General features: G+C 62.4%; 55 protein-coding genes and 2 pseudogenes (2 of these 57 only partly in view). 34 read left to right on the forward strand and 23 right to left on the reverse strand.

Annotated features, from left to right (window positions below):
- The 3 genes from LJ656_RS09225 to LJ656_RS09235 form a co-directional block, all read left to right on the forward strand.
- Positions 1-145: the 3' end of a sensor histidine kinase gene (locus LJ656_RS09225; protein WP_230508977.1), read on the forward strand. Its footprint begins 1,277 nt before the window's first position; 145 of the gene's 1,422 nt are visible here — the last part of the coding sequence; the start codon falls outside the window, past its left edge; the stop codon is at positions 143-145.
- Between the two features lie 6 nt (positions 146-151).
- Positions 152-847, forward strand: coding sequence for a response regulator (locus LJ656_RS09230; protein WP_230508978.1), 696 nt, complete (start codon positions 152-154; stop codon positions 845-847).
- A 163-nt stretch (positions 848-1,010) separates the two neighbouring features.
- The gene (locus LJ656_RS09235; RefSeq protein ID WP_230508979.1) at positions 1,011-2,138 is read left to right on the forward strand and encodes a porin; all 1,128 of its coding nucleotides are present in this window, start codon (positions 1,011-1,013) and stop codon (positions 2,136-2,138) included.
- A 165-nt stretch (positions 2,139-2,303) separates the two neighbouring features.
- On the opposite strand, the gene LJ656_RS09240 is transcribed toward LJ656_RS09235, so the two are convergent.
- From LJ656_RS09240 to LJ656_RS09250, 3 genes are all read right to left on the reverse strand, one after another.
- On the reverse strand, positions 2,304-2,573 hold the full coding sequence (locus tag LJ656_RS09240; RefSeq protein ID WP_230508980.1) for a transposase: 270 nt from the start codon (positions 2,571-2,573) through the stop codon (positions 2,304-2,306).
- Between the two features lie 117 nt (positions 2,574-2,690).
- A complete protein-coding gene (locus LJ656_RS09245) occupies positions 2,691-3,956 on the reverse strand; it encodes a methyltransferase family protein (protein WP_230508981.1) in 1,266 nt (421 codons plus the stop codon).
- Positions 3,957-4,075: 119 nt separating this feature from the next.
- Entirely contained in the window at positions 4,076-5,293 is a 1,218-nt protein-coding gene (locus tag LJ656_RS09250) for a collagen-like triple helix repeat-containing protein (protein ID WP_329958841.1), read from the reverse strand.
- A gap of 10 nt (positions 5,294-5,303) precedes the next feature.
- Here LJ656_RS09250 and LJ656_RS34960 point away from each other — a divergent pair, with 10 nt between their 5' ends.
- Positions 5,304-5,912, forward strand: a complete 609-nt coding sequence (locus tag LJ656_RS34960) for a hypothetical protein (RefSeq protein ID WP_329958842.1) — start codon at positions 5,304-5,306, stop codon at positions 5,910-5,912.
- A gap of 266 nt (positions 5,913-6,178) precedes the next feature.
- Here LJ656_RS34960 and LJ656_RS09255 read toward each other — a convergent pair whose 3' ends face one another.
- Entirely contained in the window at positions 6,179-7,027 is an 849-nt protein-coding gene (locus tag LJ656_RS09255) for a DNA-binding transcriptional regulator (protein WP_230508983.1), read from the reverse strand.
- Between the two features lie 206 nt (positions 7,028-7,233).
- Here LJ656_RS09255 and LJ656_RS09260 point away from each other — a divergent pair, with 206 nt between their 5' ends.
- The 9 genes from LJ656_RS09260 (at position 7,234) to LJ656_RS09300 (ending at position 16,258) form a co-directional block, all read left to right on the forward strand.
- A complete protein-coding gene (locus tag LJ656_RS09260; protein WP_230508984.1) occupies positions 7,234-9,144 on the forward strand; it encodes a bifunctional 3-(3-hydroxy-phenyl)propionate/3-hydroxycinnamic acid hydroxylase in 1,911 nt (636 codons plus the stop codon).
- Between the two features lies 1 nt (position 9,145).
- On the forward strand, positions 9,146-10,096 hold the full coding sequence (locus LJ656_RS09265) for a 3-carboxyethylcatechol 2,3-dioxygenase (RefSeq protein WP_230508985.1): 951 nt from the start codon (positions 9,146-9,148) through the stop codon (positions 10,094-10,096).
- An 18-nt stretch (positions 10,097-10,114) separates the two neighbouring features.
- Positions 10,115-10,924 carry a 2-keto-4-pentenoate hydratase gene (locus tag LJ656_RS09270; RefSeq protein ID WP_230508986.1) on the forward strand — a complete coding sequence of 270 codons (810 nt, stop codon included), beginning with the start codon at positions 10,115-10,117 and terminating at the stop codon, positions 10,922-10,924.
- A gap of 54 nt (positions 10,925-10,978) precedes the next feature.
- The gene (locus LJ656_RS09275; protein ID WP_230508987.1) at positions 10,979-11,920 is read left to right on the forward strand and encodes an acetaldehyde dehydrogenase (acetylating); all 942 of its coding nucleotides are present in this window, start codon (positions 10,979-10,981) and stop codon (positions 11,918-11,920) included.
- A 20-nt stretch (positions 11,921-11,940) separates the two neighbouring features.
- Positions 11,941-12,972 (forward strand): 4-hydroxy-2-oxovalerate aldolase, encoded by a 1,032-nt coding sequence (gene dmpG / locus LJ656_RS09280; protein WP_230508988.1) that lies wholly within the window; start codon positions 11,941-11,943, stop codon positions 12,970-12,972.
- Positions 12,973-13,077: 105 nt separating this feature from the next.
- Positions 13,078-14,331 (forward strand): 3-(3-hydroxy-phenyl)propionate transporter MhpT, encoded by a 1,254-nt coding sequence (mhpT, locus tag LJ656_RS09285; protein WP_230508989.1) that lies wholly within the window; start codon positions 13,078-13,080, stop codon positions 14,329-14,331.
- A gap of 79 nt (positions 14,332-14,410) precedes the next feature.
- Complete coding sequence (locus LJ656_RS09290) at positions 14,411-15,295, forward strand: alpha/beta fold hydrolase (protein ID WP_230508990.1); 885 nt, start codon at positions 14,411-14,413, stop codon at positions 15,293-15,295.
- Positions 15,296-15,680: 385 nt separating this feature from the next.
- A complete protein-coding gene (locus tag LJ656_RS09295) occupies positions 15,681-15,899 on the forward strand; it encodes a ribbon-helix-helix domain-containing protein (RefSeq protein ID WP_230508991.1) in 219 nt (72 codons plus the stop codon).
- A complete protein-coding gene (locus tag LJ656_RS09300) occupies positions 15,893-16,258 on the forward strand; it encodes a type II toxin-antitoxin system VapC family toxin (RefSeq protein WP_230508992.1) in 366 nt (121 codons plus the stop codon). Before LJ656_RS09295 ends, LJ656_RS09300 begins: the two co-directional genes overlap by 7 nt.
- A 118-nt stretch (positions 16,259-16,376) precedes the next feature.
- Here LJ656_RS09300 and LJ656_RS09305 read toward each other — a convergent pair.
- A pseudogene (locus LJ656_RS09305) lies at positions 16,377-17,356 on the reverse strand (LacI family DNA-binding transcriptional regulator); the annotation flags it as partial.
- A 127-nt stretch (positions 17,357-17,483) separates the two neighbouring features.
- On the opposite strand from LJ656_RS09305, the gene LJ656_RS09310 reads away from it, so the two are divergent.
- Together LJ656_RS09310 and LJ656_RS09315 are read left to right on the forward strand one after the other, a co-directional pair.
- Positions 17,484-18,827 carry an MFS transporter gene (locus LJ656_RS09310; protein WP_230508994.1) on the forward strand — a complete coding sequence of 448 codons (1,344 nt, stop codon included), beginning with the start codon at positions 17,484-17,486 and terminating at the stop codon, positions 18,825-18,827.
- Between the two features lie 328 nt (positions 18,828-19,155).
- On the forward strand, positions 19,156-21,375 hold the full coding sequence (locus LJ656_RS09315; RefSeq protein WP_230508995.1) for an NADP-dependent isocitrate dehydrogenase: 2,220 nt from the start codon (positions 19,156-19,158) through the stop codon (positions 21,373-21,375).
- A 162-nt stretch (positions 21,376-21,537) separates the two neighbouring features.
- Here the strand turns inward: LJ656_RS09315 and LJ656_RS09320 are convergent, their stop codons facing one another.
- The 3 genes from LJ656_RS09320 to LJ656_RS09330 form a co-directional block, all read right to left on the reverse strand.
- Positions 21,538-21,765 carry a hypothetical protein gene (locus LJ656_RS09320; protein ID WP_230508996.1) on the reverse strand — a complete coding sequence of 76 codons (228 nt, stop codon included), beginning with the start codon at positions 21,763-21,765 and terminating at the stop codon, positions 21,538-21,540.
- A gap of 427 nt (positions 21,766-22,192) precedes the next feature.
- Positions 22,193-23,059, reverse strand: a complete 867-nt coding sequence (locus LJ656_RS09325) for an alpha/beta fold hydrolase (protein WP_230508997.1) — start codon at positions 23,057-23,059, stop codon at positions 22,193-22,195.
- A 144-nt stretch (positions 23,060-23,203) separates the two neighbouring features.
- Entirely contained in the window at positions 23,204-24,127 is a 924-nt protein-coding gene (locus tag LJ656_RS09330; RefSeq protein WP_230508998.1) for a LysR family transcriptional regulator, read from the reverse strand.
- Between the two features lie 99 nt (positions 24,128-24,226).
- On the opposite strand from LJ656_RS09330, the gene LJ656_RS09335 reads away from it, so the two are divergent.
- From LJ656_RS09335 to LJ656_RS09345, 3 genes are read left to right on the forward strand one after another with little or no spacing between them, the layout of a single operon-like run.
- The gene (locus tag LJ656_RS09335) at positions 24,227-25,531 is read left to right on the forward strand and encodes a CitMHS family transporter (RefSeq protein WP_230508999.1); all 1,305 of its coding nucleotides are present in this window, start codon (positions 24,227-24,229) and stop codon (positions 25,529-25,531) included.
- 25 nt (positions 25,532-25,556) lie between these two features.
- Positions 25,557-26,912 (forward strand): acyclic terpene utilization AtuA family protein, encoded by a 1,356-nt coding sequence (locus LJ656_RS09340; protein WP_230509000.1) that lies wholly within the window; start codon positions 25,557-25,559, stop codon positions 26,910-26,912.
- Position 26,913: 1 nt separating this feature from the next.
- Positions 26,914-27,219, forward strand: a complete 306-nt coding sequence (locus tag LJ656_RS09345; protein ID WP_230509001.1) for an AtuA-related protein — start codon at positions 26,914-26,916, stop codon at positions 27,217-27,219.
- 21 nt (positions 27,220-27,240) lie between these two features.
- On the opposite strand, the gene LJ656_RS09350 is transcribed toward LJ656_RS09345, so the two are convergent.
- Entirely contained in the window at positions 27,241-28,152 is a 912-nt protein-coding gene (locus LJ656_RS09350; RefSeq protein ID WP_230509002.1) for a LysR family transcriptional regulator, read from the reverse strand.
- A 113-nt stretch (positions 28,153-28,265) separates the two neighbouring features.
- On the opposite strand from LJ656_RS09350, the gene LJ656_RS09355 reads away from it, so the two are divergent.
- Positions 28,266-29,096 (forward strand): SDR family oxidoreductase, encoded by an 831-nt coding sequence (locus LJ656_RS09355; protein WP_230509003.1) that lies wholly within the window; start codon positions 28,266-28,268, stop codon positions 29,094-29,096.
- Between the two features lie 26 nt (positions 29,097-29,122).
- Here the strand turns inward: LJ656_RS09355 and LJ656_RS09360 are convergent, their stop codons facing one another.
- Positions 29,123-30,040: a mechanosensitive ion channel family protein gene (locus tag LJ656_RS09360; protein ID WP_230509004.1), complete on the reverse strand. Its 918-nt coding sequence runs from the start codon at positions 30,038-30,040 to the stop codon at positions 29,123-29,125.
- 217 nt (positions 30,041-30,257) lie between these two features.
- Here LJ656_RS09360 and LJ656_RS09365 point away from each other — a divergent pair.
- Positions 30,258-30,463 (forward strand): annotated as a pseudogene (locus LJ656_RS09365) (transcriptional regulator CynR); the annotation flags it as partial.
- 151 nt (positions 30,464-30,614) lie between these two features.
- Entirely contained in the window at positions 30,615-31,292 is a 678-nt protein-coding gene (locus LJ656_RS09370; protein ID WP_230509005.1) for a hypothetical protein, read from the forward strand.
- 550 nt (positions 31,293-31,842) lie between these two features.
- On the opposite strand, the gene LJ656_RS09375 is transcribed toward LJ656_RS09370, so the two are convergent.
- Positions 31,843-32,496, reverse strand: coding sequence for a glutathione S-transferase family protein (locus tag LJ656_RS09375; protein WP_230509006.1), 654 nt, complete (start codon positions 32,494-32,496; stop codon positions 31,843-31,845).
- Between the two features lie 185 nt (positions 32,497-32,681).
- On the opposite strand from LJ656_RS09375, the gene LJ656_RS09380 reads away from it, so the two are divergent.
- Positions 32,682-34,055, forward strand: a complete 1,374-nt coding sequence (locus LJ656_RS09380; RefSeq protein WP_230509410.1) for a polyhydroxyalkanoate depolymerase — start codon at positions 32,682-32,684, stop codon at positions 34,053-34,055.
- Positions 34,056-34,260: 205 nt separating this feature from the next.
- Here LJ656_RS09380 and LJ656_RS09385 read toward each other — a convergent pair whose 3' ends face one another.
- Complete coding sequence (locus LJ656_RS09385) at positions 34,261-34,989, reverse strand: NAD(P)-dependent oxidoreductase (RefSeq protein ID WP_329958844.1); 729 nt, start codon at positions 34,987-34,989, stop codon at positions 34,261-34,263.
- A gap of 3 nt (positions 34,990-34,992) precedes the next feature.
- On the opposite strand from LJ656_RS09385, the gene LJ656_RS09390 reads away from it, so the two are divergent.
- Positions 34,993-35,541 (forward strand): aspartate carbamoyltransferase, encoded by a 549-nt coding sequence (locus tag LJ656_RS09390; protein WP_230509007.1) that lies wholly within the window; start codon positions 34,993-34,995, stop codon positions 35,539-35,541.
- A gap of 124 nt (positions 35,542-35,665) precedes the next feature.
- Complete coding sequence (locus LJ656_RS09395; protein ID WP_230509008.1) at positions 35,666-35,980, forward strand: helicase; 315 nt, start codon at positions 35,666-35,668, stop codon at positions 35,978-35,980.
- 76 nt (positions 35,981-36,056) lie between these two features.
- On the opposite strand, the gene LJ656_RS09400 is transcribed toward LJ656_RS09395, so the two are convergent.
- The 6 genes from LJ656_RS09400 to LJ656_RS09425 form a co-directional block, all read right to left on the reverse strand.
- Positions 36,057-36,860, reverse strand: coding sequence for a hypothetical protein (locus tag LJ656_RS09400; protein ID WP_230509009.1), 804 nt, complete (start codon positions 36,858-36,860; stop codon positions 36,057-36,059).
- Positions 36,861-37,003: 143 nt separating this feature from the next.
- Positions 37,004-37,390: a nuclear transport factor 2 family protein gene (locus tag LJ656_RS09405; RefSeq protein ID WP_230509010.1), complete on the reverse strand. Its 387-nt coding sequence runs from the start codon at positions 37,388-37,390 to the stop codon at positions 37,004-37,006.
- A 197-nt stretch (positions 37,391-37,587) separates the two neighbouring features.
- Positions 37,588-38,718 carry an amidohydrolase family protein gene (locus LJ656_RS09410; RefSeq protein WP_230509011.1) on the reverse strand — a complete coding sequence of 377 codons (1,131 nt, stop codon included), beginning with the start codon at positions 38,716-38,718 and terminating at the stop codon, positions 37,588-37,590.
- Positions 38,715-40,028, reverse strand: coding sequence for an MFS transporter (locus LJ656_RS09415; RefSeq protein ID WP_230509012.1), 1,314 nt, complete (start codon positions 40,026-40,028; stop codon positions 38,715-38,717). The genes LJ656_RS09410 and LJ656_RS09415 overlap by 4 nt, the downstream gene beginning before the upstream one ends.
- A gap of 81 nt (positions 40,029-40,109) precedes the next feature.
- Positions 40,110-41,384, reverse strand: a complete 1,275-nt coding sequence (locus LJ656_RS09420) for a CaiB/BaiF CoA transferase family protein (protein ID WP_230509013.1) — start codon at positions 41,382-41,384, stop codon at positions 40,110-40,112.
- On the reverse strand, positions 41,381-42,364 hold the full coding sequence (locus tag LJ656_RS09425) for a hydroxymethylglutaryl-CoA lyase (RefSeq protein WP_230509014.1): 984 nt from the start codon (positions 42,362-42,364) through the stop codon (positions 41,381-41,383). The genes LJ656_RS09420 and LJ656_RS09425 overlap by 4 nt, the downstream gene beginning before the upstream one ends.
- A 142-nt stretch (positions 42,365-42,506) precedes the next feature.
- Here LJ656_RS09425 and LJ656_RS09430 point away from each other — a divergent pair, with 142 nt between their 5' ends.
- The gene (locus LJ656_RS09430) at positions 42,507-43,307 is read left to right on the forward strand and encodes an IclR family transcriptional regulator (protein WP_425605920.1); all 801 of its coding nucleotides are present in this window, start codon (positions 42,507-42,509) and stop codon (positions 43,305-43,307) included.
- An 86-nt stretch (positions 43,308-43,393) separates the two neighbouring features.
- Here LJ656_RS09430 and LJ656_RS09435 read toward each other — a convergent pair whose 3' ends face one another.
- A complete protein-coding gene (locus tag LJ656_RS09435; RefSeq protein WP_230509016.1) occupies positions 43,394-44,302 on the reverse strand; it encodes a LysR family transcriptional regulator in 909 nt (302 codons plus the stop codon).
- 123 nt (positions 44,303-44,425) lie between these two features.
- On the opposite strand from LJ656_RS09435, the gene LJ656_RS09440 reads away from it, so the two are divergent.
- The 3 genes from LJ656_RS09440 (at position 44,426) to LJ656_RS09450 (ending at position 46,839) form a co-directional block, all read left to right on the forward strand.
- Positions 44,426-45,445 carry a zinc-dependent alcohol dehydrogenase family protein gene (locus LJ656_RS09440; protein ID WP_230509017.1) on the forward strand — a complete coding sequence of 340 codons (1,020 nt, stop codon included), beginning with the start codon at positions 44,426-44,428 and terminating at the stop codon, positions 45,443-45,445.
- Between the two features lie 471 nt (positions 45,446-45,916).
- Positions 45,917-46,216 carry a hypothetical protein gene (locus tag LJ656_RS09445; RefSeq protein WP_230509018.1) on the forward strand — a complete coding sequence of 100 codons (300 nt, stop codon included), beginning with the start codon at positions 45,917-45,919 and terminating at the stop codon, positions 46,214-46,216.
- 104 nt (positions 46,217-46,320) lie between these two features.
- Positions 46,321-46,839, forward strand: a complete 519-nt coding sequence (locus LJ656_RS09450) for a phenolic acid decarboxylase (RefSeq protein ID WP_268998573.1) — start codon at positions 46,321-46,323, stop codon at positions 46,837-46,839.
- 389 nt (positions 46,840-47,228) lie between these two features.
- Here LJ656_RS09450 and LJ656_RS09455 read toward each other — a convergent pair whose 3' ends face one another.
- From LJ656_RS09455 to LJ656_RS09465, 3 genes are all read right to left on the reverse strand, one after another.
- The gene (locus tag LJ656_RS09455; RefSeq protein ID WP_230509019.1) at positions 47,229-48,107 is read right to left on the reverse strand and encodes a YsnF/AvaK domain-containing protein; all 879 of its coding nucleotides are present in this window, start codon (positions 48,105-48,107) and stop codon (positions 47,229-47,231) included.
- 83 nt (positions 48,108-48,190) lie between these two features.
- A complete protein-coding gene (locus LJ656_RS09460; protein WP_230509020.1) occupies positions 48,191-48,658 on the reverse strand; it encodes a DUF2382 domain-containing protein in 468 nt (155 codons plus the stop codon).
- Positions 48,659-48,863: 205 nt separating this feature from the next.
- The gene (locus LJ656_RS09465) at positions 48,864-49,760 is read right to left on the reverse strand and encodes a LysR family transcriptional regulator (RefSeq protein WP_230509413.1); all 897 of its coding nucleotides are present in this window, start codon (positions 49,758-49,760) and stop codon (positions 48,864-48,866) included.
- Between the two features lie 105 nt (positions 49,761-49,865).
- Between LJ656_RS09465 and LJ656_RS09470 the strand changes: the two genes are divergently transcribed.
- The 6 genes from LJ656_RS09470 (at position 49,866) to LJ656_RS09495 (ending at position 56,236) form a co-directional block, all read left to right on the forward strand.
- Positions 49,866-50,831 carry an NAD-dependent epimerase/dehydratase family protein gene (locus tag LJ656_RS09470; protein WP_230509021.1) on the forward strand — a complete coding sequence of 322 codons (966 nt, stop codon included), beginning with the start codon at positions 49,866-49,868 and terminating at the stop codon, positions 50,829-50,831.
- A gap of 8 nt (positions 50,832-50,839) precedes the next feature.
- Positions 50,840-51,409, forward strand: a complete 570-nt coding sequence (locus LJ656_RS09475) for an SRPBCC family protein (RefSeq protein WP_230509022.1) — start codon at positions 50,840-50,842, stop codon at positions 51,407-51,409.
- A 346-nt stretch (positions 51,410-51,755) separates the two neighbouring features.
- On the forward strand, positions 51,756-52,556 hold the full coding sequence (locus tag LJ656_RS09480; protein WP_230509023.1) for a helix-turn-helix transcriptional regulator: 801 nt from the start codon (positions 51,756-51,758) through the stop codon (positions 52,554-52,556).
- Positions 52,557-52,957: 401 nt separating this feature from the next.
- Positions 52,958-53,227, forward strand: coding sequence for a hypothetical protein (locus tag LJ656_RS09485; RefSeq protein WP_230509024.1), 270 nt, complete (start codon positions 52,958-52,960; stop codon positions 53,225-53,227).
- 196 nt (positions 53,228-53,423) lie between these two features.
- Complete coding sequence (locus LJ656_RS09490) at positions 53,424-54,116, forward strand: CBS domain-containing protein (RefSeq protein WP_230509025.1); 693 nt, start codon at positions 53,424-53,426, stop codon at positions 54,114-54,116.
- Positions 54,117-54,769: 653 nt separating this feature from the next.
- Positions 54,770-56,236 (forward strand): hypothetical protein, encoded by a 1,467-nt coding sequence (locus tag LJ656_RS09495; RefSeq protein WP_230509026.1) that lies wholly within the window; start codon positions 54,770-54,772, stop codon positions 56,234-56,236.
- Between the two features lie 188 nt (positions 56,237-56,424).
- Here the strand turns inward: LJ656_RS09495 and LJ656_RS09500 are convergent, their stop codons facing one another.
- Positions 56,425-56,661, reverse strand: partial view of an NAD(P)/FAD-dependent oxidoreductase gene (locus LJ656_RS09500; protein WP_230509027.1) — the final stretch only. The gene runs 1,008 nt beyond the window's last position; only the last 237 of its 1,245 coding nucleotides appear in the window; its start codon lies off the right edge, out of view; the stop codon is at positions 56,425-56,427.

Raw genomic sequence — 56,661 nt, forward strand, 5'->3', positions numbered from 1 at the left:
CGAGATCGCGCACCGGCAGGGTGGGACCGTGTCGCTCGGACCGGGCGAGGGCGGCGCCGGTCTGGTCGTAGCGGTCGCGATGCGTTTGTGGATGGGACAACTCGATGACTGGGCCGATGCGCTGCGCGGTCAGCAAAAGGAGTGAAGAACGATGAAGCTTCTGCTCGTGGAAGACGACGCCGATCTGGCGCGCTGGGTGATGAACCTGATGCAGGTCGAGCAATTCTCGGTTGACTGGGCGCAGAACGGCGAATGCGCGGAGACGCTGCTGGGCTTGCAATGCTATGAGGCGGTGTTGCTGGATTTGCGTCTACCCGGTATGAGCGGCAAGGAGTTGCTCGCGCGCCTGCGTCGCAAGCGCGATAACGTGCCTGTGCTGATGCTGACCGCGAACGGCTCGACCGACGACAAGGTTGCCTGCTTTTCGTGCGGCGCCGACGACTATGTCGTCAAGCCTTTCGACGCGCGCGAACTGGTCGCGCGTATCAAGGCACTGATTCGCCGCCAGGCAGCGGGCGAGAGCGGACAGGCGAGCGAATGCGGCGACCTGCGCTATCTGTTCGATTCGCGCGAATTCGTGCTGCAAAACGAGCGTCTGCCGCTGCGGCGGCGCGAGCATGCGATTCTCGAAGCGCTGATTCTCAGGCAGGGAAAGACGGTGTCGAAAGCGACACTGATGGATAAGGTATTTACGCTCGAAGAAGAGCAGAGTGCCGATGCGATCGATATCTATATCCACCGTCTGCGCAAGCATCTGGCGGCTTCGAGCGCGAAGATCATGACGTTGCGCGGCCTTGGCTACATTCTGCGCGAGGAACAATCGTGCGAGGCATTCGCCGCGAGGTGACCTGAAGTCGTAAAACAGCCCCCCGTCTTCTGGTGTTTTCACCGACGCCTCACGCGGCGACGCGAAAGAGCCGTGAAGGATTGACCTGACTATTCTTGGCGTCGCGATTCAAGCGCGCAAACGAAGGTCGGATCAATTCAACACAGCAGGAGCGGAGGGGACGATGAACAAAAAGACGAGGTTGTTGCTGGCGGCTGGCACCGGTGCGGTGGCAATGGGCAGCGCGCACGCGCAATCGAGCGTGCAGCTTTATGGCTTGCTCGATCTCAGCGCGGTCTCGTATCAGACCAATGCGAATGCCGACGGCAAGCACGTGATTTCGATGGGGATCAACGGAGAGCCGTGGTTCAGCGGCAGCCGCTTCGGTATGAAAGGGGCCGAAGATCTCGGCGGCGGATTGAAGGCGATTTTCCGGCTTGAAGCGGAATTCAGAGTGAGCGACGGCGGGATGGAAGACCCGGGCCAGCTCTTCGACCGCGATGCGTGGGTCGGTTTCGAAAGCGATACGTTCGGCAAGGTCACGGCCGGTTTCCAGAACACCGTTGCCCGCGACGCCGCCGCGATTTACGGCGATCCCTACGGCAGCGCCAGGCTGACGACCGAAGAGGGTGGCTGGACGAATGCGAATAACTTCAAGCAACTGATTTTCTACGCGGGCAGTGCGACCGGCACCCGTTATGAAAACAGCGTGGTGTGGAAGAAGCTGTTCTCGAACGGTGTGTATGCCGCGGCGGGTTACGCGTTCGGCAACCACACGAGCTTCGGCACCGATGCGACCTATACCGGTGCGCTAGGCTACAACGGCGGTCCGTTCAACGTGTCCGCGTTCTATAACCACGTGAACAACGGCGGCTTCACGAACCAGGCGTATTCGATCGGCGGTAACTACACGTACAGCATCGTGCGGGTGAACGCCGGTTACTTCCATTATTCCGGTGATCAGGGGGCGCTGGGTCAACGTCATGACAATGCGTGGACCCTGTCGCTCAAACTGTCGCCGAAGGGGCCGTTCGATTACGCGATCGGCTACCAGCAGATGCACGCATCGAATGCCGCATTCGCCGACAATGGCGGTACCGCCAATGCGAACCTCGCGTTCAATCCCGACGGCGGCACCGGGAGCGGCTACAAGGAGACCTTGTACGCATCGATGTTCTATCACCTGTCGAAGCGCACCGAAGTTTACGTGGCGGGCGATTACATGAAGCTGCACAACGGTTATGTGGTTGCCACGACGTATGGCGCGAAGAATCAGCTCGAATTGACGACGGGTATCCGGACGCGCTTTTGAGAGTGGCGATGCCGATGCGATGACGGCATAGGCTGGCCGCGTGATCGTTCGAGTGTTTTATTCGGCCGCCGCGCGACTGCGCGGCGGTTTTCTTGATTTATCGAGCGTCGACGAACTGTTGGCGTTTAGCTCGATGACAACAGCGACGCGCGGATCTTCCTGAATTCAAACGCCTGTCTGATCGACGTTCAGCAGTTCGTCCACGCGCTGCAAAACCCCGGTATTTTTCCACATCGTATAGCGCAGATAACAGGTCTGTTGCGGGGGAAAGGTGGCAGGGAGCCGGTGCCACTTTTCTTTGTGCTGCCGCTGCCACAGGATCGCATTGAGGATTTCACGGTCGCTGCGGCGTGGACGACCACGCGGAGCATGAAGCTCTGGGAATAGACTCTCGACTTTCGCCCAGTCGGCGTCGGAGAGTGGAATTTCTAACATCGGCGGCTTTGCATGAATTGTTCGTCAAATCCTCGGTCGTCGGTAAATATTGCGCCCCGGCGCATGTTAGTCAAAGTTTTGGTAATGGTCAATTCGCCTTTCAATCGAAAGGTTCATTCAAAGAACTCGCGCCAGTTTCGCCATCACTCCATTTCTGGAAATCCACTCCGCGTAAGCGCGATACTCCGGATCGTTCATCAAATGCCGCTCTTCGGTTCTGGCCCGCACGAAATAAAGCAGATTGACGAACACCAGTCCCGCGCAATGCATGACCGCGATCTTCCACCCAAGCGGCTCGATGAACGGCACCGAGATCAGCCAGTACGCGGAATTCTTCGCGAGATAGGCGGGATGCTTGGTAAATCGATAGGGTCCCGAAGTAATAATCCCGCGATTGGTCAGATTGGAAAAACGCAGGCCGAATGAAATGGTCGCCGCCGCATAACACAGCAGCAACGCGACGATCGCGCAACCCCACGCGATGCGCAGTGCCGGGAAGCCGATCAGCCAGTTGTCCCAGAACACCGAACCTTCATAGCGGATGTACTGGCTCGAGATCAGCGACCAGAACGGTTGATAACAGACGATCGCCACCAGCCAGCCGAGCGTGGTCGGCTCCGCGCTGCGCACGTGGCTGTCGAGCAGGCGGAACGTGCACAGATAACCAACGGTGGCGAACATCAGATCCATCGAGAACGCAAGGTCGTACATGAAGCGGTACGTTGCCAGCGAAAACGGTGCGTTCAGCGCGCTCGTCAGCGATGCGTTCAGATGCTCCGCATTGGTCGACAGATACACGCTCATCAGCGGCAGGAAAAATGCCTTGACCATCCAGCCCGCCAGTAACTCGCGCACGGGCCGCCAGTCGGCGGGGCGCTGGCCGCGCAACAGCAGGCGCGCGAGCACCAGGTAGGAATCGTCGGTGTCGCGCTGATGCCGGTCCATCCACGCGAAATAGAACGGCGCAGCGACGATCACGTACGGCGCGAGCGTGCGCAGCATGGTCCAGAACGGCTCGTAGAACGCGCCGTGATACTCGGGCAGCAGCCAGTAAATCAGGCCGATGCCCGCGTAGATCGAGGTGAGCGCAACGAGTCGTTGCGCGACGCGCGTCACGCTCAGCGGCCGTACCGCGCGGCTCGTGAGACCGGCGCTCGGGCGCAGATGGACGCGCGCGACGAACAGTTCGTAGAGCGCAATCGTCGCGATGATCGCGAGACAAGCGAGCGTGCTGCGGGTCGCGCCGTCGATCGTCGCGCTGTCGCGCACCAGCCAGAGCGTCAACAGTCCCGCGGCGATGCCGAGCAGGCCGATCGAAAAAGGCGTCGCCGAACGCGGACGGGTGTCCTCGACGCGGGCGGCGGTTTGCACAGTGGAGTTCATGTCAGCCTCGTCGTCATGACATAGAAAGCGGCCGGGCTATTGATTTTTTAAGGCCCGGCCGCCGTGCGGAAATAGCGCCCGCGGGCGCCTGTTCAGGCGTAGTCGCGCTTGTCCGCGTGTTACTTGCCGGTCGGGGCGCCGCCGAGCAGGCCGCCCACCAGACTCGTCACCGGTGCAAGCAGCCCCTTGCTACCGGACGTGCCGCTGCCCGAGCCACTCGACGACGAGCTGGCCGTCAAACCGCCGAGCAGACCGGTCAACGGGTTGGTCGCGGTGCCGGCGGTGCTGCCGGTGCCGCCCGAGGTGCCGCCTCGAGACGTGGTCGTCGCGGTCGTCGTGGTCGCGCCGGCGCTGGCGCTGACGGTGCCGGTCACGCTGACGGTCAGCGAGCTGACGAGCGTCGTCACTGAACCGACGGGGTTGCCGCTGCCCGACGTGCCGGCGAGCGAGCCTACCTGGGTGAGCAGGCCGGTGACCGGCTGCAGCAGGCCGCCGAGTCCGCCAATGCCGGTCGTGCCGTGGCTGCCGCCGGAGTTGCCCGAACCGCTCGAACCGGCGAGGCCGCCGAGCGAACCGGGATTGCCGAGCAGGCCGGTGAGTGAGGACAGCGAAATCCCGCCGATGCCGGCGTTGCCGCCGCCGTTGCTGCCCGACCCGCCCGAGCTGCTGGAACCGCTGAGTCCGCTCAGCAGGCCTGTGAGCGGGGCGAGCGGATTGGTGGTCGAGCCGGTCAGCAGGCCGCCCGTGCTGGTGACGGTGTTGCCCAACTGGCTGACGATGCCGCCGACGTCCTTGCCGAGCTGGTTGCCGGTCGAATCGGCGACCTTCGTGCCGGCCGCACTCACGCCGTTGCCGATGGTGCTGAGCAGCTTGTCGAGCGGCGCGCCGAGGCCGGTCGCGTTGCCGAGCGTCTGGGTGGTGTCGGAGACCGCGGTCGTGATCGGGTTGATCACCGTGCTCAGTTGCGTTTCGACCTGCTGGACCGGCTCGCTCGACAGCACCTTGTTCACACCGGAGCCGACCGCGATCACGCCGCTGCCCACGCCGTCGACGAGACCGCCGACCGGCGTCGTGACCGGCGCGAGCGGCTTCAGCGCGCCGCCGCCGAGGCTCGTGACGACGCCGCCAACCGACTTGACCGCGGCGCCCGCGTCCTCGACGACGCCCGAGGTCGACGTGAGCGTCGGGCCGAGCGGATTGGTCGAGCTGCCGAGCGTGCCGAGGCCGGTCGCGGCGCCTTCGCCGAGCGTCTTCACGCCGTTGCCGAGATCGGTGATCGCCCCGCCGAGGTTGCCGGTCGTCGAGCCGTTGACGCCGGGGACCTTTGTTCCGGACACCTGACTGCCGGTGTCGGCGACGGTCGTGCCGACCGCGGTGACCAGGTTGCTCGCTTGCGTGGCGACGTTGCCGAGCGGAGTGGAGGAGGTGGTGCCGGACGAAGAGCCCGAAGAAGAGCTACCGGACGAAGAGCCCGAAGAAGAGCTACCGGACGACGAGCCCGAAGAAGAACTACCGGACGAAGAAGTACCGGACGAAGAAGTACCGGACGAAGAAGTGCCCGACGAAGAGGTACCCGACGAAGAAGTACCCGACGAAGAAGAACCCGACGAAGAAGAACCCGACGACGAAGAACCAGGGGACCCGGAAGACCCAGAGGAACCGGAAGACCCAGAGGAACCGGAAGACCCCGACGACCCGGAAGACCCCGAAGACCCCGACGAAGAAGACGAAGCCCCCGACGAAGAAGACGAAGCCCCCGAACTACCCGACGACCCGATTCCCGACAGCGCGCTGCCGCCGGTGCTGGGAGTTTTGAGAGTCGAGCCGCAGCCGTACAGAGCGAGCAGTGTGGAGGTCGCGAGAGCGATGGCTGTGCGACCGGCGAATTTTTGCATGATGTCCTCGTTGAACGACTATTGGTGGAGGCCAGCAATGCAAGTTATGCGCCAAACGTAATTAATCTTTTAAGTTGAAGATTGGTAAGAATATTCACCGAATAAGTAAGTCAAACAAGCAATCTAAATCGCAAAAACGCCTGTTTAGCAGACTGTGTCCGCGCGTTGTTCCGCGCCGTGCTACGTAACGTCCGGCCCTGTCGTAACGGCTTCTAGCCAACTCGCATAAATCGCGAAATTGCCTTATGGCACCGCTTACGGTGCCGCTCGGCCACCGCTCTCCCCGCCTCTCACTGCGTCGGCTTACTGCGCCGCTCACCCCACCGCTCACGAACGCCGCACGCGTGTGGAAACAGCCGCCACCGCTTTTCCCGCACCTTTGCCGCCCGCCGGCTCCGCTTCCAGCTCCGCGACCATCTCGCGCGCGGCGGTCTGCAACTCCGGCACATAGCGCCGCTTCGCCTCGGCAAGCGACACCGCTCGCGAGAGAAACACCACATTCAGGCTCGCGAGCACGCGTTCCTCGAACACGATTGCAACAGCGACCGCGCCGATCTTCCCCTGATCCTGCCAGTCGCCGTGATTCGAACCGAAGCCGTCAGCGCGGACCCGCCGCACCAGATTGCGGATCAACGCGTCGTTCGACGCGAGCGCCTTCTGCTCTTCGCCGCCGGTGCCCGCGCGCAGCAGATCGAGAATGTCCTCGCGTTCGGTATCGGAGCACATCGCGAAGTACGCGCGGCCCGCCGCGGTCAGCAGGATCGGCAGGCGCCGCCCGACCATCGCGCGATGGAACGACAGCGGACTGAAGCGGTGCGTGGTCTCGCGGATGATCATCGAGTCGCCGTCGGGCGTGGTCAGATCCGACGGCCACGCGACCCGTTGCAGCAGCCGGCCCATCACCGGCGGCGCGATCGTCGCGATTCGTTCGTCATCCGTAAAACCTTCGCTCAGCGCGCGCACCTTCAGCGTGAGCCGGAAGCTGTCGTCCGATGCGCTGCGGCGCACGAAGCCGTCCTCCATCAGCGTTTCGAGCAGGCGCCGCGCGGTGGTGCGGTGCAGGCCGGTCAGCTCGGCGATCTGCTGGCTGGTCGCGCGTCCGCTGTCCATCGAATTGAGCGCCTGCAACACCTGCAGCCCACGCGACAAACCTCTGACATTTGTGTATTTGGTCACCTAAAACCTCAATGGAATCAGCTGTGTGCATTCTATGCACAAATTCGAGATTTTGTTGAGCGGGCGCGGGGCCGGTCCTAGACTGCGAACAAATCAAAGATCTCATGGAGACGCAAGCTGTTGTCCGCAGGCGCTTTTTCGCCGCGGCCACGGCCGGTTGCCGGCCGGCGCGCTCCCTGACTATCTCGACCCAGTTAGGAGACAACATGCCCACAGCTCTCGATTCGACTGCCTCCCAGGCTCCCAACGCAACCGTCGCCACCGACGTCGCGATTATCGGCGCCGGCCCGGTCGGTCTGATGATCGCCAACTACCTCGGTCTGCAGGGCGTGCGCGCCGTGCTGATCGAAAAGCTCGAAAAGATCATCGACTACCCGCGCGCCATTGGTCTGGATGACGAAGCATTGCGCGTGTTCCAGGCGGTCGGTCTCGCCGACGCGCTGCTGCCGCACACGACCCCCGATCACTGGATGCGCTTCGTCACGAGCAACGGTCATTGCTTCGCGTCGATCGAGCCGCGCACCGACGAATTCGGCTGGTCGCGCCGCAACGCGTTCATTCAACCGCTCGCCGATCGCGTGCTGTACGAAGGACTCGCGCGCTTTGCGCACGTCGAGGTGCTGTTCGGTCACGCGGTCGAGTCGTTCACGCAGGACGGCAGCGGCGTCACGATCGAAACCGCGGACGTGAACGGCGCGCGCCGCACGGTGCGCGCGTCGTACATGGTCGGCGCCGACGGCGGCAACAGCTTCGTGCGTCGCACGCTCGACGTGCCGTTCGAAGGCCGCACCAAACCGAATCAATGGATCGTCGTCGACGTGCGCAACGACCCGATCGGCTCGCCTCACGTGTACATGCACTGCGATCCGCGTCGTCCGTATGTGTCGGCCGCGTTGCCGCACGGGATCCGCCGCTTCGAATTCATGGTGATGCCCGGCGAGACCGAAGAGGAACTGTCGAAGCCGGAGAACCTCGCCGCGCTGATCCGCAAGGTGGTCGCCGAGCCGGACAAGGTCGACTACATCCGCAAGCGCGTCTATACGCACAACGCGCGACTGGCCAGCAGCTTCCGCGTGAACCGCGTGCTGCTCGCCGGCGACGCCGCGCACATCATGCCGGTGTGGCAGGGCCAGGGCTACAACAGCGGCATTCGCGACGCGAGCAATCTGGGCTGGAAGCTGTCGATGGTGGTCAAGGGTCTGGCCGGCGACGCGCTGCTCGATTCCTACACCGCCGAGCGTCGTTCGCATGCGCGCTCGATGATCCACCTGTCGGAAGTGGCGGGCGACATCTTCGCGCCGACCCGCCGCTTCGGCATCAAATTCCGCGACGCATTCGTGCGCACCTTCAATCTGTTCCCGGCGGTCAAGCGCTACTTCGTCGAGATGCGTTTCAAGCCGATGCCGCGTTACGAGAGCGGCGTCGTGCTGCTCGCGAGCACGCCGCGCAAGCATGGCTGGCTCGCGCGCGTGCTCGAACGTTCGGGGCACTCGGCGCCGGGACGTCTGTTCGGCCTGATGAGCGAGAAGCGCGAATCGCGGCTCGGCCGCCTCGTCTATGGTCGCGATCCGCACTGTCATTCGCCGGTCGGCCGGATGTTCATCCAGCCGCGCGTGCGCACGGTCGGCGGCGAGGTCGTGCGACTCGACGACGTGCTCGGTAACCGCTTCGCGATTCTCGGCTGGGGCGCCGATCCGACCTTCGGCCTGAGCGAGCAAGCGCGCGCGATCTGGGAGCGCCTGGGTGGCGTGTTCGTGCTTGCGAAGCCGGACACGCAACTGGTCTTCCACGACGACGTGCCTGCCGGCGTGATCGCGATCGGCGACGTCAATACGCGCCTGAAGGACTGGTTTACGCGGATTCCGCAATCGGTCGTGCTGTTGCGCCCGGATCGTTTCGTCGCGGGCGTGTGTTCGCCGCAGCAGGTGTCGCAGTCGATCGTCGAACTGGCGGCGAAGCTGCACCTCGAGATGGCAACGCGCGCGAACGCGGGCAATGCCGCTGGTGCTGCGAGCCACGCAGCGGCAGCCGCCGATAACGGCGTCGTCACTTTCTCAACCGTTGCCGGTAACGCAAGGACCGCAACCGCCGCAACCGCCGCAACCGCCGGAGCCTGATATGCCGATGCTGCTCGAATGTCTGTCGCACACGCCGCTGTCCGGCTATTACGATCCCGCGCCGGAAGTGGTCGCGCAAGTAGAGCGGATCCACGCGGCGGCGCGCGCGCGTGTCGTCGAATTCGATCCCGAACTGGTCGTCGTGTTCGCGCCCGACCACTACAACGGTTTCTTCTATGACGTGATGCCGCCGTTCTGCATCGGCGCGTCGGCGAGCGCGATCGGCGACTTCAAGAGTCTCGCCGGCCCTTTGAGCGTGCCCGCCGATACCGCGCTCGAACTCGCCGAAGCGGTGCTTGCGAGCGACGTCGACGTCGCGGTGTCGTACCGGATGCAGGTCGACCACGGCTGCGCGCAGGCGCTCGAACTGCTGACGGGCGGCCTCGATCGCTACCCGGTCGTGCCGGTGTTCATCAACTCGGTCGCCGCGCCGATGGCGTCGTGCCGCCGCGCGCGGCTGCTCGGCGATGCGCTGGGCCGCGCGCTCGCACGGATGAACAAGCGCGTGCTGGTGATCGGTTCGGGCGGCATCTCGCACGAACCGCCGGTGCCGGAACTGGCCGGCGCGACCGACGAAGTCGCCGAACGTTTGATCGCCGGCCGCAATCCGTCAGCCGAATCGCGCGCCGCGCGCCAGGCCCGCACGATTGCGGCGGCGCGCGCGTTCGCGAGCGGCGACAGCCATTTGCATCCGCTCAATCCCGAGTGGGACCGCGCGTTCCTGAAGCTGCTCGAAGACGGCGAGTTGACCGCGCTCGACGGCTTGACCGACAAAACGATTACCCGCGACGCCGGCAAGTCGGCGCACGAAATCCGCACGTGGGTCGCCGCGTTCGGCGCATTGAACGCGAGCGGCCCGTATCGCGCGTCGCTCGATTACTACCGCCCGATCCCCGAATGGATCGCCGGCTTCGGCGCGATGCATGCGCGTCCCGTCGCCGCCAACGTCTGACCGAATCAGGAACCTGTCATGAGCAATCAGAGCACCATTGAAGCGCTGGCCGTGCGCCTGCGCGAATCCGAACACAGCCGTCAGACCGTCGCACCGTTGCGCGACGACCCGGGCTTCGCCGCCGTGTCGAACCCGGCCGACGCCGAACAGCTCGCATACGCGATCCAGCAGGCCAACGTGGCCGCGCGCGTCGCCGCGGGCGAGCGGATTGTCGGCCGCAAGATCGGTTTGACCTCGCCCGCCGTGCAGCGCCAACTCGGCGTCGCTCAGCCGGACTTCGGCGCGCTGTTCGCGTCGATGGCCTACGGCGACAGTCAGCCGATTGCGCTCGGCGAGCTGATCCAGCCGAAGGTCGAAGCCGAAATCGCGCTGGTGCTCGAACACGATCTGATCCACGAGCGCCATACCTACGCTGATCTGCTGCGCGCGACCGCGTATGCGGTGGCGGCGATCGAAGTGGTGGACAGCCGCATCGAAGGCTGGAACATCCGTTTCGTCGATACGGTCGCGGACAACGCGTCGAGCGCGCGCTTCGTGCTCGGCAGCCGCCCGGTGCTGCTGCGCGATCTGGATCTGACCGCTTGCACGATGACGCTTTCGCAGGAGACCGAAGTACTGTCGCGTGGCAACGGCGCCGCCTGTCTCGGCAATCCGCTGAACGCCGCCGCGTGGCTCGCGGACCGGATGGTCCGGCTCGGCACCCCGCTGCGGGCCGGCGACGTGCTGATGACCGGCGCGCTCGGGCCGATGGTCGCGGTCAAGCAGCCCGGCACCTTCAGCGCGCAGATCGACGGCCTCGGCAGCGTCCGCGCGACTTTCTCCGCATAGCGCAAGCACTCGCAGCACGCGCCGGCAAGCGCATTCACTCGATTGAGGACTCAAATGGCAAGCGAAAAACTCAAGGCCGCGATCATCGGCTCGGGCAATATCGGCACCGATCTGATGATCAAGATCCTGCGGCACGGCAAGCATCTCGAAGTCGCGGCGATGGTCGGCATCGATCCGAATTCGGACGGTCTCGCGCGCGCCGCGCGGCTCGGCGTCGCGACCACCCACGAAGGCGTCGAAGGCCTCACGCGTATGCCGGTATTCGACGACATCGACTTCGTATTCGACGCGACCTCGGCCGGCGCGCACGTGAAGAACGACGCGTTCCTGCGCGCGCGCAAGCCCGGCATCCGCCTGATCGACCTGACGCCGGCCGCGATTGGTCCGTACTGCGTGCCGGTCGTCAATCTCGACGCGCAGCTCGACGCGCTGAACGTGAACATGGTCACCTGCGGCGGCCAGGCGACGATCCCGATGGTCGCGGCGGTGTCGCGCGTCGCGAAGGTGCATTACGCGGAAATCGTCGCGTCGATCAGCAGCAAGTCGGCCGGCCCCGGCACCCGCGCGAACATCGATGAGTTCACCGAAACGACCTCGAAGGCGATCGAAGTGGTCGGCGGCGCGGCGAAGGGCAAGGCGATCATCATCCTGAACCCGGCCGAGCCGCCGGTGATGATGCGCGACACCGTCTACACGCTGTCCGAACTGGCCGATCGCGCGAAGGTGGAAGCGTCGATCGAACAGATGGCCGCCGCGGTGCAGGCGTACGTGCCGGGCTATCGGCTGAAGCAGAAAGTGCAGTTCGACGAAATCAGCGCGAGCGCGCCTTTGAACATTCCGGGCCTCGGCAAATTCAGCGGCCTGAAAACCTCGGTGTTCATCGAGGTGGAAGGCGCCGCCCACTATCTGCCCGCGTACGCAGGCAATCTCGACATCATGACTTCCGCCGCGCTCGCGACCGCCGAGCGCATGGCGCAAGCGCTCGTGCAGGCCTAACGGCATCAGGAGACATTCGCATGGACAAGAAACTCTATATCTCCGACGTGACGCTGCGCGACGGCAGCCACGCCATTCGTCACCAGTACTCGATCCGGAACGTGCAGGTCATCGCGCGTGCGCTCGATAAAGCGAAGGTGGACAGCATCGAAGTCGCGCATGGCGACGGTCTGCAAGGTTCGAGCTTCAACTACGGTTTCGGCGCGCATAGCGACCTCGAGTGGATCGAAGCGGTCGCCGACGTGGTCGAGCACGCGCAGATCGCGACGCTGCTGCTGCCCGGCATCGGCACGATCCACGATCTGAAGGCCGCGTACAACGCGGGCGCGCGCATCGTGCGCGTCGCGACGCATTGCACCGAAGCGGACATCTCGAAGCAGCACATCGAATATGCGCGCGAACTCGGCATGGACACGGTCGGCTTTCTGATGATGAGCCACATGACCACGCCGGAGAACCTCGCGGTCGAGGCGAAAAAGATGGAAAGCTACGGCGCGACCTGCATTTACGTGGTCGACTCCGGCGGCGCGCTGACGATGAACGACGTGCGTGACCGCTTCCGCGCGGTCAAGGCGGTGCTGAAGCCCGAAACGCAAACCGGCATGCACGCGCACCACAACCTGTCGCTTGGCGTCGCCAATTCGATCGTCGCGGTGGAAGAGGGCTGCGATCGTATCGACGCGTCGCTCGCGGGAATGGGCGCCGGCGCCGGCAATGCGCCGCTCGAAGTGTTCATCGGCGCGGCCGAACGGATGGGCTGGAACCACGGCACCGATCTGTACACGCTGATGGACGCCGCCGACGACATCGTGCGGCCGTTGCAGGATCGCCCGGTGCGGGTCGATCGCGAAACGCTCGCGCTCGGTTATGCCGGCGTGTATTCGAGCTTCCTGCGCCATTCCGAAGTGGCCGCGAAGAAATACGGGCTGAAGACCGTGGACATCCTGGTCGAGCTCGGCAAGCGCCGGATGGTCGGCGGCCAGGAAGACATGATCGTCGACGTCGCGCTCGATCTGAAGCGCGCGCAGGCCAACGGAGCTTCGGCTTCATGATCCCGAACGCGGCACGCCGGCACCGAAAGTGCCGCGCGTGCCGCGTTCATTTTCAAGCAGCGAGATCGCCGTCAGAGCGATGCTGAAACAACACTGGAGACTTTTATGCGGCAGTCAACGCAAACGACGCAAACACCCACCAACGGCGCGCTGACGATCGGGCTCTGCCTGATCGTCGCGCTGCTCGAAGGGTTGGACCTGCAATCGACCGGCCTCGCGGCGCCGCGCATGGCGCGCGAGTTTCAGCTGGCGGTCGCGCAGATGGGCTGGGCATTCAGCATCGGCGCCTTCGGCCTGTTGCCCGGCGCCGCGATCGGCGGACGTCTGGCCGACCGGCTCGGGCGCAAGCGCGTGCTGATGTGGTCGGTTGCGCTGTTCGGCATCTTCTCGCTCGCGACCGCGCACGTGTGGGATCTGAACAGCCTGCTGGCCGCGCGCTTTCTGACCGGCCTCGGTCTCGGCGCGGCGATGCCGAACCTGATCGCGCTGTGCACGGAAGCGGCGCCGCCGCATCAGCGCAACACCGCGGTCGGCGCGATGTACTGCGGGATGCCGTTCGGCGCGGCGCTGGCGGCGGTGATCGGGATTCTTAGCCCGAGCGATGCCGGCTGGCGGCATATCTTCTACGTCGGCGGCTTCGGGCCGTTGCTGGTGCTGCCGCTGCTCGCGCTGTTCCTGCGCGAGTCGTCGCAATTCGTCGCGGCCCGCGCGACGCGCGCGTCCGGCGGTTCGCGCCGCGACGGGTCGGCCAGCGTGTCGCGCGCGTTGTGGCAGGAAGGCCGCGCCGGCACCACGATCGCGTTGTGGATCAGCTATCTCGGCACGCTGATCGTGCTGTACTTCCTGATCAACTGGCTGCCGTCGCTGGTGCTCACGCGCGGTCTGACGCGCGTGCAGTCGGGCGTCGTGCAGATGATGTTCAACCTCGGCGGCGGCATCGGCGCGATCGTGATCGCCGGCATGATGGACCGGATGGGCCGGCGCCGCACGGTCGTCGGCATGTATGTCGGCATCGTGGTCGCGCTCGGCGCGTTGCTGAGCGCGAGCGGCGGCACGTCGATGGCATGGGGCGGATTGCTCGCGGGGCTGTTCCTCGTCGGCGGACAGTCGGTGCTGTATGCGCTCGCGAGCAGCCTGTATCCGACCGAAGTGCGCGGCACCGGCGTCGGCGCGGCGGTCGCGATCGGCCGTCTCGGCTCGATTCTCGGACCGTTGATCGCCGGGCAACTGCTCGCAATCGGCCAGGGCGCGACGGTGCTGCTCGGCGCGAGCATTCCGCTGATCGCGGTCGCGGCGCTCGCCGCGTGGCTCGTCGTGCATCGTTCGGCGCCCCGTTATACCCCGGCGGCCGCGCAATAAACCGGCGGCCCGACATATCGCGCGGAGCGGCCGGCGACGGCGCTCCGCTCACTCAACCCGTGACAGAAAGGAATTCGACATGAGCAACACCAACACCCAGGCAGTGGCGATTACCGAAGAAGCGACCAGCCGGTTCGTTCGGATTACCGAAGATGGCCGCGAGATGCAGCTGCATTACAACGACGCCGGGCAGGGGGCGGAAACGGTCGTGATGCTGCACGGCTCGGGTCCGGGCGCGACCGGCTGGGCGAACTTCAACCGCAACGTCGAGCCGCTGGTCGCGGCCGGCTACCGGGTGATCCTGATGGACTGCTTCGGCTGGGGCAAGAGCGATCCGATCGTCTGCAAGGGTTCGCGCTCGGAGCTGAACGCGCGCTCGCTGAAGTCGTTGCTCGATGCGCTCGGGCTCGAGCGCGTGCATATCATCGGCAACTCGATGGGCGGCCATAGCGCGGTCGCGTTCGCGCTCGCCGAGCCGCAGCGGGTCGGCAAGCTGGTGCTGATGGGCGGCGGCACCGGCGGCCCGAGCCAGTTCGTGCCGATGCCGACCGAAGGCATCAAGCTGCTGCAAGGGCTGTACCGCAATCCGACGATCGAGAACCTGCAGCGCATGATGAGCGTGTTCGTGTTCGATTCGAAGGCGCTGACCGAAGACCTGATGCAGGCACGGCTCGACAATATGCTGGCGCGTCGCGATCACCTGGAGAACTTCGTCGCGAGCCTCGCCGCGAATCCAAAGCAGTTCAACGACTTCAACGCGCGCCTGGGTGAAGTGACCGCGCCGACGCTGGTGATCTGGGGCCGCGACGACCGCTTCGTGCCGATGGACGTGGGCCTGCGCCTCGTCGCCGGGATGCCGAATGCGGACATGCATATCTTCACGCGCTGCGGGCACTGGGCGCAGTGGGAGCATGCGGAGAAGTTCAACCGGATGGTGGTGGAGTTTTTGGGGCGGGAGGGGTAAGCCGCCGCTGATCACTAGCGATTCACGGGGACGGACCTCAATCTTGCGCTGCCCGCTGTGCAAGTTTGGTGTCGGAATGAAGGTGCGTCTTTCGATAGTTGCAACGCTCACGTGTGGTCCAATGTACTTGCGAACAACGATCTGTTCCGGTTGCACGTATTTATTGCGGGTCCACATGGGGAGCAGGCGATGAAACTCAAAATTCAGAAGTGGGGCAACTGCGCGGCGGTCCGGCTTCCCGCTTCCCGCTGCGTTGTTGGAGCAAATGCATGCGTCGGTGCACGTTTGAGCGCGCCGAACTGACGCGCGTCATTTGGATCTGACATCTGTTTGCGGAAGGATGTATCATGATATATGATATGTATATCGTTGATGGAGGGTGCAAATGAGTCGAATCCTTATTGACTTGCCTGATGCGCAGGTCGAAGCGTTGGCGGTCGTAGTGGAGACCGAGCACCGTTCCCGTGCGGCTATCATCCGCGACGCGATCGACGCATATATCGCGAATCACAAGCAAGCGCACGGGGCGGAAGTTTTCGGACTGTGGAAGAGCAAAAAAGTCGACGGCCTTGAATACCAGCAGGAGCTTCGCGCGGAATGGTGAAGGCCCTGTTCGATACCAACATTCTGATCGATTACCTTGGCGGTGTTGGCGCGGCGAAGAAGGAACTGGCGCGCTACGACTATCGGGCTATCAGTACGATCACCTGGATGGAAGTTCTCGTTGGCACGACGGCGGACGACGAGGATGCGATTCGCGCGTGGCTCAGTTCCTTTGCGGTCATTCCACTAGACAGCGCGATCGCAAATCGGGCGGTCGAGCTTCGCAAGCAAAAGCGAATCCGCTTGCCCGACGCGATCGTTTGGGCGTCCGCGCAGGTCAATTCCCTGTTGCTGGTTTCCCGCAATACGAAGGATTTTCCCGCGAACGAACCCGGCGTGCGGGTCCCGTACAAGATTTAGAAGAACAGCGAACGCGTACGTTCCGGCGTTACTCCGCCGCCGGCATCCGACTCTCATGCCTGCGCGTGCGCGCATCACCGGCCGCGGCGGCATCGCCCGCCGCAACTTCCCGCCTCACCGTCGATTCCCGCACCACCAGGCGCGGATCGAGCAACGAATAGCTCGCCGCCGTTTCAGCGTTGCCGTGCAATTGATCGAGCAGCTTCGTCATCGCAAGCTCGCCCATCTTCTCGCTCTGAAAATCCACCGTAGTCAGCGCCGGCGCCGTGTACTCCCCATACGGCACGTTATCGAAACCCGCCACCGACACATCGCGCGGCAACTGCAGCCCTAACTCACGCGCCTGCTTGATGAAGCCGAGCGCGATCAGGTCGTTGTAGCAGATCACCGCATCGGGCCGCTTCGGCCCCAGCACCAGCGCCGAGCACGCGCGCTCGCCACCCGCCGCGGACGGACTCGCCGCATCGTGAATGTCGAGCGCCAGCCCGTACTCGTCGAGACAGTTGCGAATGCCGCGAATCCGCTCGTCGTTCCAGCGCGAGCGGCCGAAGCCCAGATACGCGATGTGCCGGTGCCCGAGTTTCACCAGATGATTCGCGAGCATATAGCCGGCGAGGCAACTGTCGGTGCCGACGCTTGCGACCGGAAAACGCGCGCCGCGCCCGAACAGCACCACCGGTTTGCCGAGATCGAGCAGCCATTGCACCGAGTCGTCGGGCATCCGCGAACTGACGATCATCCCGTCGACGCGCTGTGCGAGCGATTCGATCAGCGTCTGCTCGCGCTGCGGGTTCTCTTCGGTATCGACGAGCAGCAGCGTGTAGTCGTGCTGGATCGCGACGCGATTCGCGCCTTTGACGAGGTTGGTGAAGTGCGGATTGCTGATGTCGAGAATCGCCAGACCGATCGCGCGGGTGCGGCCGGTGATCATCGAGCGCGCGAGCGGATTGGAGCGGTAACCGAGTCGCGCGATCGCTTCCTTGAGCCGCGCTTCGACGGCCGCGGTGAAGCGCTGGGTCCCATTCATGTACTTCGAGACGGTTGCGACCACACGCCGGCGGCGGCCGCGACATCGCGAATGGTGGCACCCTTTTTCATTGGTAGCGTTGGTACGGGTAACGTTTTATATCGATTTCTGAATAATATCGGCTGGCCCAAATAGCGTAAAGGCGCGCCACGTCCGCGCCGGCGCCGCATAAAACGCGCGAGACACACGAGGAAATCGATGACGATGAAGGTGAAAGGCCTGCGCTGGTGGATGATCGGACTGCTGACGCTCGGCACGATCACCAACTATCTGGCGCGCAGTTCGCTGAGCGTCGCCGCGCCGACGGTGCTGCATCACCTGAATATTTCCACTCACGAATACGGCTGGATTACCGCCGCGTTTCTCGTCATGTATCCGCTCGGCGCGCCGCTGACCGGCTATCTGATGGACCGGGCCGGCTTGCGGCTCGGCTTTCTGCTGTGTGGGCTCGGCTGGTCGCTGATCTGCTTCGCGCATGGTTTCGCGTCCGGCTGGGTCGGACTGCTGGTGCTGCGCGCGCTGCTCGGACTCGTCGAAGCCGCGTTCATTCCGGGCGGGATGCGCGCGGCCGCGTACTGGTTTCCGCCGCACGAGCGCGGCACCGCGGCGGGCGTGTTCAACCTCGGCACGTCGACCGGCGCGATTCTCGCGCCGCCGCTGATCGCGTGGTCGATCCTGCACTACAGCTGGAACGTTGCGTTCATGATCGTCGGCGCGCTGGGGCTCGCGTGGGTCGTGCTGTGGTTCGCGTTTTACCGCAATCCGGACCGGCATCCGGCGCTGTCCACGCAGGAGGCCGCGTATATCGGCGTGAGCGACGAACACGCGCGGCGCGCGTCGCCGCGTTCGGGGCCGAAAGTCGTCGACATCCTCAAACAGCGCAATTTCTGGGGCATCGCGCTGCCGCGCTTCTGCGCCGATCCGCTGTGGGGCACGCTGGTCTACTGGATGCCGTTGTACCTATATCAGGCGCGCGGCTTCGACCTGAAGGCGATCGCGCTGACCGCGTGGCTGCCGTTCGTCGCCGCCGATCTCGGCTGTATGGTCGGCGGCCCGCTGTCCGCGTGGCTCAAGCGCCGCTTCGACGTGCCGATCGTCGACGGCAAGCGCATCGCGTTCACGCTCGCGGCGGTTCTGATGATCGGGATGGCGGGCGTCGGCTTCGTACGCAGTCCGGCGCTGGCGGTGTTCCTGCTGTGCCTCGGCGGCTTCGCGCATCAGGCGCTGTCGATCGCGGTCATCTCGATGTCGGCCGATCTGTTCCCGCGTCGCGAGGTCGGCACCGTGACCGGGCTCGCTGCGCTGGTCGCGGGGCTCGGCAATTTCGCGTTCACGCTGACGATGGGCTGGTTCGTGAGCCGCGTCGGCTATACGCCGTTTTTCGTCGCGCTCGGCTTCGGCGATCTACTCGGCGCGGCGCTGCTGTGGACGCTGGTTCGTCGTCCGGCGGCTGCGCCGATGCAGGAATTCGCTCAGGACCAGGATCAGGGCGCCGCGGCGGATTCCCCGCGCGAACCCGCCGCGCGCGAAGCACGCGCATGACCACGCCCGCGTACATCGCAAAATGCGATCAATTCTCATTTATCCAAAATTGAGTCTGGCCAAGTCATCTATAAGATATCTGTTCTAAGACCGGGTTAAACGGCCGCAAAGCCTTGCCTGGCGGGGCTCGACCCCTTTGACATAGGGCTGTGGACCTGTTTGTTTAGCCACATTTAGTGGAAAACGCGCATATACTCTCGGTCTTATCGCAAAACGAAACGCGGGGGCGCGTCGGCTTTCCGGACGCCGTAGCCGCCGCCGTGGCGCGCTTTTGCGCTGGCTCCGATTGCCAACGCTCTGTCTAACACTACCTGGCCAAGCACCAATCATGTCCAAGATCATCTACACCCTGACCGACGAAGCGCCCGCACTGGCGACCTACTCGCTGCTGCCGATCGTCAAGGCGTTCACGCGCTCGTCCGACGTGCTCGTCGAAACGCGCGACATCTCGCTCGCCGGCCGCATCATCGCGGCATTCCCCGACTACCTGAGCGCGGAACAAAAGGCTTCCGACGATCTGGCGGAGCTCGGTGGCCTGACCACGCGCCCGGAAGCGAACATCATCAAGCTGCCGAACATCAGCGCGTCGGTGCCGCAGTTGAAGGCCGCGATCGCCGAACTGCGCGACCAGGGCTACAAGCTGCCGTCGTACCCGGACGTCGCGACGACCGACGCCGAGAAGGACGTCAAGGCCCGCTACGACAAGATCAAGGGCAGCGCGGTGAACCCGGTGCTGCGTGAAGGCAATTCGGACCGTCGCGCGCCGCTGTCGGTGAAGAACTACGCGCGCAAGCATCCGCACAAGATGGGCGCATGGAGCGCGGACTCGAAGTCGCACGTCTCGCACATGGACGGCGGCGATTTCTACGGCAGCGAGAAGTCGGCGCTGGTCGCGCAAGCCGGCAGCGTGAAGATCGAACTGACGGCCGCCGACGGCACGACCACGGTCCTGAAGGCGAAGACGCCGGTGCAGGCGGGCGAAATCATCGACGCATCGGTGCTGAGCAAGAACGCGCTGCGCAGCTTCATCGAAGCGCAGATCGCCGACGCGAAGAACAACGGCGTGCTGTTTTCGGTGCACCTGAAGGCGACGATGATGAAGGTCTCGGACCCGATCATCTTCGGCCACGTGGTTTCGGTGTTCTACAAGGATGTGCTCACGAAGCACGCGGACGCGCTCGCGAAGGTCGGCTTCAACCCGAACAACGGTATCGGCGATCTGTACGCACGCCTGAAGGATCTGCCGGCCGACACCGCCGCGGCGATCGAAGCCGATATCAAGGCGCAATACGAACAGCGTCCGCCGCTCGCGATGGTCAACTCCGACAAGGGCATCACCAGCCTGCACGTGCCGAGCGACGTGATCGTCGACGCGTCGATGCCGGCGATGATCCGCGAGTCGGGCAAGATGTGGGGCGCCGACGGCGCGCTGCACGACGCCAAGGCGGTGATTCCGGACCGCTGCTACGCGGGCGTGTATCAGGCGGTGATCGAAGACTGCAAGCAGCACGGCGCATTCGACCCGGTCACGATGGGCACGGTGCCGAACGTCGGCCTGATGGCGCAAGCGGCCGAAGAATACGGTTCACACGACAAGACCTTCCAGATCGCCGCGAACGGCGTGGTCCGCGTGACCGACGAAGCCGGCACGGTTCTGCTCGAACAGGCGGTTGAAGAGGGCGACATCTTCCGTATGTGCCAGACCAAGGACGCGCCGATTCGCGACTGGGTCAAGCTCGCGGTGAACCGCGCCCGCGCGACCGGCACGCCGGCCGTGTTCTGGCTCGACGCGGCGCGCGCGCACGATGCGCAGATCATCAAGAAGGTCGAGCAGTACCTGTTGGACCACGACACCAACGGTCTCGACATCCGCGTGATGACGCCGGTCGAAGCGGCGAAGTTCTCGGTCGAGCGCATTCGTGCCGGCAAGGACACGATCTCGGTCACCGGCAACGTGCTGCGCGACTACCTGACCGACCTGTTCCCGATCATGGAACTGGGCACCAGCGCGAAGATGCTGTCGATCGTTCCGCTGATGGCCGGCGGCGGCATGTTCGAAACCGGCGCGGGCGGTTCGGCGCCGAAGCACGTGCAGCAGCTGGTCGAAGAAGGCTTCCTGCGTTGGGACTCGCTCGGCGAATTCCTCGCGCTGGCGGCGTCGCTCGAACATCTGGCCAACACGTACCACAACCCGAAGGCGCAGGTGCTGGCCAAAACGCTCGATCAGGCGACCGGCAAGTTCCTCGACAACGACAAGTCGCCGGCGCGTAAGGTCGGCGGCATCGACAACCGCGGCAGCCACTTCTACCTCGCGATGTACTGGGCCGAGGCACTGGCCGCGCAAACCGACGACGCTGCGCTGCAGGCACAGTTCGCCGGTGTCGCGAAGGCGATGGCCGACAACGAGGCGAAGATCGTCGCCGAACTCGGCGCGGCGCAGGGCAAGCCGGTGGACATCGGCGGCTACTACCGCCCGAACGTCGAACTGACCGGCAAGGCAATGCGCCCGAGCGCGACGCTGAACGCGATCGTCGACTCGCTGGCCTGAGGCCTGGGGGCCGCGTGAGCCGGTGAACACGCGATAAACCCGCAGCAACGCATTCAGCCCGGCAGCGAGCAGGGCTGTAACTACGACAATGGCGCCGCGAGGCGCCATTGTCGTTTGTACGTCGGAAGGTTCGTCTACGTGCGTATCGGTCATCTCCTGTCCTTACACGTGCACGATTTCCCAGTCGGCGAGCTTTTCCGGAATCTCGAGCGTCGACGTATCGAGCTCGGACAGATGCTCGCAGCTCAGGCCGCGGGCGAGGTCGTCGCAGGCCTGTTGCGGGCTTGGAAATTCACCGAGGGTCTCGTTGCCGTAGGTGGCTGCCCAGCCGTCCTGACCCGGCAGAATGTAGAACGCACCTTGCGTGGAACCAAAGCGAAAGCCTTTCATTTGTCGTCTCCCAGTTGCCAGAAAGTTGCCAATCGATAAACCGTGGTTTGCGACGGCTTCGCTGCAATCTGTGGGATTTGGGCGGGCCTTGCTGGTGACCCCCGCGAATCCGACTGCGTGAAGCGCGTGCTCTTGTGAAAGAGTCTACGTCAGCGACACGGCCTGCAAAGGGGCATCAAACACTTCTTTGGCTGAAATAAATTGCTTTAAAAACAGTGTGTTGCGAGGGTCATTTTGCGATGTGCAACGTGGGGCGACATCGTGAAATGGCCGATTTGTGCCACGCAACATGATTTTTTACGACGCGCGGCAACGTTTCGTATCGCGAAATTTACCGGTCCCGCTCGGCGTGTGAATCGGTAATGTGCGGCCCTATGCCGCGAGCGGGGCGTTTGGCGGGAACGAGGGGAGCGGTGTCAGGCGGCCCTTAGCCGCCGATCCGTCGCAGAAAATCGAGCACCGCCCGATTGAACTGCGCCGGCCGTTGCAGCGGCGCGAAGTGGCTAACGCCGGGCAACCCGATCAACTGCGCGCCGGGGATGCTGCGCGCCAGATAGTCCGCGTGCTCGGGTTTGATGAACTCGTCGTGCTCGCTTTGCACGATCGCGACCGGCACTGCGATGCGCGCGAGGTCGTCGGCGGTGTAATTGGGCTGCGTACGCATCATTTCGCTGACCGCGGCGACGAAATTGTCGAAGTCGTGCGGGGTTGCCGACAGGCTCGCGTAGTCCTTCGAATGCCGGCTGAAGCAGCGCTCGATCACGTCGGTCATGACGAACGGTTTGGTGCCGCCCGGATCCATGTTGCAGCCGAAGAAGAACACGCCCGCGACGCGCTCAGGTTGCCGCGACGCCAGCACCAACGACACGCACGCGCCGTCGCTCCAGCCGACCAGCGCGGCTTTGTCGATGCGCAGGGTATCCATTACCGCCAGCACGTCCGACGCCATTAACTCGTAGCTATAAGGCCGTGCGTCGCGCGTGCTGCGGCCGTGGCCGCGGCTGTCGATCACGATCACCCGATGCCCGGCGGCGACCAACGCCGGCACCTGATAGCCCCAGTTACCGCTATGACCGAGCCCGCCGTGCAGCAGGATCACCGGCGTGCCCGTGCCGGTGCCCGCGTTGGTGTCTTGGTCCGGTCCTTCCCCGCTCTGCGCGCGATACGTCGCGTACCAGATGCGGGCGCCGTCGTGGTCGAGATGGCCGCTCGCGTCGGCCGGCGGCAGCGGCGCGGCGCCGTGCGCGGCGAAATGTTCGAGGGTGTCGTCGTGCTGCTGCGGGGAGGGCTGCATGGCGGGCTCCGGATAGCGGGTAGCGGTTCGGGATCGGGCGGTGCTTCATGCCGATGAGCGCCGGCATGATGCCGGCACGACGCCGGCATGCGCGGACCGGCGAGCGTCACGGCGTTGCGAGCGGATGCGGCAGCCGCTGTTGTATCACGTTGCCGGCGTCGCTTCGATGCGGTCGTCGCCGCCGAGCCGCTCGATCAGCATGCCGACGAAGGTTTCGGTCACCGGCGGCAAGGTCCGGCCGCGCTTGCGGATCAGCGCGATGTGCCGCGTGAACGCCGGTTCGTCGATCGGCCGCGCGACCAGCTCGGGCTCCGCGCGCACCTCGCGCGCCGACGCCGGCAGGATCGTCACGCCGAGCCCGGCGCGCGCCATCGCGACCGCGCTCATCATGTAAGTCGGCTCGCAGGCGATCCGCTGCGCGCACTGCGCGGCGGCGAACGCGCGATCGACCACCGCGCGCACGCTGGTGCCCTGTGCGGTCAGCACCAGTGGTTCGGCGGCGAGATCGACGAGCTTCAACGGCCGGCGCCGCCGCGCGAGCGGATGCTGCTTCGGCAGCACCGCGACCAGCCGGTCGACGCTCATATGCAGCACTTCGAGCCCGCTGTCGTTCAGCTCGCCGCCCGTCAGCCCGATATCGGCCTCCTCGTTGCGCACCAGCGTATTGACCATGCTCGCGACGACATCGCGCACGTCGAAGCCGACCCTCGGCACGCTCTTTCTGAGCTGCTGCACCAGTTCCGGCAGCACGCTCGCCGCGAAGGTGGGCAGACACGCGATTCGCACCGTGCCGCTCGCGCCTTCGCCGAGCGCGCGCGCGTCGAGCAGTACGTGCTCCATGTCGTGCAGCGATTTCTGCAACACCGGCAACAGCTCGCGACCGGTCGGCGTCAGCGCGACGTTGCGGCTGTTGCGATCGAAGAGCCGCAGCCCGACCGTCTCCTCGAGCCGGCGAATCTGCACCGTCAGCGCCGGTTGCGACAGATGCAGCCGGGTGGCGGCGCGCGTGAAGCTGCCCGTTTGCGCGACCGCGATGAACGCGCGGATGTCCCGTAGATTCAGATCCATGATGGCTCGTAATTGCTGCAATCAATTCATTTCAATTGTTTTATCGCTGCGCCGAACTTACGCTCGATCCCACTAAAAAACAACCTTGGAGACAAACACATGCTGCCGTTATTGGGGCTGGCCACCATCGTCGTGCTGCTCGGCGCGATCCTCTCGAAACGGATGTCGCCGCTGGTCGCGCTGATCATCGTGCCGCTCGCGGCGTCGCTGCTCGGCGGCTTCGGTTTGCACACCAGCAAGTTCGTGCTCGACGGGCTGAAGAGTCTCGCGCCGGTCGTCTGCATGTTCGTGTTCGCGATCCTGTACTTCGGCACGATCACCGACGCGGGCACGCTCGATCCGATCATCGACCGCATCCTGAGCGCGGTCGGCACGCGACCGACGCGCATCGTGATGGGCACCACGCTGCTCGCGCTGCTGATTCACCTCGACGGCTCCGGCGCGGTGTGTTTCCTCGTGACGATTCCGGCGATGCTGCCGCTCTACGACCGCCTGAAGATGGATCGGCGGGTGCTGGCCGCGGCGGTATCGATGGCGGCGGGCATCAACTTCCTGCCGTGGACCGGACCGATGATCCGTGCGTCGGCGTCGCTGCATCTGCCGATCTCGGCGCTGTTCAATCCGCTGATTCCGGTGCAGGCGATCGGCCTCGTGTTTGTGTTCTCGATGGCCTACTGGCTCGGCCGGCGCGAAGAAAAGCGCCTCGGTCTGAGCGCGGCGGCCGGCTCGATCCCGATGCCAAAACGCGAACTGACGCCCGAAGAGCAGGCGCTGCGCCGGCCGCGTAATTTCTGGTTCAACATCGTGCTGACGCTGGTCGTGCTCGGCACGATGGTCGTGATGGGCGAGAAGATTCCGCCCGCGATCATGTTCATGGTCGGGCTGTGTATCGCGTTGATGGTCAATTACCCGAACGTCGACATGCAGCGCAAACGGATCGACGCGCATGCGCGCGCCGCGCTGATGATGGCCGGCATCCTGCTCGCGGCCGGCGTGTTTACCGGCGTGATGCAGGGCAGCGGGATGCTGAAGGCGATGGCGCAGGCCGCGGTCGGTTTCGTGCCGCCGGCGATGGCCAGCCATATTCCGGTCGTGCTCGGGCTGCTGTCGATGCCGCTCTCGATGCTGTTCGATCCCGACTCGTTTTACTTCGGGGTCCTGCCTGTGATCGCGGAAGTGGCCGGCCAGCTCGGCGTGCCCGCGGTGCACGTCGGCCAGGCCGCGCTGCTCGGCCAGATGACCACCGGTTTCCCGGTCAGTCCGCTGACGCCCGCCACGTTTCTGGTGGTCGGCCTGTGCGGGATCGATCTGGCCGATCATCAGAAATTCACTTTTCCCTTGCTGTTCGGCGCATCGATCGTGATGACGATTGCCTGCGTCGTGCTCGGGATCTTTCCTCTCTGAGTACCACTGAACGGATTTGACCAGCATGACAGTCACTGATCAACGCGTCGTGCGCATCGGCGCCGGCGCCGGCTATTCGGGCGACCGCATCGAGCCCGCGCTCGAACTGGCCGAGCACGGCCAGCTCGATTACCTCGTGTTCGAATGCCTCGCCGAGCGCACGATCGCGATCGCGCAACAGGCCCGCAGCAAGGACCCGGCGCTCGGCTACGACCCGTTGCTCGAAGCGCGGATGCGCGCTGTGCTGCCGGCGGCGGCGCGCAACGGCGTGCGGATCGTCTCGAACATGGGCGCGGCCAACCCGCTCGCGGCGGCGCGCAAGACCGCTGAGATCGCCCGCGAACTGGGGCTGACCGGGCTGAAGATCGCCGCCGTGAACGGCGACGACGTGCTCGACGTCGTGAGCGCCGGCGAGTTCCAGTTCGTCGAATCGGGTGACGCGGTCGGCGACTATCGCGAGCGGCTGATTTCCGCCAATGCTTATCTGGGTGCCGGCGGAATCGTCGATGCATTGGCGGCCGGCGCGCAGATCGTATTGACCGGGCGCGTTGCCGATCCGTCATTGTTCGTTGCGCCGCTGATCCACGAATTCGGCTGGCGCATGGATGACTGGTCGACGCTTGGGCAGGCTACTGTGATCGGCCATCTGCTCGAGTGTGCGGGGCAGATCACCGGCGGCTATTTCGCAGACCCAGGTATGAAGGACGTGCCGAATCTGGCGCGGCTCGGTTTTCCGATCGCCGAAGTCGCGGGCGACGGTTCGGTCGTGATCACGAAGCTCGCGCAAAGCGGCGGACAGGTGACCGAGGCGACTTGCAAGGAACAGCTGCTGTATGAGATTCACGATCCACGCCGCTATTTGCAGCCGGACGTGGTCGCCGATTTTTCGCAGGTGCGGATCGAACAGCAGGCGCCGGATCGCGTGCGGGTGAGCGGCGGGCAGGGAAGCGAGCGGACCGGGACGCTGAAGGTGTCGGTTGCGTATTTCGATGGCTATATCGGCGAAGGGCAGATCTCGTACGGGGGCCCCGGCGCGGTCGCGCGTGCGCGGCTTGCGCTGGAGATCGTGCGTGAGCGGCTTGCGTTGACCGGTATCGCGACTCGCGAATTGCGCTTCGATCTGATCGGTGTGAATTCGCTGCATGGGGAGACGGCGGCTGTGGGTTATGGCGAGCCGTATGAAGTGCGCGTGCGCGTCGCGGGTCGCACCGCGTCGCTCGACGAAGCGCTGCGGATCGGCAACGAGGTCGAGACGCTGTATACCAACGGACCGGCCGGTGGCGGTGGAGTGACCAAGGCGGCGCGTGAGGTTGTCGCGGTGCAATCGGTGCTGCTGCCGCGCGAGCATGCGGTGCCGGCTTTCTCGTTGGTGGAGGCTTGAGATGAAACTACGTGAGTTCGCGCATTCGCGCACCGGTGATAAAGGCAATACGCTGAATGTTTCGGTGATCTGTTATGACGCGCGCAATTACGAGCGGCTGCGTGCGGCGCTGACGCCGGAGCGGGTGAAAGCGCATTTGCGCGATGTCGTGCGCGGTGACGTGGTGCGCTATGAGTTGCCGACTCTGGCCGCGTTCAATTTTGTGCTGAGCGATGCGCTTGGCGGTGGGGTGACGCGTTCGCTCGCGCTCGATGCGCATGGGAAGTCGGTGAGTTCGGCGTTGATGGATTTTGAAGTGGGGGAGTGAGGGAGGGGGCGCGCGGTAAGCTCACTGAACTGCTGTGCGGGAGTTTTTGACTTCTTTGAGCACGTCTATGAACGCCCGCAGGCCAGCGGGTACGTGGCGATGCCCTGGATAGTACAAACACAGTCCGGGAATGAACGGGCACCAGTCTTCCAGCACCATATGCAGTCGACCATCGTCCAGCCGTTCGCGGGCCGCGGACTCCGGTACGTATGCAAAGCCCAAACCATCGGACGCGGCCTCAACCATGAGTCCGATGCTATCCAGCGTGAGTGCGCCGGGAACGTCGAGCACGATTTCCTGCCCGTGCTTACGGAACTCCCAACGATAGCGCTTGCCGCTCGGTAAGCGCTGGCGAATGCAGTCGTGGCCACGAAGATCGTCGGGCACCTGGGGCGATACTCGCCCCGCAAGATACGACGGCGACGCTACGACGACGAAGCGAAGATCATCACTGACACGCACTGACACCATGTCGCGCGGGACTGACTCCCCGAGCCGTACTCCCGCATCGAAGTCTTTTTCGACGATATCGACGAGCCGTCCTTCCGCGACCAGATCGAGCTCCATGCGGGGGAAGCGCTTCAGATAACGCGGCACCACCGTTCTCAACAACAGCCGGGCCGCACTCTCGTTGGCATTGATCCTGAGCGTGCCGCTCGGACTGCCGCGCGAGTCGGCGACGGCGTCCAGCGCCTCGTCGAGATCGCGCAACACGGGGCCGAGTCGCATGAGCAATGCCTCGCCAGCTTCCGTCGGCGCTACGCTGCGTGTCGTGCGATTGAGCAGGCGCACGCCCAGTTCGCGCTCCAATGCAAGCATGGCGTGACTCAGCGAAGAGCGTGAAACGCCGAGCGCATCAGCGGCACGGCGGAAACTCCGATGCGCTGCGACTGCAGAAAACGCAGTGAGATCGGCAAGTGTCGGCTTGGTCATTGGTGCGGAATTTTCACGGGGTCATACGCACTATAGCGCCTTCTACGACCAATGACGGGCACCTAAACTTGTCGGGAAGCAGTGACATTGACTTACGTAAAGGAGAGAAACATATGACGAAGACGTGGTTCATCACCGGTACGTCATCGGGCCTCGGTCGATTGCTCGCCGAACGTCTGCTGCAACGCGGCGATCGGGTCGTTGCAACATTGCGGCGCGACGGCCCGCTGGTTGATTTGCAAAAACAGTTCGGCGACCGGCTGCATGTACTGAAGCTCGATGTCACTGACTTTCGCGCGGTGCGCGCGAATATCGCCGCCGCTTTCGAAGCGATGGGCCGTATCGACGTGCTCGTGAACAACGCGGGCTACGGGTTATTCGGCGCGGCCGAAGAGCTGACCGATGATCAGATCGACCGGCAGATCGCGACCAATCTAACAGGCTCGATTCAGCTCATTCGAGCCTGCCTGCCGCATTTTCGTCAGCAAGGAGGCGGTCGCGTACTCCAGCTTTCCTCCACGGGCGGGCAAGTCGCGTATCCCAATTTCAGCGTCTATCATGCGACGAAGTGGGGAATTGAGGGTTTTGTCGAAGCGGTGGCTCAAGAGACAGCCGGCTTCGGTATTGATTTCATCCTTGCCGAACCGGGGCCGACTGCGACCAACTTCGGTACCAATCTGGATCGCGCGAGCGCCATGCCGGAGTATGACGCTACGCCATCCGGCGAGATGCGCCGTGCGTTTGCAAACGGCGGCAGTTTCGCAAAACGAGATGACGCGGGAGATATCGTCGCGCAGATGATTGCCGCGGCCGATAGCGAGCATCCTCCGCTACGGCTGGTACTAGGCGATCTGTCATACCAGCATATCGAACACACCCTTGCGGCGAGGCTCGATTCGGTTCGTGCTCAAAGGGCTCCGGCAGCAAGCCAGAACGATGCTTAACAATCCGCAGGATCGAAGAACCGGCGTTATAGCCCCTGCTCCGGTTTCCTGATCGCGGATGGCTCTCCCTGACCGGCGACTGTACCGGTTGCCGTCGCAGCCGTCGCGCTCGACACGATGTGCAATTCGCGCGTGCGCAACGGCAGCGAATAGTGCGCGTCGGTCAGTGTTTGACGCACTTGGCGCGCGAGCTCCCAGCGCATGTTCCAGAACATGTCCGTGTTCGACCAGACGCGGATATTCAGCACCACCGTGCTGTCGTCGAAGCGGATGACCATCACCTGCGGCGCGGGATCGCGGAGCGCACGCGGGTCGGCCGCGGCGAGGGTACGCAGCACCTCGATCGCGCGATCCACATCGTCGCCGATAGAGATCTCCACTTCGAGGTCGAGCCGGCGCATCGGATTACGGCTGAAGTTGCGGATCGAATTGCTCCACAACGCACTGTTCGGCACGTATTCGCAGATGCCGTCGGGTTTGGTGAGGCGCGTCGTGAACAGATTGACTTCGACGACCGTGCCCGCAACACTGCCGGCTCCGCCCTCGATGTAGTCGCCCACCTTGAACGGCCGCAGCACCAGCAACATGATGCCGGCCGCAATGTTCTGCATCGTGCCCTGCAGCGCGAGACCAATCGCAAGACCGGCGGCGCCGAGCACGGCAATGATGCTGGCCGTCTGGATGCCTAACTGCGACAGCGCGCCCACGATCGCGACAGTGCGGATGCTCCACAGACCGATGTCGCAGAGGATCGGTCGTAGCGTGGCGTCCATCCGTGATTGACGCGAGAGGAGCCGGCTCAGCGACAACGAAGCGCGGCGCGCGATCCACCATCCGACCACCAGTATCGCCGCAGCGGCGCACAGACGAATGGAGAACGCGGTAAGCGTATCCAGCAGGAAGGCCCACCTGTCCGGACTGATTTCGACGAGAAGATTCTCCATTTGTCTTGATGATCCCTTTAGTGGACAGCGAGTAAATTGCCGCGCGAGAGCATCGACGATATATGTGGACGAACCCGATTGGCTTCCGGGAATTTAACCAGATAACTGCCATTTTGGGTGTGTTCGGCGTCCCATATGAGCCCTTGCATCCTGCGCAATTCCTTCGGCCACCGGCTACGGCTAAGCGACGGGAGTAGCGAAAACACAAGCCGGCCTTGAGATACGGCAACTGGAAGACACGCTGCGCACTCAGCTGCCAGACCGTTCGTGGCGGAACGTGCGACTCGCGGATGCCGGTGCGGCGTGGATGCGCTATGTGAAGCTCGCGCTACAGGAGCTGGATGCGGGCGTGCGGCGATACATGATGTCGGCGCACTGAGCCGCGGCGATCTGCGCGTTGCCGTAGTTCCGGTGACTACGTCAGCGGCACACTCAAGTTTTTCTCTCCACTGTCGTTTACATGGCATGTAATTTGGAAATGAGTCACGCGGTGTTATCGACGCCGACGATTCCCTCATCGGGAAAACTCGAATTCTGGCCCAAACTTTGACCACTACTTCCACTCCGATCTGTAATGAAAAAGTACATATCAATTTTCGCCATCGTAGGCACGCTGTTGACTTCTGGTTGTGCGACCGTTTCTACAATGTCACCGACGACGACAACGAGTTCCGTTGATACGACGAAGAACTCGTATGCCCTGATGACGGTGACACTAAAGAATGCGTACCACACGAGCTATCAGCCGAGCCCCATCGTGGTGAATATGGAACGCGGAGCAGCAGACAGTCGCGAAGACCGGTTGAATTTCAAGTTTGACGATCAGGCAACAACGACGGGCGACTCCGGTAACCACTATTTCATTCGACTTCCGCTGGCTCCGGGAAAGTATGTGATGCGGGGAATTACCGGTCAAAGTGGCATATTCCCGTTCCACGGCATGTTCTTCACACCGCTTCACGAGGTCGTCGAAATCAAACCGAATTCCATCGTGTACCTTGGACACATTGATGCCACGGTCGTCGAACGCAAAGACGGCGAGTTGCGTGCTGGACCAGTCATTCCGCTAATCGACCAGGCGGCAACTGGCTTCAGCGGCGGGACGTGGGACATAAGTGTGTCAGACCAGTTCGACAACGACGTTACGGCGTTCAAAAAAGACTTCCCTGCGCTGAGCAATGCGTCGATCGAACGTGACGTGCTTCCCGCTTGGGATAAGCAGAAAGCGACCGAATGGTGGACGAGCCACTGACCTTGATGTCGCAGCGTCCTGTGCGCCCTGGAATTCCGTAATCGCGCGCAGTTTGACTATTGATACCTCGCCAGTATCGAGTGCGACGCCGTTGATACGCCGACTTTGGCGCGTCAACGGCCCCGTACCCAGACTACGCTGTGAGCCGTAGGATAGTCGCCAATCCGAACCGTTTGATCGACCGGCCGCTGCTGGCCCGACTAGCGCCCGACGACTGAGCGCGATTATCGCCTCGGGCACGGTCGTTATAAAAAGGCATAAAACGACCGCGGAGCGGACGTACGGCATGACCGAAAGCGGCGCTATTCGACAAGATACCGGCCCCGTTCCACCACATGGCCGCTGCGTCTGTGAAACCGGCCGTTCGCGTGCCGCTGACGGGGTTGGCTGAAACGGGTCTGGTTACGCCTTGCATCGAGCGCCTCCCGGGGACCGTGCTCGCAAACTGCACGTCGATGTTCGGCCGTCGAGGTCATCGATGCATCAACGAGCGACGGCGAGGCCGTCGCCCAAAGCGCGGGGTTTTGAGCGGTTGACGCTCACGGCCGTTTCAGAACTCGACATCCAGCTCGTCGATTTCTTCGGCTTCCTGTTGCGCATCGGCGATCCAGCGGCGCATCTCCGGCATCGCGAGAATGCGCTCGCCATACGCGACGATATCGGCGTCGAGTTTCACGTCGTAGGTGACGAAGCGGGTGACGACCGGCGCGAACATCGCGTCCGCGCAGGTTCGTTCGCCGAACAGATAGGGTCCGCCATACTGCGCGAGGCATTGATGCCAGATCGTCACGATCCTTTCAATGTCGGTCTGCGCGCGCGCCCATACCTTGAAGCCGGGAAAGTGCGCTTTCAGGTTCATCGGCAGGGCGGAGCGCAATGCGGCAAAGCCCGAATGCATTTCGCCGCAGATCGCGCGGCAGTGCGCCCGCTCGGCGCGCTCCTTCGGCAAGAGACCGGCATCGGGGCACACTTCGTTCAGATATTCCGCGATGGCGAGCGTGTCCCAGACCTTAATGCCATCGTGAAAGAGACACGGTACGAGAATCGACGGCGACAGCAGAAGCAGTTCGGCGCGCGCGCCGGGATCGTCTGCGGGCATCAGGACTTCCTCGAATGGCAGTCCACTGAACTTCGTCAGCAACCAGCCGCGCAGCGACCACGACGAATAGTTCTTGCTGCTGATGGTGAGCGTGGCGTTCGCCATGAGTGTTCCTCGCGCGTCGTGCACCAAGATGGATCGAGCGCGGTGCGCGCAAGCACCGAAGCGCGGCAAAACGCGCTCGTGGATGGGATCGGTGCAAAGCCTATGCCAACCGCACGACCAACCGCACGACCGCGCGATGGTCATAGGTACATCGAATGGCATGGCTATTGCGTTCCGTTGCGACCATGAATCCGTACACCTACGCGGGCTACCAGCTCTGGTCCGATGCCATGCTGCCCATGCGCCACGCCGCCTCGCTCGTCGAAGCCGCGCTGCGCGGATGGAAGGAGATGGGCGAGACGCCGCAAGGCCGCGGTCTTGGCGCATTCTGTGAACAGATGGCGCTAGGAGGGCTCACACACGTGCGGCCACCGTTCGGTATCGCGCCGGTGGTAGTCGAAGGCAAAACGATGCGCGTCGTGGAGGAGGTCACGGCTTCGACGCCATTCTGCGATCTGCTCCATTTCCGCAAGCACGATGCGTCCGGCTTGCAGCCGCGCGTGCTCGTCATCGCACCAATGTCCGGCCATTTCGCGACGCTCCTGCGCGGCACCGTGCAGACGATGCTCGCCGATCACGACGTCTATATCACCGACTGGCGCAATCCGCGCGATGTCTCGCTGATGCATGGCCGCTTCGGCTTCGACGAATACGTGCAGCACATCATCGATTTCATCGGGACGATAGGGCCGGGCGCGCATCTGCTCGCCGTGTGCCAGCCGACGGTCGCTGCGCTCGCGGCGGTTGCGCTGATGGCCGAGGACCGGCATCCCGCCGAGCCGGCGAGCATGACCCTGATGGCCGGTCCCATCGATACACGCGTGAATCCGACCCGCGTGAACGAGCTCGCGAAAAGCAAGCCGATCGACTGGTTCGAGCGCAACCTGATCAGCATCGTGCCGTTCGGCTTTGCGGGCGCGATGCGGCGCGTCTATCCCGGCTTCATGCAACTGGGCGCGTTCATGTCGATGAATCTTGCGCGGCACATTGAATCGTTCGAGGAGATGCATCATCAGCGCGCGAAGGGCGAACCTGCGAAGGCCGACGCAATCCGCGTTTTCTACGAGGAATACTTCGCGACGATGGATCTCAGCGCGGAGTTCTATCTGGAGACCGTCGATACCGTGTTTCAGCGGCACGCGCTGCCGTTGAAACAACTCGAAGTACGCGGCCGCCAGGTCGATCCGTCGGCGATCCGGCGCACGGCGCTTTTTACCGTCGAGGGCGAGCGCGACGATATCTGCGCCGTCGGGCAGACGCTCGCGGCGCAGGATTTGTGCGACAGGCTGCGACCGTATCTGAAGGCGCATCACGTTCAGACGGGCGTCGGGCATTACGGCGTATTCAACGGCAAGCGCTGGGAACGGCATATTTATCCGCGTATTCGCGCGTTGATTCACGACAACGAGCCGAGTCCGGCCGGCGTGAACGCGCGCACGCAGCCGATGGTGCCCTTGCACGCGATCGCTCCGCTCGCACGCGAATCGTCGGTCGCCGACGATCAGGCGCAGACGGCGAACGAGGGCGATGACAAACAGGCGATCGACGATCTCGAATAACGCTGGTCGGTAGCGGCAGAACGATGCGTGGTTGCGCACCGCCGTCTTCGCGCGCAATTCGATCGTGCCGCCTTCAGCTGTCGCTCGATAAACGGACATTAAGCCGCGGATTTTTTTGGGTACAGCATCGACTTGCAGCACAGCCGTAGCAAAGGTGGCACTCAGGAAGCTGAAAAAATGAGTTGGCTTGCCCGAGATGATCGATCTATTGGACCGGAGTCAGCGCGCAACTACCATCGAGTACGCGATGAATGTTGTCCAGTGCAAGACGGAGCATGGTATGCCTGGTTTCCTCGGTCGCAGAGCCGGCGTGTGGGGTAAGGACCACGTTGCTGAACGTGGCCAGCCTGGATCCGATCAGTGGTTCTTTCTCGAAAACATCCAACGCGGCGCCACGGATCAAGCCGTTTTCCAGTGCATCGATGAGGGCCGCTTCATCGACTACTGTGCCGCGCGAAACATTTACCAGGAAGCCGCTGGAACCGAGTACGGACAGGACTGCGCCGTCGATGAGATGGCGAGTCCTGTCGCCACCGGGACAGCACACGATCAAGATGTCAGCGAAAGCCGCAAGCTGCTGCACGTCACTGAACATTACGTATGGCACGCCCTCGACCTTCGAGCCGCCATAGGCGATCTCCACGTCGAAGCCAGTCAGACGACGTGCGATACCTTGGCCGATGCGACCGAGGCCCACGATGCCAATCCTTTTGCCAGCCAGGCTCGACGTCAACGGAAAGAGCTCATGAGCCCATGCATCGTCCCTGACAAACCGGTCTGCTGACGGAATACGCCGTAGAAGGGACAGCAGCAGTCCGAGCTTTCTCGCTAGACGGTTCCGTCCGGCTCGTGCTGCTTGCGGTATGCGTCGTCCAACGTTCAAAAGCGTGGTATGAATGCGGCTGTCGAATGCAAACGCTTTTGACTGGAGCAATATATGAAACCGCCATCAGCCACCGTCATCATTGCGTCGGCTTGCATCCTGCTCGGAACCACGATTGTGCATCCGGCTGCGATCGCCGGTAATGAAGCACGCCAGAAGCAGGTGGTGCAGCAGGGTACAGAAGTGATGCCGTTCTCTATCGCAGCCACCACGCACATCTTCACGAAAACGGCAAATGGCGGCATTCAGCAGGTCGTCACGAAGCACCCCGCCCCAGAGCAGGTCGCCATGATTCGCGAGCACCTGACCACGATCGCGAAGCAGTTCTCCGCTGGCAATTTCGCGGCTCCAGAAAAGATCCACGGTGAAAACATGCCGGGTTTGGCGGCGCTGCGGACTGCGAAACCGGGCGAACTGGAAATCCGCTATCGCGATTTGCCCAATGGCGGTGAGATTGAGTACCGTACGCACGAGCCTCGCCTCGTAACCGCGCTGCATGAATGGTTCGACGCCCAATTGTCCGATCACGGCCATGATGCGATGGCCGGACACGATCCGGGCATGATGCATCATCATTCGATGGATGCTCCGACTGCAAACTAGCTCGCGCGGGTGCGGACCTTCGGATGGCGGGCCGATTGTTCGTCTGCTATCGAGTGCGGATTCAACTAGAGCTTCCGTCTCTACGCCCACTGTTAAACTCGCGACTTTATCCTGGGAGCGGCAAATGTCTTGGTTCATCTATGAAGTGCCCGAATACCATGAAGATGGCGCGCGCATCGAACCCTTCAGCGACCTGCGTAGCCGCGTCCTGAAACTAAGTGGACAGGCAATGGTTGACGAACTGGAAAGCGTCCGCGAGAACGCCGCGACGACTGCGGACACGCCCACGCGCCCGCTGCGCGTTGCCGAAAATCCTCACGTATTCCCGATTCCCTATGCCGACTCGATGATCCTGGTCGGGTTCATCTTCGAACTGAAACGCGAGTCCCGACAACTGGTGGTCTCACCCGTGGAAATGCCTTGGCTAAAGGACGCGTAAGAACCAGGGCCGATCGCGCTTGTGCCGAACACGCCTGATACGACCCCTTCGACCATGCGCTCTTCGCCTACCTCAGTCAGCGTTTCGCATCCTCTGCCTTAGCGCTCGCAGCCGACGCAAAGCGACCTTGTAAAGCGACGAGTTGGTCGTCGGTGGTCGCTACCAGCCACAAACTTGCATGCTCCGCCATTTGCCGGTTGTGGTCCTTCAACGGGCCCATTGCGCTCGCCGCCCTCCAGACTACCGGGCCGACCCGGCTGCTCCTGCCAGACGGTGCGCCTACCAGCAGGCAGTAAGGTCCAAGCGGAAGTGACACGAACGGTAGTGCCGGACTCACGCGCATGCGCCAGTCGATAAAGGGCGTCTCGCTAATAAGCAGCGGCGTGGGCAAGCCGTATAGCACACTGAAATCGTACAGTGCCAGTTGCTCGCGCATGCCCGCATAAATCCGCCGGATATCCGTGGCTACAGCCGCGCGGATTTCATCCTCGAACATGGGCTCCTGCTCATAGCGCGCAAATGCATCCCGGACATCCGACTGATACGCGCTGAACAGCCCGAGCTCCACACAGTCCTGCACTGCGCGCTGGACCTGCGCCACGGAGCCGGCCTCTTCTGGCTTACCCAACTGCGCTGCCCGCAAGAACCGGGCAAGTCCCGCCTCCTGGATCGCCGGGCCATCCGCCGACGCATTGACGCCAGCGTTCGTATCGAGCGGCACGTAGACATATTTTTCCGCAGCGAAGCGCGATTTCTTGCCTTCATCGAACTTGATCTCGCCATCGATGCAGTCCAGATAGCGCGTGCCGACTCGTCCATGCTCCCAAATCCAATTCTTCAGGAGCGGCCGTAATGGATGCAACGTCTCGTGGTCAGCCATTGAAACTCCCAACCGTTTTGCAGAGCCTTCTCGCCGTCTTGTTCTCCAACGTTTCCGCAAGAATTCGCTGGACTGCGAATTCGAGGAAGGCAAATTCCAGCGAGGCGACAGGTAAGCGATTGGGCTTATCTCGCTGCAATGCGTTATCCCCCGATCTGCTGAACCCATTGACTCCGCCAAGCCGGTGCTTCAAATGGATCCGAAAAATACTGGGTTTCGTGAACGACCTTGCCGTTGCAGAACTCCATAATGCTTACCGTGTAAGCCGCTCGCCCTTGATAGGTGATGGAGTATTCCGTGATCCATAGACTACCTTCTCCTAGAATTCGCCGGACATCGAAACCTGCAGGCTTGCCTGGATGATGACTCCGGAGTGCCTGCAAATTCATTCGCCCGAGGATTCGCTCTCCTGACTGGGGATAGTCACAGATGGCATCGTCATCGTAAATATCGTGTCCTGCATCGAGATCGCCGGCCGCCGACGCTTGCCAGTGCGCATTCAGGGCTTCACGTATGTTCTCTTCCTGCATGGAGTACCTCCGGATGAGTCGAGCGTAACCGGAAGCCCTACATTCCCGCCAACGCTTCCGGACAATCTGTCGTCGGCAACCGCCAGGTGACCTACGATCGCCGTATGTAAGCCTTTAACGCCGCGGCGATTGCCGCGAACGTCGCGGCACAGCGGTCATTCCAGGCTTACCGCCTGCCGCCGCTCCACCCGGCGCGCTCAAGTGAGGCGATAAACCTTACGCGCGGTTCCCCGGAACAAAGCCTCGCGTTCGCCAGCGCTAGCGTGCGCAGTCAACTTTTTGAAGGCGTTCCAACCGTTGCTGAATGGATAGGAACCCTTGTCAACCGGGAAGTTGCTCTCGAACATGCAGCGCTCGGCCCCGAACGCTTCGATACATGTATGCATCCAGGGCTTCCAGGCTTGCACCAGTTCATCGGAGGACGGCGGACGTTCACCCTTTTCAAACTCGAAGCCATTGATACGCATGCCGAGGCCACCCACCTTCACATAAACATTCGGCAACTGGGCGAGCGCGCGCATCGAACGGGACCAGGCATCAAACACTTCCGCGCGCTGATTTGCATAGCTGGCAATCCGGACCACGCCCCCGCAATGATTGATGATGAAAGGTGTATCAGGATAGGCCTTCGCCAGATCGAACAGTTCCGGCAACTGCGGAAAGAATAGCCATGCGTCGTACGACAGGCCCAGCGAAGCCAGTTGAGCGACGCCTGCCCGGTAGTCGGGGTCGAGCAGCAACCCTCGGGGCGCCGCCGATAATGGATTGACGAGTGTCTGGTCAGCATCCCAGGTAACGAGATGTCGAACCCCACGGAACCGACCATCGCCGGCATGCAGTTCTGCTTCGAGAACATCGCGAACCGCCGCTCCCCTGCGAAGATCCGCATAGCCGACCATGCCCTTCGCAACCTGCGGCTTGCTTCCTTGCAAAGGCGCCGTGACGCCGGCAACATACTCGATTTCTCCGACCGGGCGCAGAGACTCGGGACCAGACGGGCGATATCGTGTCAGCGCCTGCATGAACACCGACGCGGTGATGTTATGGCCCGATTGCGCGTCCTGAAGATACTCGTCGAGAAGATAGGTCCAGCCCGGACGATCGTAAAAGTGATGATGCGCGTCGACGATCGGCAGGTCGGGTTCGAGCGCCGCTTCGGTGCCGGAAGCGAGCCAGTCAGCCCGAACCGAGAGATAGTTGCTGGTTGTACTCACGGAATGCGTTTCCTCTTTTGCAAATGCCTGACGCAGAGTGACGGCGGGGAAAATCAATGATGCTGCGGTAGCGCCAATCAGCCGCCGGCGCCGCGGCGAAGTGAGTTTGTTCATTCCTGTTCCCCGCTGCCAAAGGCATAAAGCGACAAGGTCAGCAAAGTGGTGATGCCGAGCACAATCGAAAGACCAATCATGCCGGCCGAAAACGTGCCGAAACTGTCCTTCAGATATCCCACCAGGTACGGCCCCGCAAATCCCCCAAGCGCACCAATTGAATTGATGAAAGCGAGACCACCGGCAGCCGCCTGTCCGGAAAGGAACCGGGCCGGGAGCGTGTAGAAGATCGTGCGACCCGCAATCGTGCCGATCAGCGCCAGCGTGATGCCGGTCATGGCCGGGACCAGGTGATGGAAATACGTCGAAACACCCAGCGCGATCGCACCAATCAAAAGCCCTGCGGCGAGATTTGCGATCGGACCGCCGCGACGATCGACTCGCTTTGCCCACCACAGCAACGCGATCGTGGCAAAGAAGTAAGGCACGGCCGACATCCAGCCGGTCTGCGTCACGCTCATTCCGTGAGCCCTCAGCATCTGAGGCAGCCAGATACCGATGCCGTAAGAGCCCATCGTGAAGCCGAAGGAGATCATCGCAAGGATGTAAGTGCGAACGTCCTTCAACGCCGCGACAAAGTTTTTCTTCTTCTGACTGGACGCGCCTTCCCGATCGAACGCGCCTTGAAGAGCTTGCCGTTCTTCCGGGAACAACCACTTCGCATCGGCGGGTTTATCCGCCAACAGTTTCAGCACCAGAAAACCGAGGACGCAGGCGGGCAGTCCTTGAACGATGAACATCCACCGCCAGCCCGCCAGTCCCAGCACTCCGTCCATATGGAGCAGTCCCGCCGACAACGGACCACCGACGAGCGACGACAGCGGCGTGGAGACCGTGAACCATGCGAGCACGCGAGTGCGATAGCTAGCCGGAAACCAGACGGCGAGAAAAAAGATCACGCCCGGAAAGAAGCCGGCCTCACCGATACCGAGCAGCAGCCGGATCACGTAGAAGCTCTTCGGCCCGACGGCGAGCGCCGTTGCCGCTGCGAAAAAGCCCCAGGTGATCATGATGCGGGCAAGCCAGCGGCGCGCGCCGAAGCGGTATAGCGCCAGGTTGCTCGGGACCTCGAACACACAGTACCCGGCGAACATGATGCCCGCACCCCAGCCGAACTGGGTGGCGGTCAATCCTAGATCGTGATTCATCGTCAGCGCCGCGAAACCGACGCTCGTGCGATCAAGGTAGTTGAAGAAGTACGCAAGCGCGAGCAGCGGAATGAAACGCCACGCGGCTTTTCTGACCGCGGATTGCTCGACGGTGGAACCCGCCGTGCTGCCTGTCGCGATGTTCGATGAAATGGATGTCATGTCTCGTCTCCAGACGAATCAGGGCGCGCAGAAGGCTCAGTGGCCTCTGCGGCTCGGTGACTCTTTGCGGGTGTTGCAACGTCAGGCGCTGGCGAGTTCGTTCGCCGACGGGTTCGACGCATCGCCAGGCTGCGCGTCCTGACACTTGACGATCCCGGCCTCGGTCAACTGCCTGAGGTCCTCCGGCGTGTATCCGAGATCCGTCAGCAGCGTTTGGGTATCCTGACCCAGCGAAGGCGGCGCCGCGCGCAGGCGCAGGCGCTCACCGCCAAGCGTCAAAGGCAGCAGGGCAGTGCGCGTAGCAATGGCCTGCGCTGCGCCGCTTGCGTCGGGCGGCAAAGTCACCTCGGCAAGTCCGCCGGTAGCGAGCAGGTGCGGATCATCGAACAGGTCCTGCGGTTTCGTGATCGGCGCATACGGCAGTCCGCAGCGCTCGAAGATTGCGCTGATCTCGGCAGCCGTGAAGGCTTCCAGATGCTTTCGAAGCTGCGGCAACAACCATTCGCGGGCCTGCACGCGCTGATTGTTGGAAGCGATCCGCTCGTCAGCCTTGAGTTCTGCAAGCCCGAAAGCGTCGCAAAACAGCCCCCATTGCGTATCCGAGACAACCGCGAGGAAGATCTGTTCGCCGTTTTTGACCGAGAACACGTCATAGACCGCCCATGCCGAAATGCGGCTTGGCATCGGTGCCGCGGCCTTACCGGTCACCGCGTACTGCATCATGTGCTGGGCGACGAGGAATACATTGTTCTCGAACAGTGCGCTCTGTACTTCCTGACCACGTCCGGTGCGTTCGCGTTGAGCCAGCGCCGCCATCGCACCGATTGCGCCGAACATTCCACCCATGATGTCGTTGACACTCGTCCCGGCTCGCAACGGTCTGCCGTCGGGTCCGGTCATATAAGCGAGGCCGCCCATCATCTGCACAACCTCGTCGAGCGCGGTGCGATGATCGTACGGGCCGGGTAGAAAGCCCTTATGCGACACGTAGACGAGACGCGGATTGAGGCTGGACAGCGCCGCGTAACCGAGGCCGAGCTTATCCATCGTGCCGCTCTTGAAGTTCTCGCTGAAGACGTCCGCGCCGGCAAGAAGCTTGTGAACGATCTCCACGCCGCGGGGATCTTTTACGTCGACCGCGATACTCTTCTTGTTGCGGTTGAAGGTGCTGAAGAAGCCCGCGCCGGACCCGCGCAAAACTCGTGTGCTGTCGCCGGAAATAGGCTCGACCTTGATCACTTCCGCGCCCAGGTCCGCCAGCACCATGCCGCATGTCGGCCCCATCACCATGTGCGTCATCTCGACGACGCGTACGCCGCTATACGGCAAATTCTGGTCTGCTTGCACGTCGTTCATTGCGCTACTCCAATCAGGCAGCCTTCCGGCTGCGGCGCGCTGGGCGCGCGGCCATCTGCATACGCGAATCCCTTTGGAAGACCCGCGTCCTGTACGTGTCCATATAGCGCTTCGCCAGGCAGCGCCTCCGCCAGAATGGCGCGCGCGGCAATGAGCCTGTCGATGTCCACACCGGTGTCATAGCCCATCGCTTCGAGCAGAAACGCCAGGTCCTCCGTCACGATGTTGCCGGTCGCGCCTGGCGCATACGGACAGCCGCCCAGGCCGGCCTGACTCGCATCAATTGTCGTTACACCGACTTCGAGCGCGGCGACGACGTTGGCCAGTCCTTGTCCACGCGTGTTATGGAAATGTGCGCCGCCAGCCTTCGCGCCGAATTCCGCTTGCAGCCGGCGGAACAGTCGACGCACCTGTGCCGGATTCGCATAGCCGCTGGTATCGGAGAGGCCAATTTCGTCGACGCCGCATTCGGCCATCGCCTGGCACATGCGCATCGTTTGATCGTCGGTCACAGTGCCCGCAATCGTGCAGCCGAAGGCAACGGAAACGCCGGCTTCGATCTGCACGTCCGGATACTGTTCGTTGCGAAGCGCGACGATATTGCGGACTTCGTCGATCATCTGCTCATTGGTCTTGCGGATGTTGGCCAGCGAATGTTCGTTGGTCACCGAAACGGGAAGGGTGACCTTATGCACGCCCGCTTCGAATGCGCTCTGGCTTCCACGAAGATTGGGTGCGAGAACCGCGACGTGCAGGTCCGGGATCGAGAGGGCATGCGCCACGACTTCGCGGATGTCAGCCATCTGCGGCAGCAACTTCGGCGGCACGAACGATCCCACTTCGATTTCCCTGATTCCCGCAGCCGCGAGTGCGGAAATCCATCGCAGCTTCGCAGCAGTGGGCATCACGCTCTTGATGCTTTGCAGACCGTCGCGCGGCCCGACTTCGCTGATCAGCACCTTCGGACTGGAAGTGCTCATATTCGGCTCCTTAGTTCTATCTGGCAGACCCATGTTTCGTTAGAAAGAACTATAGGCGTGTTCGAGAACGCGCGAAAGCGGGGTAAACCCACGGAAATAGAACTTGAGTTCTGTCAGATAGAACGATACGATGCCGCTTATGATGAAAACGACCAAAGCCGCCGTGACCGCTGACGCCCCTTCGACGCCTGAGCCTGCCGACACCGCCAATGACAGTTCCAGCGGTGTGGCCGTGCTCGACCGCGCGTTTGCCATCCTCAACGCGTTCGGGCCGACCGACGACCAGTTGACGCTTACCGAACTCTCGCGGCGCACTGGGTTGTACAAAAGCACGGCCTTGCGCCTGCTGGGAGCGTTGGAGCATGGCGGCTTCATCCGCAAAATGAGCGACGGGCAGTATGGCGTCGGCCACCAGCCGCTCCGGCTCGCCGCGCTCTATCAGCGATCCTTCCAGGTCGGTCCCGTTATCGAGCCGTTGCTTCAGCAGTTGAGCCGCGACCTGGGGGAAACAGCGTCGTTCTATGTGCGGCAGGGAGACCATCGACTGGTGCTCTATCGTGTCGAGCCGACGCGAAGCGTGCGTGTGTCAATTCGCGTCGGCGAAGAATTCCCGCTCGACAAAGGCGCGTCCGGCAAGGTGCTGCTCGCTTTCACCGAGGCGCAGGATCCTCGCTGGAACGAAGTGCGCGACGCTCTGTGGGCGGCGTCTTATGGGGAACGCGATCCCGAAACCGCTTCGACGTCCGTCCCCGTGTTCGACTCGACTGGCGAGTTGGTCGGTGCCCTCACGCTATCGGGACCCAGAGAAAGATTTGGTACGCCAGCGACCATCGACGCGGCCGTTGCGGCCTTGCTAGACAGTGCAAAACGCGCGACCGTTGCGCTCGGCGGCAAGGGTGGTCGGTACGATGCCAGCATTGCGGAATTCGCTGACAGAAGCTGACGTGGGGATGCCCACGGTGTTCGCTCGAGCACGCGCATTGACACATTTATCGTCGCAACGTTGACAGATTCGATGCCGTCTACGGCTCAGACCCGGGCAAGCACTCGTGGTATCTCGTCTACGAGCGCGTCGATTGCGACGCGCACCTTCGAGGGCAGATGTCGCGATTGCGGGCGGATGACGTGAACCTCGGCCCCCAGCACGCTGTTGCTATCCATCACGAGCGACAGCCGGCCGTCGCGCAGATAGGGCGCCATGAGCCAGCATGGTAACCACGCGAGGCCTGCGCCCGCGGCCGCTGCGTCGGCGATGGCCTGGAGGTCGTCATAACGCAGGCGCGCGGGCGGTCGACACTCATGCACCTCGCCGTCCGCGCCGAGCACTCGCCAAGGCGTGCTCTGTCCACCGCGGCCGTAAGCGATGCTGACGTGCGAGCCGAGTTCGGCGAGGCCCGACGGGCGCCCGTGTCGCTCGAGCCAGGCCGGAGACGCGCAAATGCCCATCCGCTGAACGCCGAGCCGGCGCCCGACAAGGGTTGCATGGTCCGGCAGCGGTCCAATCCGCACGGCGATATCGAAGCCGTCCTCAACCAGGTCCGAAACGCGATCGCTGAACGACATCTCGACGTCGAGCAACGGATGGCGCTCGACCAGCTTCAGCATCACGGGAGCGACGCACTGCCTGCCGAACAGCACCGGCGCGGTGATGCGCAGCCGCCCGGACGGATCGCGGCGGCCCGCCTCCAGCGTCGCTTCGACCGCGCCGAGTTCGGCCATCACGCGTCGGCACTGCTCATAGTACGCATGGCCTTCGTCGGTCAGGCTCAGATGGCGGGTGGTTCGCTGCAGCAGTCTCACCCCGAGACGCTGCTCGAGCCTCGCGACAATCTTCGCGATCGCCGAGCGCGTGACACCCAGGCGTTCGCCGGCTGCGGCGAAAGTGCCGGCATCCACGACATCCACAAATTCCGCAATGCCTCTCAGTCGATCGTCCATCGTGCGAGCTCCCGATAGCGCAGTTTATGTTTCCTGCCAGGCGACGATAAGTCGTCAAAATCGCGTCAATGCGTCCTTTCCAGCAACACTAACATAAGTGCTTCTACCCGATGAGGAGTTGCTATGAACGCATGGAAACTGAAACCCGGCGCCGGTATCTCCGGTCTGAAGCGCAGCGACGCGACCATTCGATCGCCGGGGCCGACCGAGGTGGTTGTCAAGGTTCACGCGGCGTCGCTGAACTATCGGGACCTGATGTTCGCGCGCGGTGACTATCTCGGCATTGGCGATGCGCCGCTGATCCCGCTGTGCGACGGCGCGGGCGAAGTTGTCGAGACCGGCCGCGACGTGACCCGCTTCAAATCGGGCGATCGCGTGGTCAACACCTATTTCCCGCGGTGGATCGACGGCGCGCCGGCACCGTGGAAAGTCGACGGTTCGCCAGGCGCCAAAGTCAACGGCGTGCTGGCCGAGCGGTTCCTGGTCGACGAGACCGCTCTTGCGGCGATCCCGGCACACCTGGGTTATGAAGAAGCCTCCACGTTGTCGTGCGTCGGCGTCACCGCATGGAACGCGCTATTCGTGGACGGCGACGCGAAACCCGGTTCCACGGTGGTGCTGCTCGGCACAGGCGGGGTGTCGATCTTCGCGCTGCAGCTGGCGCGCGCGGCGGGTCTGCGCACGATCATCACGTCGTCGAGCGATGAAAAACTGGAACGCGCGCGCGAACTCGGCGCCGATGAGACGATCAACTACCGCGCCAAGCCGGAATGGCAGAACGAGGTTCTCCGGCTGACCGATGGGGTAGGCGCGGATATCGTGCTGGAGATCGGTGGACGGGACACGCTGCCGCGCTCGGTGGCCGCGACGAAAATGGGCGGCCTCCTGTCGATCATCGGTGGTGTGAGCGGCTTTAGTGGACCGGAGCTTGGACTCCTGCCGGTGATCGGGGGCATCAAGCGGTTGCACGGAATCATGGTGGGCAGCCGCTCGATGCTCGACGAGGTTGTCAGGCTCGTGTCCGCGCATCAGATCAGGCCAGTGGTCGATCACGTCTTTGGCTTTGACGACGCGCCCGCCGCGTACAGGCATCTCGAGTCCGGACAGCACTTCGGAAAGGTGGTGGTCCGGATAGACGCCTGACGACTCTGAACGGCCGGTGTGGGGAGCGCTTCCAAAGGCCCTGTACGACCCCGCATCGGCCGTTAGCGCACTTCGCCGGTAACGGCCGTCTGCAAATGCGTAGTCGTCATTCCAGTGACCACGTGCAGCAATCGGGAACGGTGGGCCAGGCGCGAAGTATCTCTGCCAGCTCCTGCCCAGCGTCAGCTGATGCGGTCTTCATGAGTTCGCCGCCCGCTCATTGGCCGGTTTCCTGCGATCAAATTGCCAGTGGTATCGCCTCAACGCGGCTATCTACGGTCGTTCGAACTCGCCCCAATCTGCACATTCGAAGGGCGGCTATTCGTCCGGGATTTCCTCGAACTATGCAAGCTGCATCCTTTGGGCGAAGAGATAGATTCTTTGCTCAAGACTTTGAACGTTACATCCGATAACAGAATTATGAATAGACTTAGTTGATCACTTGCGCTGCGACAGACGGGCAAATGAAAAATGACCAACAAGTCGATCGATCATCTTTTGAAAACAAGGTTTCCTTTCTGCCGAGCGGCAGCATTGGCAATAATGGAAAAGAATCGCTCGACAGATGTTCCGCGTGACATAGATACACTTGTAGATGAACTTGTGGATTCTGTTGAATCTCTCCCGATTGTTTCGGCAGACTACTTCCCTGTTTATCTTAAAACGCCAAGAAATGTCATTTCGAAGATAAGCGTCGATCGGCGAGAAAAAGTATTTCTGGACTACAGGCTTGCTCACTCCGCAAATGCTAGCAAGCACTCTTCCGTTTGATCGAAATTTTCGATGATTCGAAGCAGGAAAGCGCGCTATTCAACCGCATCTGCTCGTAACAGTCTATTGGGACTTTATGGAGCTTCTGTCTAAGGAGAATGCGAATGTCCGATCTTTTCGAATCCACCAAGCCCGCCGAAATTGCTCGTTTCGTCGGCAAGCACTTCATCTACACTTATGAAAACGGGTGGCAGTACGAGATGTACATCAAGAACGACCGTACCATCGATTATCGGATCCACAGCGGGATCGTCGGTGGCCGATGGGTCCGCGAACAGTCAGTCCACATCGTGCGGCTGTCCGACGACGTCGTGAAGATTTCATGGGACGAACCGACAGGTACAGCGGTGAGCGTTGCCGTTAACTTTTCCGAGCGCAGATTGCACGGTGTCATTTTCTTCCCGCAATGGATCGCTGAAGCGCCCCAGAAAACTGTTTGCTATCAAAACGACCATCTCGCGCTGATGCAACAGTACCGTGATGCTGGTCCGACTTATCCCAAGCTGGTTATCGATGAGTTCGCGTCCATCACATTCCTGGAGGATTGCGGCGTAAATGACGAGTCGGTCATCGCTTGCGCTCCCGGCGATCTACCGGCCGGCTACGCGAGCCGTCAGCAATAAGCGTCACGCTCACAACTCCGACGACGGTCATCTGCGTTTTCGTGCATGTGATACGGCATCACCAGGTTCACCGTTGCTCACTACCGAGTAGATCGGCCATTGCGAGAATCGCGAGATCATCGCTAACGACGAGCGTCGCCATGGCGCTCGTCGCTTTTTACGTCCAGGTCATCATTCTGAATTTCGGCTTGCGTGAAACGCACCAATTTCATGAGGCTGGAAAGCCACCGACCACACGCGTCAAGCGGTAGTGCCCGTTCGACGAAGAATTCCATGCACCGAATGCCGCCGCGCAAGGCCCACTTCACGTGGACCTTAGGCCGCAGATCAGGCGCACGTTGTCACCGGCGCCTGATGGACAACCAACCGCGCAAAACTTCGTGCGACCGTCAAACCGGCTTCTTGCCCGCTTCATCGATGCGCGTATCCGTCGGGGTTCCTTCCACGCGCTCCACCTGTACTTCGGTACCACGGACGGTATCGTTGACAGTTTCGGTGCGATGGCTCGATTCCTTGCCCACCACAACCTCTTCGACCACCCGTGCGGTCTTTCCTACCACGGCCTGCTCCGATGTCTCGCGAATTTCGACAGAGCCCTCCTTCAGATCGGCCGCAGTCGCGGGCCGGTCGGCTGCTCTGCGTTCGATCGTCGCGTGCTCCTCACGCAGGTCGACCGTCTCACTGACCGGCGTTGCCGTCACTCGCGAGTAGACGCGCACGCCGCCGGTGTTCACTTCGCGCTTGCCGACTTCCAGCGACTCTTCCACGACTGGGAAAGCCTTGCGTTCAGCGGCAATCTGTTCATCGGTGTAGGCCGGCGCATTGCGGTCGTATCCGGTATAGCCGGCGGTACGCCATGCCGCGACGCGCGAATTGATGTCGACGGCACCCGCGGCGTACAACGTTTCACGCACCTTTTCCACAGACGACTCGTCATCGACGTCCACCGACAGCAACGCGCCGCCGCGACGCACCGCTTCCCGATAGTGGCCCGCTTCCTCCGGCTGATCGTCGTCGCCAAAGAGCCGTTTAAAAAAGTGTTCGATACGGCCGACCACGCCTTCCTGCTCGTGAGCCGGGACCGTACCTGGGGTCCCGCCGACTGCCGTCGTGCCGACGCCGGTTTCGGTTGTGCCTAACGTGCCCGACGCTGCGTCGCGCGCGTGGACGGTGATGTCGGCGGGCGCAATGCCTTCTGCCTCGAGGCGGATTTTTGCGTTCTGCGCCTGCTGGAATGAGTCGAAAACACCGACGAGAGTTTGAGTCATTGCAGATCTCCAAAGATATAAGTGGGGCCTGGGCCCGGTCGCATGCGTGCTGCCAGTCGCGCAACGAGCGTTCCCGGCCCCCCCTAAGTGCCGTCCTGTACGGGGCGCCATTCGCCGTCCGCGCCTTCGCGACGCTCGACCACCACTTCTTCGGAGCTCAACGTCACTTCGTGATCCACTTGTTGCACCGATTCTGTCGTCGTGACGTGTACTTCTTCTTTCAACATCAATTGCATTTTTACTACCGGCACATACTCGTACACGGGAACGACAAGCGTGGCGCCTTCCTGACGCGGCGGGTCGCGTTGATCGACAGCGCGATTGACGCTCACGCGTCGAACTTCGACGCGCTGCTGATGCAACTCAATGGAAAGCGGCTGTGTTTCCTGATGAACGACCTTTCGGACGCGGACCGCGCCGGTCTCGACCTCGTCGATGCCGACCTCGAGCTGCTCCTGCACGGCCGCCACGCGCGTTTCATCCGACCTGTTGGGCTGCCCTGGGGGTTCGGACTCCCGTCGCTCAGGATCGGTCGATTCACGAAGGTTCATGTTTTGTCTCCGGAGGATGCACACGCTCGAACGAAAGCGGACGCGCAAAGCCAGCCAAGGTCGACTACCGCAACACCAACTGCGTGTCGTGGAGGCCTACTGCGTCCGCCGGAATCTGTCGGCGCCGAAGCGCCGCTCCATTCCGGCGCAAGCCGCATGCCGATGGCCCTTCCGGACCGTCTGTCGTCGGCCACCGCCAGATGACCTACGCTCGCCGTATATAAGCCTTTAATCCCGCGGCGATTGCGGCGAACGTGGTCGCACAACGCGTGCTCTCGCGTAGATCCTCGTGCATCGCGACCCAGGTATCCATCGTCAAGGAAAAACTGGCCGGTAGCACTCGTACAAGCGCCTTGTCCCGCGCGGCCAACGCCGATTGACATGCTCCAATGCCGAAGCCCGCGCGGATGGCGCCCAGTTGGGCCAGGTCGCTATCGGCACGAAACGCCAGGGCCGCGCGCGAGAACACAGGGAATCGATCCTGGAACTGGCGGATGAACGCATTCTCCTTATCAAAGCCGACGATCGAATGTTGGGACAACTCATCCATCGATTTCGGTGCGCCGTGCGCGGCCAGATAGCGTTCGTGAGCATACAAACCGAGCTCGATGCCGCCTACGCGTTTAGCCACCAATGCTTCCTGCGTGGGCCGAAGCATGCGCACCGCGATGTCCGCCTCGCGATGCAGTAAATCATCCACCTTGTTCGACAACACCAGTTCGATGGCCAGTTCCGGGTGCTCGTTGCGCAATGCAGCGAGGATAGGCGGAAGCACCTCGACGCCAACCACCTCGCTGGCCGTCAATCGCACCGTGCCGCGAACGCCTGCACCGTGGCTGGAGGCCACCCGAAGCAGCGCTGCGGAGGTCGCGGCCACGCCGGCAGCATAGGGCTTCAGTTCGAGCGCGGCGTCGGTAGGCGCGAAGCCATCGAACGAGCGCGTGAAGAGCTTTAACGCCAGTGCCGCTTCGAGACCGTCGATGTGACGGCCAATCGTCGGTTGAGTCATACCCAACGCGCGCCCGGCCGCCGACAGCGAACCTGTCTCCAACACCGCCAGAAAAGTGCGGTACCACTCCCAGTTCGGTTCGCGTCGATTCATGGTATGCATTTTTGTATAGATTCCATGCGATTTTAGGTAATTTTCGTTTGACCGTCTAATGAGCAAACTACGGACTCCAGCAGCAACATCGAAAGGAGAATCTTCATGTCCACCGTAGCCCTATTCGGCGCAGCCGGCGTCATCGGTCAAAGCATTGCCTCCGCGCTTAGCAGCAAAGGCCGTCCTTATCGCGTCGTCGGCCGTACGGAAACCAGCCTGCGCAAGGCATTCGGCGCTGATCCGCTCGCTGAGATCGTCACGTGGAACCCGGATTCGCCCGCCTCCGTGCTGGCCGCAGCAAAGGGAATCGAGACGCTGATCTATATGGTCGGCGTGAACTACTGGCAGTTCGAACTGCATCCCGAACTGATGCGCAAGACGATCGATGGTGCAGTCGCCGCCGGGGTCAAAAACATCATCCTGATCGGCACCGTGTACCCGTACGGCATGACAGAAGCGAACCCGGTGCGCGAAGACCACCCACGTGAGCCGCACACGTTCAAGGGCCGCATGCGCAAGGCGCAGGAGGATCTACTGATGCAAGCGCATCGCGACGGCCGCGTCAACGCAACGGTCCTGCGCCTGCCGGACTTCTACGGCCCTGGAGTGGAAGCCAGTTTGCTGCACCGCGCGGCGCAGGCTGCGGTGAACGGCGGCACCGCAGACATGGTCGGGCCGATCGACCGCCCGCACGAGTTCGTTTTCGTACCCGATGTCGGTCCGGTGGTTGCGCGGCTTGTCGATACTCCCGCGGCGTTCGGGAAGATCTGGAACCTCGCGGGCGCGGGTGTCACGACGCAGCGCGAACTGGTGTCGGAGATGGAACGCCAGACTGGCAAAAAGCTCAAGTTGCGCGTGGCGGGCAAGATGACGCTTCGACTGATCGGCCTGTTCAACCCTTTCATGCGCGAGATGGTCGAGATGAACTATCTGATGACCGACCCACTGATCATGGACGATTCGGCGCTGCAGCAACTGATCGGGCCGATCCGCAAAACGTCCTATGTGGAAGGCATCCGGCAGACGATCGTCGCCGCGTCGAACACCCGTGCGCTGGCCGTCGCAGCGTGAGGATCGCCATGAACGACTTCACTTCGAGCGCAGTCGCGCGCCTCATCACCCGTGCGTCGGTTGGTACGGCACTCGTGGTAGTCGCTGTTGTGCTGCTCGCGGCAAGACAGGCGCATGCGGGCCGTTCAGTAAGTATCGATCAGGCAGCTTCGGTCGTGTCGCGCCATGACATCGACATCGACGCGCCGCTCTCGACCGTGTGGGCGGTTCAGACAAACATCTCGGCCTGGCCGACGTGGCGGCCCACCGTGACTGCAGCCCACTTTGACGGGACGCTGGCGGTCGGATCGGCATTCAAATGGGAGGAGGGGGGCTTGAAGATCACGTCGACGATCCAGCAAATCGTTCCGGAGCGAAGACTCGTCTGGACAGGCCCGGCGCAAGGAATCTTCGCGGTGCATGTGTGGGAGTTCACCGCAACGGGGCGCGGCGTCCACGTGCACACTGAGGAGTCGTGGAGTGGTGACGTCGTGAGGGCCAACGTCACGACTTTGCAACCGATGCTGGACGGAGCCCTGCGGGATTGGCTGGCGCGGCTCAAGCAGGTAAGCGAAGCTGACTCGCCGCAACGCCGGTGAAACGCTTGGTGAGCGCTTGATTCGAGATATTGTTGCAAATCGTGCGACCTTGGGATTCAGACCACGGCCTGTCCTGTAAAACGGCCCTGCGGTCTCAAACTGACCGAGCCGGCGTCCAAGAACTAGACGGCATAGCGAATGATGCTTTGATCTTGAACATTTGCGACCAACTCGTCCGCACGAGATAACAGCGGCGAGGTCGCCCGCTACGTCGCGGCGGCCGGGTCGTAACGGCCACTTTCAAGGTGGAACGGCTAATCGTCAGATCTGGCATCGTGGCCTCCGGCCCTTGTCAGGCGAGGCCAAGATCACCGAAGATGGGTGCTCTGCCCATGCTGGGGACGACATGCATCCGTTCGCGAATTCCGCCAATTCAGCGGCGCACGACGACGTCTTTGCACTCTGGGATCGGCTGGCAGAGTTCTCCGCTGGCGAGGGCGATGCCGCGCTGACCCATTTGCTCACCACGATCTGTGCGATGGTCACGGCACAAAACGCGCTTTGGGCCGTAGTGGTGCGATTGCCTTCGCTCGCGCCAAAGGATCCTTTGTTCGGCTGGCGTCCACGCCTGGTTCGGCTCCTGCATCCGGTACCCGCGATGGTCGCTTCCGTGCAGGAGCAATTCGACACGCTCTGGTCGGGCAACGTCGACGCGTCACACGTCGTGGCCGCGTCGGGAAACGAGCCATTCCGAGCCAACCTGCTCTTCGAGGCGATGCCTGCTGAGTGGTTTGAAGGTGAGCACTATCGCCGCCACTACCTCGAAGTCGGTCATGGCGACAGCATCCAGGTGCGTTGCTCGCTCAACGACGATGTACGGATTCACCTCTTCGTGTTTCGCGATGTGCAGGCGCCGCGATTCTCCGCGCCGGATCTCGAGCTTCTGGGCTTCGTGATGCATGGGCTGAGATGGTACTGCCGGCAGCAACTGCTCAGCCACGGCCTGCTGATCGCCGACGCTCCTCTGACGTCGGCCGAACGAAGGGTGCTACTGGGCGTGCTCGACGGACTCACGGAAAAGCAGATCGCGCAGAAGCTCGGCCAAAGTCCAAACACGACGCATGTCCATATCAGGTCGATCTACACCAAATTCAACGTCGCGAGTCGTTCAACGCTCACCGCACTGTGGCTCGGCAAGTTGAGATAGTGAACTGCAGGCGCTGGTGTTGCAGGCAACGATGCAAAGCCGCCGTCTGCCCGAAGTTTGCGAGTTCATCCGGAGTGCGAACATCGCGTCGCCACGCTGGCCGTCCGAACCAGACGGGAGAGATGCCTCGGCACGCGGTGGACGACGCTCAAGCGATCACCTGTTCAGGTTATGTTCGGACGCCAGCGAATCACCTACGATCAGATCCATACCCGTAGCGTGTTGCAAGGCTTCCGCCGCCATTTCGTCGGGTCTCCCGGACCCGATGGGCTTTGAGGTTATCAAACACGGTCGCCACGGAAAACAGTAGAAGCCGCACGTGTCATTCGCAAGGGAAGTCGCTCTTCGAGCGCTATTGATGACGAGCGCTCAGCGATGTTCCCCGCTTGAGGAGCCGCGAGATGAGCTACCCGACCGGAGCCGTAACCGTTGTGACCTGCTGTGTGTTCACGGCGATCGCCACCGCCGGATTTCAGTGCTGTATTGCCGCGACCGCTAACGCCGATTTCGATTCCGGGCTGGATGACTACGTTCAGGTGTCCCATGCTTCAGGAAACACGCCGTTTCCGCGCATCACCCCGTCGAAGATTCCTTTTGCAACGCAGCCAGCACTTGATGACTCGCTTGCTCTTTGCATGCCCGACCTCTATTGCTCACTCGAAGTGCGATAACACCGTCGGCTTGGGCGCACTCAGCGACAAGACAGGAACATTTAAGGCGGGTCTTTGCTCACAGGCCCGTGCCCAGATCCGCAATTGAATGAGGTTATTAAATCAAGGCGCTCAACGCCGAGCGGTCGACTCGGGTCCGAGCCGCGCGATAGCAGCACCAACTGAGGACCTGTCGCGACACCTTAAAGGAGCGACCATGCTCGCACGCCACATCATGAAGACGTCCGTCGTTACCGCAGCACCGAACATGACGATCCACGAGACCGCAAGACTTCTCATCGTCAACCATATCAGCGGCATGCCGGTCGTTGACGCGATCGGAAGGATCGTCGGCATTGTCTGTCATAGCGACCTGCTGCATCGGGTAGAGAATGGCACCAGCCGTGACAAGCGTCAGCGGTGGACCGAGTTTCTGTGGTCATCGCCTCGCGGGCAGGCGGCAAGGTATGTGAAGGAGCACGGACGTTACGTCAGCGACATCATGTGTCGCAACGTGATCTCGATTCCTGAGGACATGCCCCTCGCGCAGATCGCGGATCTCATGGAGCGCCGGCATCTAAAACTGGTGCCGGTGCTGAAACACGGCAAGTTGGTCGGAATCGTCAGCCGCTCAAATCTGATCTGTACGCTCGTTTCCGTTGCAGCAGCCGTGGACTCGGCGTCTCGCGACGATGCAAGTCTACGCGACGCGATAGCACGGGAAATGCACGGGCAACGCTGGGGGCTTCCGAAGCAGTGCGTGCGGGTCAACGAAGGCGTCGCACATCTATGGGGCGTGATCGAGAGCGAGGAGGAGAAACGCGCGATTCAGATTGCTGCCGAGGGCGTCGCGGGCATCAAGCGCGTGGAATATCACCTTGAGTTTCCAAGCGTGATTCCGGCGCTGTAGCTTTCACACGGCGGAAGCAAGCGTGCAGTCGATTCGATCTGGGTGTGCGGACCAGGAAAGCCCGAATATTGAACGTAGGCAGATCCCGCACGTGGGACGAAAGCTGCAGCGCATGCGTATCGCCCAAATTTCCTTCAGCTTCAGCGGTGGCTTCTGGCCGGTCAATCGCCCCTTATTCCACGGTACCCGCGTCGGGGCGGTGCGTGTTGATGGAACAGCATCTTCCAACATCCTGCGTTGAGTGACAGAACCGCCATTGCCAGATGTTGCGGCTAATAGGCCAGGCGCTTCATATGCGCTTGCTTCATATGCGCTTGCTTCATAAGTTTGCTCGGTCATGGAGCGCGCCCACGCATAGCCAAATAATCCGGATCCGATAACGACGCAGTTGCCGCATTCTTTTGCGGCGCCCGGAATATCTCTTCCTCCAGCCCGTTTATTCCACACGTATCTCACGGCATCCGATTTGCCCATTTCACCCCGCCACATCGTATCGCGGCTTGCCTACCGCGAGGCAGCGTCACGCTCCGTGACAGGCGACCCGCTGCCCCGACCATCGACACCCTGCGAGTCACTTTCAATGGAGGTCAAGCCACACATCATTAGATAACTGCAAATCTGTCCGTCGAAGCGGATCAACCCGAGGAGGAATCATGAAATCGTTATTCAAGCCCCGCAGCTTCAGACCACTGGGTTCTCGTGCTGCCTGCCTGTCCGTTGCCGCGTTCATCGCCACGTTGGCCGCAGGCGAGGCATGCGCGGAACAGCCGCCAGCACCTTGTCATCCAAATCCGAACGCTGCCGCCGACGGTGCTCTGGTGCGCCAGCGCGGCGACATCGCGAACCTGCCGGATCCGCTGCAGGACATTCTCGAAAGAATGGCCGAGCGGCCCCATTCCTATTTGCCGATTCAGGCCTTTGCCGAGGCCGACAAACCAAGCCAGCTATTCCAGTATTACCTGCTGTCCACGACAGGATTCGAACCGAATCCGTTCACCGCCCGATTCCCGGGCATCAACGACAAGGCGATGCTGACGGCAACTGGCGCCGACTGCGGTTTGCCAACCATCGGTGCGGTGCGTCTCGTGGTCGAACCGAAACCTGGGCTGCCCACTGATCCGAACAACGTCCGCGCGTTCATCGATGTCTTTACCGACCTCTCGTATCTGTTTGTGATCAACAACGAAAGCGGCTGGTACGAGGGCTGGATGATCCACGATTTGCGAGTGCCGGATATCGCCCCGCCCCGACCCGACGGACACGCCCAGTTCGGCACGATGACAAGCGCGGACGCGGCTGCCTTGCAGGCGATTGGCAGCCACAACAACCTCCCAGGGCGGCTGTTCACAATGGATGGCAAGGCCCCGCGCTTGCCCGATGCTTACGATCACTTCCCTGACCGCCAGACCAATATCGTGCCGATCCAGCTAAGCATGGGGGCGGTCAACTGCATGCAGCAGTCTGATTGTCATGGCTACTGGGAATTCAACTACACCACCAACTGGACCCATCCACCCTATGAGTTACCTTTTACCGGCGGTATCCCCGGTACCTTCGAGGCGGGCAAACTTGGCGCGCTGTCGTCATTGATTCCGGGCTCGGGACCCGCAGGCGTGAAAAACAGTGCGATCGACTATGGTGACGATCCGAACAATGCGGCTCCGCTCGGTGGTGCGGGTCCGCGCGACCCCGACCGCTTTGACGCGGATGCCGATAACCAGCGGGAGTACCGGCAACGCTTCATCCCGAGCGGACTGGCTCACGAAATTTACCTGGACACCTATGTGCGATTGGCATCGTTCGAGCATGGCACACCGTTCCCGCAGCGCCTGTATGACGCCTATGTGGCCGAAGTCAAACGGGTTGATACCAATGGCGACGGCGTCATATCCGCGAGCGAGGGAGATGTCGATACAGCTAGCGATGGGTTCCCGGACAATTCCCGCCTGTTTTTACCGGCGACTTCGTTCCGTCGCTTTGCCGTGACGCGCGAAATCAATGACGGTTTGCTGGCACCCCGGTTCGCGCCTAGTCAGCGAGCCTGGGTATTGACGGGCGGTGCCAACACCGTCAACCCACCTCGACCGGCATCTACGGGTCGCGATAGCGACGACCGTTGAATCAACTCGTCGACGTGACGGGATGTGTTCTGAGTTGTGAGCGATTACAGTGTCCGTCTGGTCCCGATCAGGAAAAGAACACACATAGGCGGCGCGTCGGGACCCCAGCGTTTGCGCGGCCCGTCGACCTTCACAAAAGTCGATCGCAGGCCGCCCACCCAGGTCTTTGGTGCCGGCCGCTCCCACCGCTAACTACGAAACCTTTCAGCGCGAAACGGACGCGCATCCGCACAGGTCGGTGTCCCGGTCATCATCTCCGCCAGCAGTCGCCCGGTCACGGGCCCCAGGGTCAGGCCGTGGTGGGCGTGACCGAATGCAAACCACAACCCGGGATGACGCGGCGCGCGCCCAATGACTGGACGCATGTCTGGCGTGCAAGGACGCAGGCCGAGCCACGGACTCGCGTCGAGTCGCTCACCCAGACC

It is taken from the genome of Paraburkholderia sejongensis, from assembly GCF_020880815.1.
Classification (GTDB): domain Bacteria; phylum Pseudomonadota; class Gammaproteobacteria; order Burkholderiales; family Burkholderiaceae; genus Paraburkholderia; species Paraburkholderia sejongensis.

Coding starts and splice junctions, on each gene's coding strand:
- LJ656_RS09375 (WP_230509006.1), bottom strand. CDS start 32,496: ATGGCGAACGCCACGCTCACCATCAGCAGCAAGAACTATTCGTCGTGG.
- LJ656_RS09455 (WP_230509019.1), bottom strand. CDS start 48,107: ATGACTCAAACTCTCGTCGGTGTTTTCGACTCATTCCAGCAGGCGCAG.
- LJ656_RS09475 (WP_230509022.1), top strand. CDS start 50,840: ATGAACGACTTCACTTCGAGCGCAGTCGCGCGCCTCATCACCCGTGCG.
- LJ656_RS09310 (WP_230508994.1), top strand. CDS start 17,484: ATGACGATGAAGGTGAAAGGCCTGCGCTGGTGGATGATCGGACTGCTG.
- mhpT (WP_230508989.1), top strand. CDS start 13,078: ATGCGGCAGTCAACGCAAACGACGCAAACACCCACCAACGGCGCGCTG.
- LJ656_RS09420 (WP_230509013.1), bottom strand. CDS start 41,384: ATGAACGACGTGCAAGCAGACCAGAATTTGCCGTATAGCGGCGTACGC.
- LJ656_RS09380 (WP_230509410.1), top strand. CDS start 32,682: ATGAATCCGTACACCTACGCGGGCTACCAGCTCTGGTCCGATGCCATG.
- LJ656_RS09400 (WP_230509009.1), bottom strand. CDS start 36,860: ATGGCTGACCACGAGACGTTGCATCCATTACGGCCGCTCCTGAAGAAT.
- LJ656_RS09345 (WP_230509001.1), top strand. CDS start 26,914: ATGAAACTACGTGAGTTCGCGCATTCGCGCACCGGTGATAAAGGCAAT.
- LJ656_RS09460 (WP_230509020.1), bottom strand. CDS start 48,658: ATGAACCTTCGTGAATCGACCGATCCTGAGCGACGGGAGTCCGAACCC.
- LJ656_RS09495 (WP_230509026.1), top strand. CDS start 54,770: ATGAAATCGTTATTCAAGCCCCGCAGCTTCAGACCACTGGGTTCTCGT.
- LJ656_RS09340 (WP_230509000.1), top strand. CDS start 25,557: ATGACAGTCACTGATCAACGCGTCGTGCGCATCGGCGCCGGCGCCGGC.
- LJ656_RS09390 (WP_230509007.1), top strand. CDS start 34,993: ATGAAACCGCCATCAGCCACCGTCATCATTGCGTCGGCTTGCATCCTG.
- LJ656_RS09370 (WP_230509005.1), top strand. CDS start 30,615: ATGAAAAAGTACATATCAATTTTCGCCATCGTAGGCACGCTGTTGACT.
- LJ656_RS09330 (WP_230508998.1), bottom strand. CDS start 24,127: ATGGATCTGAATCTACGGGACATCCGCGCGTTCATCGCGGTCGCGCAA.
- LJ656_RS09315 (WP_230508995.1), top strand. CDS start 19,156: ATGTCCAAGATCATCTACACCCTGACCGACGAAGCGCCCGCACTGGCG.
- LJ656_RS09480 (WP_230509023.1), top strand. CDS start 51,756: ATGCATCCGTTCGCGAATTCCGCCAATTCAGCGGCGCACGACGACGTC.
- LJ656_RS09265 (WP_230508985.1), top strand. CDS start 9,146: ATGCCGATGCTGCTCGAATGTCTGTCGCACACGCCGCTGTCCGGCTAT.
- LJ656_RS09405 (WP_230509010.1), bottom strand. CDS start 37,390: ATGCAGGAAGAGAACATACGTGAAGCCCTGAATGCGCACTGGCAAGCG.
- LJ656_RS09445 (WP_230509018.1), top strand. CDS start 45,917: ATGACCAACAAGTCGATCGATCATCTTTTGAAAACAAGGTTTCCTTTC.
- LJ656_RS09270 (WP_230508986.1), top strand. CDS start 10,115: ATGAGCAATCAGAGCACCATTGAAGCGCTGGCCGTGCGCCTGCGCGAA.
- LJ656_RS09335 (WP_230508999.1), top strand. CDS start 24,227: ATGCTGCCGTTATTGGGGCTGGCCACCATCGTCGTGCTGCTCGGCGCG.
- LJ656_RS09260 (WP_230508984.1), top strand. CDS start 7,234: ATGCCCACAGCTCTCGATTCGACTGCCTCCCAGGCTCCCAACGCAACC.
- LJ656_RS09350 (WP_230509002.1), bottom strand. CDS start 28,152: ATGACCAAGCCGACACTTGCCGATCTCACTGCGTTTTCTGCAGTCGCA.
- LJ656_RS09430 (WP_425605920.1), top strand. CDS start 42,507: ATGAAAACGACCAAAGCCGCCGTGACCGCTGACGCCCCTTCGACGCCT.
- LJ656_RS09275 (WP_230508987.1), top strand. CDS start 10,979: ATGGCAAGCGAAAAACTCAAGGCCGCGATCATCGGCTCGGGCAATATC.
- LJ656_RS09355 (WP_230509003.1), top strand. CDS start 28,266: ATGACGAAGACGTGGTTCATCACCGGTACGTCATCGGGCCTCGGTCGA.
- LJ656_RS09435 (WP_230509016.1), bottom strand. CDS start 44,302: ATGGACGATCGACTGAGAGGCATTGCGGAATTTGTGGATGTCGTGGAT.
- LJ656_RS09325 (WP_230508997.1), bottom strand. CDS start 23,059: ATGCAGCCCTCCCCGCAGCAGCACGACGACACCCTCGAACATTTCGCC.
- dmpG (WP_230508988.1), top strand. CDS start 11,941: ATGGACAAGAAACTCTATATCTCCGACGTGACGCTGCGCGACGGCAGC.
- LJ656_RS09465 (WP_230509413.1), bottom strand. CDS start 49,760: ATGAATCGACGCGAACCGAACTGGGAGTGGTACCGCACTTTTCTGGCG.
- LJ656_RS09485 (WP_230509024.1), top strand. CDS start 52,958: ATGAGCTACCCGACCGGAGCCGTAACCGTTGTGACCTGCTGTGTGTTC.
- LJ656_RS09415 (WP_230509012.1), bottom strand. CDS start 40,028: ATGACATCCATTTCATCGAACATCGCGACAGGCAGCACGGCGGGTTCC.
- LJ656_RS09240 (WP_230508980.1), bottom strand. CDS start 2,573: ATGTTAGAAATTCCACTCTCCGACGCCGACTGGGCGAAAGTCGAGAGT.
- LJ656_RS09235 (WP_230508979.1), top strand. CDS start 1,011: ATGAACAAAAAGACGAGGTTGTTGCTGGCGGCTGGCACCGGTGCGGTG.
- LJ656_RS09470 (WP_230509021.1), top strand. CDS start 49,866: ATGTCCACCGTAGCCCTATTCGGCGCAGCCGGCGTCATCGGTCAAAGC.
- LJ656_RS09410 (WP_230509011.1), bottom strand. CDS start 38,718: ATGAACAAACTCACTTCGCCGCGGCGCCGGCGGCTGATTGGCGCTACC.
- LJ656_RS09320 (WP_230508996.1), bottom strand. CDS start 21,765: ATGAAAGGCTTTCGCTTTGGTTCCACGCAAGGTGCGTTCTACATTCTG.
- LJ656_RS09450 (WP_268998573.1), top strand. CDS start 46,321: ATGTCCGATCTTTTCGAATCCACCAAGCCCGCCGAAATTGCTCGTTTC.
- LJ656_RS09360 (WP_230509004.1), bottom strand. CDS start 30,040: ATGGAGAATCTTCTCGTCGAAATCAGTCCGGACAGGTGGGCCTTCCTG.
- LJ656_RS09245 (WP_230508981.1), bottom strand. CDS start 3,956: ATGAACTCCACTGTGCAAACCGCCGCCCGCGTCGAGGACACCCGTCCG.
- LJ656_RS09290 (WP_230508990.1), top strand. CDS start 14,411: ATGAGCAACACCAACACCCAGGCAGTGGCGATTACCGAAGAAGCGACC.
- LJ656_RS09230 (WP_230508978.1), top strand. CDS start 152: ATGAAGCTTCTGCTCGTGGAAGACGACGCCGATCTGGCGCGCTGGGTG.
- LJ656_RS09440 (WP_230509017.1), top strand. CDS start 44,426: ATGAACGCATGGAAACTGAAACCCGGCGCCGGTATCTCCGGTCTGAAG.
- LJ656_RS09295 (WP_230508991.1), top strand. CDS start 15,681: ATGAGTCGAATCCTTATTGACTTGCCTGATGCGCAGGTCGAAGCGTTG.
- LJ656_RS09395 (WP_230509008.1), top strand. CDS start 35,666: ATGTCTTGGTTCATCTATGAAGTGCCCGAATACCATGAAGATGGCGCG.
- LJ656_RS09425 (WP_230509014.1), bottom strand. CDS start 42,364: ATGAGCACTTCCAGTCCGAAGGTGCTGATCAGCGAAGTCGGGCCGCGC.
- LJ656_RS09300 (WP_230508992.1), top strand. CDS start 15,893: ATGGTGAAGGCCCTGTTCGATACCAACATTCTGATCGATTACCTTGGC.
- LJ656_RS09490 (WP_230509025.1), top strand. CDS start 53,424: ATGCTCGCACGCCACATCATGAAGACGTCCGTCGTTACCGCAGCACCG.